Raw genomic sequence first — 57,671 nt, 5'->3', positions numbered from 1 at the left:
TGAGCTAATGTTAACAAATGGCCAAAACCTAACTTGACCCAATAGATAAACCACTCCAGAGTAGCCATAGCCAATCCAGCCCTAGAGCCCCATGACTCAATGTGAGGATAACCAATGAATCTATTAATTATCTTTAAAGTCGCCTTAGTACTGCTACTGCTATTCATTATGTTTAATCTGGCCCGCGCCCTGTTTATCTTGGTAAAAGGTGAGAGTGAGACGCCGGTGAGTCACTTCCTGGGGCGTAGGGTCATCTTCTCTGTGCTGGTGGTGCTATTCATCCTGGTGGCTTTGGGCTCTGGGGTTATCACCCCAAACCCACGACCTTATTAGTCTAAGACTAATGTTCAGGAGCGATAGCTCCTGCTTACCAGTTAAAATTATTTATACTGAATCTTCACCTAGTGACATCATAGAGAAGCGCAGCGGCTCTATTAGAGGACGTAGACGCAGATAAACAGACACAACCAAACTACATCGACAAAGTGCCAATACCAGCTGCCCGCCTGAAAGGCAAAATGCTTATCTGGGGTAAAGTGTCCCTTTAAGACTCGCAAAAATAACACGATCAGGAATATCGTTCCCAGAGTGACGTGCATACCGTGGAAGCCAGTTAAGAGGAAGAAGGTATTACCGTAAACTCCCGAGGACAAGGTTAATCCCATCTCCTGATAGGCGTGAATATACTCTTCGACTTGTAACGTCAGGAAGCTCATGCCCAGTAAGATGGTGATACCCAGCCAGACTGTAATTGCCGAGCGTTTACCTTGCTCCAGACTCACGTGAGCCATATGCAGAGTCACAGATGAAGTGAGTAGAATGATGGTGTTATACAGGGGCAAGCCAGTCCAAGGCATGGCCTCAGTTTTTGTGCCATCTGGGGTGGTTAATAATGGCCAAACGGCTTCAAATCCAGGCCAGAGCACCTCATTGGTCATGGCGTTATTGGAATCACCACCCAGCCAGGGCACGGCTATCATTCTGGCGTAAAGCAGGGCACCAAAAAATGCACCGAAGAACATCACCTCAGAGAAGATAAACCAGCTCATTCCTTGGCGAAAAGACCTGTCCATCTGCTTGGAATAGAGGCCGCTCATCGACTCGGCGATCACGGTTCTAAACCAGCCAAAGAGCATAAATATAATAACGCCTATGCCGGTGAGCAAGATTATTCCGCCACTGCCGCCGTCGGATTTGAGTTGTTGTACATAATTTCCGGCACCAAATGCTATGAGGAATAATCCTACTGCCCCTATGATGGGCCATGCACTCTGTGCGGGAACGTAATAGTGTTCATGCTTAGTTGTCATCTTGCAGCTCCTTACTCAACTGAGCCGACATAACCACGGTCGGTGATGTTGTAGAGGGTATAAGAGAGAGTCAATGTGGTTATGGAGTCGGGAAGATCCGGATCCACGAAGAAAATCAGTGGCAGTTCGGCGCTTTCTTTGGCCATTAGCCTCTGCTGGTTGAAGCAGAAACACTCGGTTTTATTGAAGTAAGCGGCTCCTTGTCCGGGTGATACCGAGGGGATAGCCTGGCCAATGGTATCCTTGAGAGACAGGTTCTTCGCCTTGAAGTGAGTGCGAACCAGCTCTCCGGGATGCACCCGCATACGTTTGACCTCGGGCTTGAACTCCCAGGGCATATCACTCTGGATCTGAGCCATAAATTCTATGGTAATGGTGCGACTCTCATCGATGGTGAATGGCTTGTAAGTGCTGGCGCTATTTTGGGTCTTGCCATTGATGCCCAATTGCTCGCAAAGCACATCATATAAGGGCACCAAGGCGAAGCCAAAGCCGAACATGCCCACGGCACCAGCAATCAGTATGCCGATGAGCTTTCGATTAGACTTGCCTTGGTTATTGCTCATAGCTACTTTATCTCGGGAGGTGTAGTGAATGAGTGATAGGGTGCAGGACTAGGCAGTGTCCATTCCAAACCTTCGGCGCCTTCCCAAGGTTTAGCCGCAGCCTTCTCGCCACCGCGTATACACTTGATGACCAGTGCGAGGAAGATAAACTGAGACAGTCCGAAGGCGAAGCCGCCGATGGAGACTATCTGGTTTACATCGGCAAATTGCACCGCATAATCGGGGATACGTCTTGGCATGCCTGCTAAACCTAGAAAATGCATCGGGAAGAAGAGTACGTTGACCGATATCACCGAGCACCAGAAATGTATCTTGCCTAACCGCTCGTCATACATGTTGCCGGTCCACTTAGGCAACCAGTAATAGGCGGCGGCCATGATGGAGAAGATGGCACCTGTCACCAGCACATAGTGGAAATGTGCTACCACAAAATAAGTATCATGGTATTGGAAATCTGCCGGGGTGATGGCCAGCATTATGCCGGAGAAGCCACCTATGGTGAACAGTATGATGAAGGCGATAGCGAATAACATGGGAGTCTCGAAGGTGAGAGAGCCTCGCCACATGGTCGCTATCCAGTTGAACACTTTCACTCCGGTGGGCACAGCAATCAACATGGTGCAATACATGAAAAAGAGTTCGGCGAATACCGGCATACCTGTGGTGAACATGTGGTGTGCCCAGACCAGGAATGAGAGTATGGCTATGCTCGATGTGGCGTAAACCATTGAGGCGTAGCCAAATAACCTCTTACGGCTGAAGGTGGGCACTATGGCCGAGATGATACCGAAGGAAGGTAAGATCATGATGTAAACTTCGGGGTGGCCGAAGAACCAGAAGATATGTTGGAACATCACAGGATCGCCTCCACCCGCGGCATCGAAGAAGCTGGTGCCGAAATACTTATCCGTGAGTACCATGGTCACAACGCCAGCCAGTACCGGCATCACGGCAATCAAGAGGAAGGCGGTGATCAACCAGGTCCAGACAAAAAGTGGCAACTTCATCCAAGTCATACCAGGAGCGCGCATATTGACTATGGTCACGATCACATTGATCGCCCCCATGATGGAACTAATCCCCATGATATGGATAGAGAAGACAAATAGTGCCGTGCTATCTGGGCTGTAAGTGGTCGACAATGGTGCGTAGAAGGTCCAACCAAAGTTAGGTCCGCCCCCTTCCATAAATAGCGAACTCAGCAGGATGGTGAAGGCAAAGGGTAAGATCCAAAAACTCCAGTTGTTCATCCTTGGCAGCGCCATGTCTGGCGCACCTATCATCATAGGTATCAACCAGTTTGCCAGACCTGTGAAGGCTGGCATGACGGCGCCAAACACCATGATCAGCCCATGAATTGTGGTCATCTGATTGAAGAAATTAGGCTCTATCAGCTGTAATCCTGGTTGAAATAGCTCGGCGCGTATCACCATCGCCATAGCGCCACCGGTGAGGAACATGATAAAACTGAACCAGAGGTAGAGAGTGCCTATGTCTTTGTGATTGGTGGTGAACAGCCAACGTTTAATGCCCGAAGGGTGCTGCTGATGTTCATCTTGGTGGTCGCTGGCTGCTTCGACCTGACCGATTTCCATATTCGGTTCCGCTTCGCGGGTTAAAGTATTCATATTTACTCCCTATTGGCCATGCTGACTGACATCAGCAGCCTGAATCATATCGCCTGTGTTGTTGTCCCACGCGTTACGTTCATAAGTAATTACTGTGGCAATTTCTTGTGCGGTTAATTGCTTTCCAAAAGCCTGCATCGCAGTGCCCGCCTTCCCATTGATAACGATCTCAAGGTGATCCATTAATGGTCCTGTGGTGATTGGGCTGCCTTTCATTGGAGGGAATACGCCGGGTAAACCCATGCCGTTAGGTTGATGACATGCGGCACATCGAGACATGTATACCTGTTCACCTTGGGCCATAAGCTCATCCATGGAGAGTGATTTACTCAAGGAGGCCTCTGCCTCTGCTGCGGCGGTGCTAGCTTGATTTTTTTGTTCGGCAACCCAGATGTCGAAATCGGCTTGGCTTAGGGCCTCGACCACGATTGGCATAAAACCGTGATCTTTACCACAGAGCTCGGCACATTGGCCGCGATAGGTACCCGGGATATCGATACGAGTCCATGCTTCATTGATGAAACCTGGGTTAGCGTCTTTCTTGACGGCAAATGCCGGAACCCACCAGGAGTGGATCACATCTTCAGATGTCATCAGGAAGCGAACTTTTTTATTGATGGGAAGTACTAAGGGCTTATCGACCTCGAGGAGATAGTTCTCTCCCTTCTCCTCAGTTCCCTCTATTTGTGCTCTCGGGGTTGAGAGTAAACTATAAAATTCTATATCTTGGTCGAAATAGCTGTAATGCCATTTCCATTGAGACCCTGTGATCTTGATGGTGATGTCGGCATCACTAGGATCTTCCATGGCGATTAAAGTCTTAGTCGCCGGAATTGCCATAATAATGAGTATGATGAAAGGTGCAATGGTCCAGGCTATCTCGACCTTAGTACTTTCGTGGAAATTGGCTGCTATGGCACCCTTAGACTTTCGGTGATTGATCATGGAATAGATCATCACTCCGAAAACCACAACACCGATGGCACAACAGATATACAGGATGGTCATGTGCAGGTTATATACCTGGCCACTGATATCCGTGACCCCCTTGGTCATATTAAGGGGCATTTCTGCTGCCAAAACGTAAGGCGTAAACAGTAACGCCAGAAAAATATACCACACTCGCTTCACTAGACTTCTCCTCTGTCAAAAATTAAGACAAAGAAGAGTCACACAGTAAGTCTCTGCTCTATGCAAACTCTTCAGTTCCCAAAAAAGCAACGATGACTTCAAAGTGCAGTGGCGGTTCACTTGTTATTTTAGTTTGGCAGTCACTTATCTACCAGAGTTAACCACACTCGCACCTACGGCTGAATATATCAGTACCGACTTCAGCGAGGTAAATATCTGGCCTTCCACATATGGCAGGGCTTTACTACGCCGACTACTAAATCGTTTGGATATAACAAATTATCGTTGTTATATGCCTAACTTACTTGGTGTTGAAATATTGATCAAGATCACTTTTAATGAATTTTTTAAATAATTCGAATAAAAATCAGCTAAAAAAGTCCCTTGCGGGAGTTAAATAATCATTTTTCTATTGGCTACATTGACTGGAAATTAGTGCAGAGAGTCAAATAAACAGGCTTGACTGAAGTGAGCATCTGTTTGGCTATGGGCTTTAGCGTGTAAGTGACTATTTGCATCTTCGATGACAATGCCAAGGGCGCGAGCGCTCTTTTCTACGAGTCTGAGTCGGCGGTTGTCACGGGAATCTAAGACCTGAGTCCAGCAGATGACGGCACTGGATGTACCACTTATGAGTGCTTTTTCCATGGCCCATAAGGTTTCGATTTCGTCTTTAGCATGAACCAAGAGGACACGGTCCATTCTAACACCAGCTTCGGCTAACATCTGCTTGTAACCTATGTTGGGAGGACTGATCAATACGATCCATTGTCCCTGATGGCTCAATGTGGCGAGCCGATTGCTCACATTTTTCAGTTCCACCCGGCCCTGAGTGTGGGTACTTACTGTGGTGATACTGCCACACTTTTGGTCGATGGACGCTTGGTCAAGGGGGTTGGTCCATAAACCTGGGTGTCTAGGGCTATTTCCGATTAGATTTTTCATTACCAAGCTCCTTCGCCAATGTGCGATTTCATTTATTGCCAGTTGCCGTTACGGATCACGCCGACTGCCAGTCCCTCAATGCTCAGGCTCTGACTGGTGAGATCGACCACTATCGGTGCATAATTTTCATTTTCAGCGTGGAGATAAACCATGCTGCCCTTTTTCTCAAAGCGTTTTACTGTGACATCGTCTTCCACTCTAGCCACGACAATTTGGCCATTTTTAGCTTGTGAAATCTTATGCACTGCGAGCAGATCGCCCTCGAGAATGCCGATATCTTTCATGCTGTCGCCATGCACCCTAAGTAGAAAATCGGCACAGGGACTAAACATGCTTGGGTCGACCTTATAATGTTGTTCTATATGTTCCTCGGCTAGGATGGGTTCACCGGCGGCAACTTGGCCGATCAATGGTAAGCCTAAATCTTCTGGCTCCGCTGCTTGGATGAGTCGGATGCCGCGGGATGTACCAGGAATGATCTCGATTCGACCTTTCTTGGCCAATGCCTTAAGATGTTCTTCGGCAGCGTTGGCGCTCTTGAAACCTAGTCGCTTAGCTATTTCGGCTCGAGTCGGAGGCATTCCGGTATCGGAAATATTACGCTTAATGAGTTCTAGGATCTCGGCTTGTCTTGGTGTCAAAGGTCTCATGATGAATCCTGTCTTTTTATACAGTTACTGTCAGTATATACAGTATTCCTGTCAGTGCAAGGATTAACCAAGTTTATTGAGTGTGTAGAGAAAACCCTAGGCCAAGTGTTTTAAACTAAGCTTTCATCACCTTTAACTATCCCCCCTCCTCCCTTCCAAGCATAAACACTAAGCGAGTCAGAATTTGTTTTAGCGATAACGCTATAAATCAGGCTTAGGGCGGATTTTGCCGACTAGATTAGGGAGTTCTCTGTTTTATCTGGTATTCTATGCCGTTATTAAGAAGACTCACACTGTATAAGAAAAATGTCAAAAAAAGACTCTCTTTGGTATCAATCCTTACGTTGGATTCAGAAAAAGCTGGTACAAACAATAGTTGTGCCCCGTGACCCCTTCGCCGATCTCAACTTAGATCCTGATAAGCCTGTGGTTTATGTGATGAAGACTGAATCTCTTAGCGACATAGCTTCCTTAAGTGAAATCACCAGTAAGTATGGACTGCCAAGCCCTTATGATGAGCTGGTTGTCGATGGTGAGCGCACACCGAGAGTGGTGTGTCTGGAAGGTGCCAAGCCGCTATTTGGTCAAAGAGAAAGCAACGAGTTTTTCTTAAATAGCTTTATGGATCTGCTCAAGGTACATAGGCAGAAGCCTGAACTGGATATACAGCTTGTGCCGGTTAGCCTTTACTGGGGGCGTACTCCAGGCAAAGAAGACGATACCATGAAGGCGGCAGTGCTTGAGCGTCAAAATCCGACCTGGCTGCGAAAATGCCTGATGATCCTCTTCCTGGGCAGACATAATTTCGTGCAGTTTTCTAATGCCGTCTCAATTCGTTATATGGCTGATGAGCATGGCACCGACAAACGAATTGCTCACAAGTTGGCTCGTGTTGCTCGAGTTCACTTCAGCCGTCAACGTAAGGTCATGACTGGACCCGTTTTGCCTAAACGTCAGGTGTTATTTCAAGACCTGTTAAATTCAGAGTCCCTTAAGAAGGCGATTCTGGAGGAAGCGTCGAGCAAGAAAATCTCCGAAGTCGAGGCCAGAGCCAAGGCGATGGAGTTTCTCGATGAAGTCGCGGCGGATTACTCCGAGAGCTTTGTGCGCATCGCCGAGCGTTTCTTGGCCTGGCTGTGGAATAAGCTCTACAAGGGTATCAATATTAAAGGCGCCGAGCAGGTAAGGCAGCTACATCATGATGGTCATGAGATCATCTATGTGCCTTGTCACCGTAGTCATATGGACTATTTACTACTGTCTTATATTCTTTATTATGAAGGCATGGTCCCACCGCACATCGCTGCGGGTATCAACCTCAATTTCTGGCCTGCCGGGCCTATGTTCCGCCGTGGCGGAGCCTTCTTCATTCGCCGTAGTTTCAGAGGCAACAAGCTCTATACGGCGGTTTTTCGTGAATATTTGGATCAGCTGTTCACCAAAGGTTACTCGGTAGAATACTTCACCGAAGGTGGGCGTTCACGCACCGGGCGTCTGCTCACACCTAAGACTGGCATGATCGCCATGACCCTTAATAGTGTGCTGCGAGGCATGGAAAGACCGGTAACCTTAGTACCTGTGTACTTAGGTTATGACCATGTGATGGAGGTCGCCACCTATCATAAAGAGCTTAGTGGCAAGAAGAAGAAGAAAGAGTCTGTTTGGCAGCTTTTGGGAGCGCTGCGTAAGCTAGGTAACTTCGGTCAAGGCTATGTGAATTTTGGTCAACCCATCACCTTAGATCTTTATCTGGACGAGCAGATTCCCGATTGGAAGCAGGAGCTAGCCAAAGATCCTGAGCAGAAGCCTAAATGGCTAACTCCGGTGGTGAATACCTTAGCGAATCGGGTTATGACAAGTATTAACGATGCGGCGGCGGTGAGCTCTGTGACTCTGACCAGCCTGGTCTTGCTCGCTTCTGAGCAACATGCCCTGGAGCGTTCACAGCTTGAGAAGCAGTTAGATCTCTATCTCAAATTGCTCAAAGATCTGCCCTATACCGAATTTACCTCGGTACCCGAAGGTGATGGCAAGTTACTGGTACAGCAAGGTTTAGAGCTAAAGAAGTTTCAGCTAGATAGCGATCCGCTAGGAGATATTATCTCCATAGAGGATAGCATTGCAGTAGCTATGACCTATTACCGTAACAATATCATCCACCTCTTGATTGTTCCATCGCTGATTGCCAGCTGTTTGACTCAGCATGAGCATATCACCAGAGACGAGATTATCGCTACGGTAAAAGATTTCTACCCCTTGCTTAAAGCGGAATTGTTTATGGGTATTGAGGACATAGAAGCTCATGTTACCCAAGTCTTGGATCTGTTTATCGCACAAGGTTTAATCACCGAGTCCGCATGCTTCTCGCCTGTAGATAGTCAGATCAACCAGCTGTTACTGCTTGCGGGTACCGTGAGTGAGACTATGCAACGTTATGCCATCATATTTAATCTGCTGGCAGTCAGCCCTAAGATGGAGCGCTCAGAACTTGAGCGTGAGAGCCATAGATTGGCACAGAGACTGGGTGCGCTCCATGGTATCACGGCGCCTGAATTTTATGATAAGAAGCTCTACGGCACCCTGAGTGTCAAGCTAAAAGAGCTAGGTTATATATTAGATAGCGACAAGAGAGGCGACGTCGAACGGATTAGACTGCGAGCCAATGGCCTGCTGCGTTCATCTGTCAGACAAACCATAGAAGATAGCGTCGCTGCGGAGCACAAAGCGTAATGGCTAATCATATGAATGCGGCTAAGAGTGGGACTGAGCGTCGTTCCCTGCTGGGTGGAGCCATGATTATCGCTGGAACGGCTGTTGGGGCTGGCATGTTTTCTCTGCCAGTTGTCGGTGCAGGAATGTGGTTTAGCTATTCGATCGCCATGCTGATCGGCGTCTGGTTGTGTATGTTGGTTTCTGGTTTGTTACTGCTGGAGACTAACTTACATTTCGAGCCCGGAGCCAGTTTCGATACCTTGACTCGTGAGACCTTAGGTAATTTTTGGCGAATAGTGAATGGTCTCTCTATCGCCTTCGTGCTCTACATCTTAGCCTACGCTTATATCAGTGGTGGCGGATCTATCGTTAATCATAGTCTCGAGGCGGCCGGGATCGAGCTGCCCCAGAGCGTGGCGGGTCTGGTCTTCGCCTTAGGTCTGGCATTCGTGGTGTTTATCAGCACCAAAGCGGTAGATAGGATCACTACTATTATGCTGGGTGGCATGATCATCACTTTCTTCCTTGCCGTAGGTAACTTGCTGATAGATATTGATACCGTGAAGCTGTTTAAGCCCGATGGTGAAGAGACATATCTGCCATATCTATTGGCCGCGCTACCTTTCGGCCTGGTGAGCTTCGGTTATCACGGTAATGTGCCTAGCCTGGTTAAATATTATGGCAAAGATCCCGCCACGATTATCAAGGCTATCGTCTTAGGCACCCTGATAGCGTTTGTCATCTATGTCTGCTGGTTAGTCGCGACCATGGGCAATATCCCAAGGAGTGACTTTGTCGATATTATAGCTCAGGGCGGTAATATGGGGGTCTTAGTCGGAGCCTTATCTGGGGTGATTGCCAGCGATTGGCTAACCAGTATGTTGACCCTGTTTGCCAACTTAGCCGTTGCCTCTTCCTTCCTCGGGGTGACTCTGGGTCTGTTTGATTATCTTGCGGATCTATTTGGTTTTGACGAGTCTCGTTCGGGGCGTTTGAAGACGGCTACGGTTACTTTTATACCGCCGACTGTATTGGGTTTACTCTTCCCCGATGGATTTCTGGTTGCTATCGGCTTCGCTGCGCTTGCGGCAACCATATGGGCGGCCATTGTACCCGCCATGATGGCCCATAGAGTGAGAAAGATGTATCCGCAATATGAAGGCTTCAGAGTGCCCGGGGGCACGCCGGTGGTCGTCATAGTGATCTTATTTGGCATCATCACAGGAACCTGTCATCTGCTGGCTATGGCAGAACTGTTACCCGTGTTCGGCTAAATTGAGTTGAGAATCATGCAATAACAGAGCCCGATATGGGCTCTGTTTGTTTTTACTGTATATCAAAATAACAAAAAGAAGCTCCCTGCATTGAAGATAACCTAAGCTGAGCGAGATGCTGTCCATAAAATCCAGTTCAATCGTCGCGATGTCAGGGTTTTATCCTTGCTAAATACTGTTGCGGTGTACAGTTTCTGAAGCGTTTGAATGCCTTGCTAAAGCTCTGTTTATTGGCATAGCCAAGTAACAGAGTTATTTCCTCGATAGACCTATCATCTAGCATATATTTGATCGCTTGATTACTGAGAATATAGCCAAAGATGCTAGTAAAATTAAAACCATGGAGCTGCAGTCTGCGTTGTAGTTGTTGTCTGGAAATATTAAACAGGGCTGCGACACTGTCTACCGTGGGTGGGCCATAGTATCTGGCGTAGTTGACCATCTCAAATAACACCTTTGGAATATCATGGGGTTGGGGCATATCCAGATATTGCTCGAAGAGTGAGCGGGGCATAGAAACCGTACTATTTTCCGCTGCCAGCAAGTTTGCTTGTTGTACCAAGGCGTCAGTACTTATCCATATCTCTGTCTGAGGGGCGTTCCAGATAACGGGACAATTAAACAGAGTTTCAGCTTTCAGCCTAGCAACAGCCGGGCCACTGACGTGGATCTGCAGTGGTCGGTAGTTATTACCTAGGAAGTGCTTCAATGTATTTCATAAGAGGCAAACTGGATACAAGATTTAGCATTTCAATGTAAGTTCTGGCTCGATGAGCAGAACAATTACTTACCTCGTTTGAATCATTTTCTGGTTAATCTAACTTTCTTGCATGGGATCACTTTATTTATGAGTTTAATTAGTATGCCGTTTGTGGACACTGGGTTCGATATTGGCCTACATGTAGTGGCGACAGTGGTGATGGTCGCAACTGCCACGGCTTTGGCTGTCGGCTTCTGGAAGATCCATGATCTGCCGATTAATAAGGCCCATAAAGAGCAACATCATCAGGTGGCGCTGATCACCGCACTCACCTGGATAGGTTTCTTTCTCCATGGGGTGTGGGTGGTGGCCGTGATCGTCGCTTTTGTTGACGGTGAGAAGGCGCTCCGTCATATCCGGGATGTGTGGCGAGAAGAAAAACCTAACGAGCCGACAATGTTAGAGGAGAATGATCATGCTTGAGGGGCTAGCCCTATGGGCCGTGTTAATCTATATGCTACGCCTAGTGGGCATGCCATGGAATAAATTTACTCAAGCCTTCGCTTACATCGGCGGAGCAGGCTGGTTGCTCTTCGTCTGGGTTGGCTTGCTCAATTATACCCCTATGGATATGTCCGGTGGCTCGTTTGTCCAATCGCCGCGCATCCAATTAAGGCCAGCATCGAGTCAGATCAAGGGGCTCGTTAGTCATATCCATGTGGCACCGAATCAGCGAGTGGAGGCGGGCCAGCTGATCTATGAGTTGAACGCAGAACCCTATAGAATTACCCTGAATCAGGCCCTGGCAGAGAAAGAGTCTGCCAGTCTCGCCCTCGCCGCCTCGAAACAGGATGTGGAACTTGCAAGCAAGAAGCATAAGACGGCCGTTGCTGATATTGCTATCAGTGAAAGTAAGTTGCTTGCAGGCAAACAAGATCTGCTGTGGAAGCAGAAAACCTTGGCCCGCTATGTCGAGCCGAATCGGGTGGTGCCGGACACAATCACAGGCAGTCAACTCGATGAACAGCACAACAAGGTGGATATCGCTCAGGCCAAGGTCGATACCTCTATTGGCCAAATTGATAAGGCGAATCTTGCTGAGAATACGGCCAGACTCGAGATAGATAAGGCCATGCTGGCCATTCAGAGTCGTGGTTCGGATCTGGATAGTGAGCTGGAGAAGGTCGCTCAGGCACAGTGGAATCTGGATAATACTAAGATTTATGCCCCTGCCAACGGTTATGTGACTAACTTCATCATGCGTGAGGGGCAGTTTATCGGTGTGATGCCCAGGATTCAGATGTACACGGATGAAAAATATGTGTTGATGCGAGTCAACCATCAGGCCATACGCAACATCAGAGTCGGTCAGAGTGCAGAATTTGCCTCCGCCGTATATCCCGGCAAGGTGTTTAGTGCCGAGGTTGAGGCGATCATAGAGGCGACGGGTGAGTCTCAGGAGCGCTGGAAAAGTACAAGCAGACCGACGGGCCACAGCCGTTAGGCCTGAGCCTGCCAATAAGCTGACAAAGCACGAACGTCAGCAAGTGTTGGATGTGTGCAATGAATCGAGGTTTGCGAGTTTACCTCCGTCGCAGATAGTGCCGACACTCCTGGATGAAGGCGTTTATATTGCTTCTGAATCAACATACTATCGCGTGCTCAAAGCCAACGAACAGGTCAATCATCGTGGCCGTAGTCGCCACATCACGGCAAGGAGTAAGCCTGAGGCTTATCAGGCTAAAGGCCCAAATGAAATTTGGTCTTGGGATATCACTTATTGCGCCTCGGTCATCAAAGGTCAGTTTTATTATCTGTATATGTTTGAAGATATTTACAGCCGTAAAATTGTTGGCTATGAAGTCCATGAGCGGGAGTGTGGTGAGCTTGCCGCCCAGCTCATGCAACGAAACATGCTACGCGAACAATGCTTTAACCAGCCACTGGTGTTGCACTCAGATAATGGTGCGCCAATGAAGTGTCTGACCATGAAAGCTAAGCTTGAAGAGTTGGGCGTAACAGCCTCACTGAGTAGACCGAGTGTGAGTAATGATAATCCTTATTCTGAGTCATTATTTAGGACGCTCAAGTACCGACCACAATGGCCTAGCAAAGGTTTTAATAGCCTGACAGAGACGGTTGATGATTTTGTCACTTGGTACAACGATGAGCATAAACATAGCAAGCTCAATTTTGTGTCACCAGGCAAAAGACATGCGATGCAAGATAAGGATATTTTGTCCAATCGAAAAATCGTACTTGAAGCTGCGCAGGAGAGGAATCCGATGCGCTGGCCTAACGGAATTAGAAACTGTGAACCCATCGGCGCGGTAATGTTGAACCCAGATAGTGTGCCTGATGAAGAGACGGAAAAGGCAGCGTAAAATTTAAGCAAAGAGTGTCAACTACCTTGAAAAACACCGTGTGCCTCCGACCGATATCGATAAGGTGGGTCGACTCGCCGTGATCAATGATCCTCAGGGTGGCTTCTTCTCTGTTATCACCTTGGATCTATAAAGCGGCTCATTCTTTGACGAGTGCGGTAGCGTGATTGCAACTCTAGTTTGGTAACGTTTATAACTTCAAAAAGCCTGCATAAAAAAACACCCAGCATTGCTGGGTGTTTAGTATTACAGAGCGCTTAGCTGCTACTTGTTTAGCTTACGTGAATACACCAAGAGGTAGAGGGCTGGTAGTACAAACAGTGATAATAGAGGCGCGGTGACCATACCGCCGACCATAGGTGCGGCGATCTTCTGCATCACATCGTTGCCGGCTCCTGTGCCCCACATGATGGGCAGTAGGCCAAAGAAGATAGTTGCAACGGTCATCGCCTTGGGGCGAATTCGCATCACGGCGCCTTCTATCAAGGCCTCTTTCAGATCGCTTACCGCCTCATATTTACCTTTCTCTTTTCTGTGCTTGATGGCGTTGTTGAGGTAAACCAACATCACCACGCCAAACTCTGCTGCCACCCCCGCTAGGGCTATCATGCCCACGGCAACGGCAACAGACATATTGAAGTCAAGAGCATACAAGAGCCAAGTACTGCCAACGAGTGCGAACGGCAAGCTGAACATGATCATGCTGGCTTGCACCGTCGAGCCGAATGTCATCATCAACATGATGAAGATGACACCCAATGCCATCGGGATCACTTTCTTCAGCTTTTCATCTACACGCTGCATATATTCATACTGACCTGCAAAAACGTAGCTGTATCTCGGTGGTACTGTTAACTCACTATCTAGTGCTGACTTCGCCTGTTCGATATACTCACCGATAGAGGTTCCTTCTATATCGATAAAAACCCAAGAGATTAAACGACCATTTTCACTCTTGAGCATAGGTGCACCATCGGTGATCTCTATATCGGCTAAATGACGCAGCGGCAGATAGTGCCCCGTCTTAGTAATCACAGGTAGCTCTCTGAGTTTCTCGATATTATCTCTGAGTTCTCTCGGGTACCTGAGATTGATAGGGTAACGTTCTGCTCCCTGAACCGATTCACCAATATTCATACCACCAATGGCATAGCGGACCACGTCGTGGATATCGCTCAGGGTCATGCCATAGCGAGAGGCCACATCAAGCTTAGGTGTGATATCGATGTAACGCCCTCCCCCCGTACGCTCGGCATAGGCTGACTTAGTATGGGGGAGTTTACTGAGTATGGCTTCGATTTCTGTGCCAATTTTCTGCAATTCATTCACGTCGGCGCCAGTGATCTTGATGCCTACAGGCGTCTTGATACCAGTGGAGAGCATGTCGATACGCGTCTTAATGGGTTGCACCCAAGCATTCGTCAACCCTGGGATTTTAACGGTTTTCTGTAGCTGATCTATGACGTCCTGCAGGGTGTATCCTTCACGCCACTCCTCTCTGGGTTTAAGCATTATGGTCGTTTCAAGCATGGTCAGTGGTGCCGGATCTGTCGCCGTTTCAGCACGGCCAACCTTACCGAATACACGCTTCACCTCGGGGACGGTCTTAATCAATCTGTCGGTCTGTTGCAGTATCTCGGCGGCTTTACTGGCACTGATACCTGGCAAGGTAGTAGGCATATAGAGTAGATCACCTTCATCCAGTTCGGGCATGAACTCACTACCTAATTGGCTCATTGGGTACCAGGCACTCATTAGGGTGATTAATGCAACCACCAGTGTCATCTTTGGAAACTTAAGCACCAGAGTCAAAGCTGGCTTGTACAGAGCGATTAGACATCGACTGAGCGGATTGCTGGTTTCTTTAGGGATCTTGCCTCTGATAAAGAAGCCCATAAGGACAGGTACAAGGGTGATAGACAGTAAGGCTGCCGCAGCCATTGTAAAGGTTTTTGTATAAGCCAGAGGGCCAAAGAGTCTGCCCTCCTGAGCTTCCAAGGCAAAGACTGGCATGAAACTCAGGGTAATGATAAGCAAGGAGGAGAATAATGCTGGACCGACTTCGACCGAGGCTTCTGTGACTAGCTTCCAGTGTTCCTTAGTGTTCGGTCTCCGATTATTGTCCTGTTCGAAATGTTCTAGATGCTTATGCAGGTTTTCGATCATCACGATAGCACCATCAACAACGGCCCCGATGGCAATGGCGATGCCACCTAAACTCATGATGTTTGCGGTGACGCCCATCTTATTCATCACTATGAATGCAATGAGTATCGCCAGAGGCAGAGTGATCACGGCGACTAAGGTAGAACGTGCGTGCATGAGGAACAGCAGGCAGACCAAGCCAACGACAAACATCTCTTCGAGCACCTTGTGGAATAGGTTTTCTACCGAGCTTTCGATCAATTTAGATCTATCATAAGTCGGGATGATCTCTACCCCTTCAGGCAGGCCGACTTTAAGTTGTTCGAGCTTCTTTTTTACTGCTTTAATGGTGGCTAAGGCATTTTCACCGTAACGCATGACTATGATGCCACCGACGACTTCACCTTCTCCATCTAGTTCGGCGATACCTCGGCGTGATGCAGGCCCTTTACGTACTGTGGCTACGTCCTTAAGTAATAGAGGTGTTCCCGAAGGGCTAGTGACCCCGAGAGGTATCTCCCTAAAATCATCCAATGTTTGGAGATAACCTTTGGCGCGTACCATGTATTCTGCTTCGGCCATCTCGATAACAGAACCGCCTACTTCGGAATTCGATTTAGAGATAGCATCTTTTATCGCAGCGATATCTAGCTTATAGATGGCTAACTTATCGGGCTCTATGACTATCTGGTAGGTGAGTTCCATGCCGCCTACTGTGGCGACTTCAGACACACCAGGTACGCTTTGAAGCTCAAGTTTCAGATACCAATCTTGAAGACTTTTTAGCTGAGAAAGATCTAGATTCCCCGATCTATCTACCAAGGCATATTCGTAGATCCAACCGACCCCAGAAGCATCTGGCCCCAGTGATGGCTGAGCTCCTTGAGGCAAGCGGCTACCAACCTGATTCAGATACTCCAACACTCGAGAACGAGCCCAGTAGATATCTGTACCATCTTCGAAAATGACATAGACATAAGAGTCGCCGAAGAAGGAGTAACCACGAACTGTCTTGGCTCCCGGAACGGCTAACATGGCTGTCGATAGGGGATATGTAACTTGTTCCTCTACCAATTTAGGTGCCTGTCCCGGGAAAGACGTCTTGATAATAACTTGTACATCCGAGAGATCCGGTAAGGCATCCAAGGGTGTATTTCTTAGTTCCTGAACACCCCAAACGGTGATCATTATGGTGACAATCAACACCATTAACCTCTGTCTGATTGAGGCTTCGATGATTTTCTTAAGCATGGGTAGAGCCTCCCGCTATCAAGTCGTAGCTAGGGATAGTTCTATTACTAATAGAGGCTTCGTCATTAATATTTTTAAGCATATTCAAATCCTCCTAGTGCTGATGACCGCTACTAAGGCGCATTAAGCTGCCCTTGAGACTGGCTTCTGAGTCGAGTAAAAATTGACCGGAAGTGATCACGAGTTCGCCCTCGCTCAAACCTTCGAGAATCTCGGCCTTACCTTGGCTTAGCATGCCCACAGTGACCTGACGTGCGGTAAAATTGTTATTTTCAAGCTTTACGATGACGCGATTCTCTTTACCCGTTTGGATCAGAGCTTCTTGAGGGATCACCAGAACATCTTCGTTGGGACCACCGAAGATGCTTATTTTGACTAAGGTGTTTGGTCTTAGCTCTAGGTTGTGATTCTGAACCACAATTCTGACTCGTAAGCTGCGGGTCACAGGATCCAGTTCCGGATAGATATAATCTATCTTGCCTTCGATCCCCTTGATCCCCATGGCTGGTACAGAGACCTCGGCTTTTTGGCCCACTTCGAGCCAGCTTTGTTCGTTTTCAAATACATCGGCTATCACCCAAACTGTAGAGAAGTCGACTATGGACATGATCTCGGTAGAGGGCTGAATATACATGCCATCACGGACCGTGAGTTCTTTAACTATACCGTCACTCTTGGCATAAAATGGCACTCGATATTGAGTCTGCTTCGACTTTGCCAATGTCTTTATTTGGCTTTTATTAAAGCCGAGTAATTCTAATCTTAAGCCTGCTTTTCTGACTAAATCTTCATAACTGGCATTCTTACCCGTACGTCTCAAGGTATCTTGGGCGAGCAGGAAGTCATCCTGTGCATTGATTAGATCGGGTGAATAGATTTCATACAAGAGTTGGCCTTTAGTGATCTTGTCGCCCACAGATTTGATCATTAGCTTCTCGATCCAGCCGGTAACTCTGGCATGAAGGTGAATTATCTTACTCTCGTCATAATCTATCTGACCTACGGTCTGAACAAATTTCCACAGGGTATCTTTTTCTACTTTAGCAACCTTTAGGGCCAAGGCTTGTTGCATGGCACCGGAGACGTTTATCTGGATCTCTTTGCTATTACCACCACCTACCTCGACTTTTTCCAGATTCATGCCACAGATAGGGCAGGTGCCCGGAACGTCACTGATAATGTGCGCGTGCATCGGACAGACAAACTTGATCGTTACAGCTTCATCGAGTGAAGCAGGTTTAGCACTGTTAAATACTGTGTCAGCAGGAGTGAGTGCTGTCTGAGCCTTATGCTCGTGCCTAGAGTGATCTTCTGGGGTTGATTCGCTCATATTATGGGCCGAGTGATCCATATCCTCTCTCTCTTCCTCCTCCTCCTCTTCCACGAGGAACATGTTACAGATAGAGCAACGGCTACCCGGCTCATGGCTGGTTTCTTCGGGATGCATGGGGCACGAATAGGTTACCGTTTCATGCCCTTGTGTCTGGCTATGCTCAGTGTGCTCTGTCGCCGTACTCTGGGTAATCAGTGACTGAGAATTGGCTAGCTGGGGGGTCAGAACCATAAATAGGCTGAGCAGGTAGGCTAGTTTTTTATGTTTATTGTTCATTTCAAATTGACTCATGATGCCTCATATCCACTCAAAATTAGTGTTTGTGGTGAACTGCTGGTTTAGTGTCAGCCTGCGCTTGCATAGGCTCTAGGTTCATGCCACATTTCGGGCACGTGTCGCCCTCTTTACCTGTTATCTCTGCGTTCATCGGGCAGGCGTGAGTATCAGCTGACGTATCCTGTTCATGAGCCGATGCCTTATGGTGTGGGCAATTATTACAACTCTGACCATTAGAGGCGCTTTTTACTGCAGTTAAGTTCATACCGCATTTAGGACAAGTATCACCTTTTTGCCCCGTTACTTCCGGATGCATAGGGCAAGCATGATCGGCCTTCATTTCATGTTGTTGAGCTTGTTCTTGCTGCTGAGAATGATCGTGTGCAGAGACGGCTGGCACAACTGAAATCAAGATAAAGGCTGATAAAATAAGGCTAATAAGGGTTTTCATTTATAAATTCCATCATATAGGCGGCCGTCTAGGTTTGATCTAATAGATCGGAAACAAGTAACGGCTAATATAAGACTAATCACAATGAATAACAGTCTTAATTAAGCATAATAAGTCGATAGTCTGACAGACAGAGCAAATCGTGCTGTTAAGAATTTAATTATTAATCGGATCGATACGAATAATTGTTTTAAAGATATAGCTTTGCACGTAGTCGAAGGACTACTGGATTTAAGATGAAAGCATCTTAAGTCCTATTTTTAAGCTATGGGAGGTCGGATATCTTTAGAGATTGAGATTGAACGGAAATGAGGCATTTGAGTGGCCAATGCTAACTCAGAGGGACTAAATCCTGGCCAAGATTTAGTATCGAAAAGAGTGCATGTCACCGAGATAACGAGACAATGATTACAATCACCCTGGCAGTATCCTTTGCCGTCACAGCAGCTCTGAGCTTCGTCGGGAAGCACATCGTCGAGTCGCTCTGAGTCACAGCAATGGGGGATGTTCTCTGTCCGTTCCGAGTGGTAAGCAGCTCCATCTTTCATACTCATCATTTGTGAATGGTGTGAACCAGATATCATGGCGTCATGTGCTTGTGCTTTTCCTATCATCATCGACCCATTAGATAACAGTCCTTGGCTCAGCATAGCGAGCAGGGTAAAGGCTATCAATGTGTGACGACGAAAAAACGTAAACATAAAGATTCCAATAATGAGTTGTGATTAGTCTAACATGAGTAAGTAATAGTATATTGACAGCATTCACATATATCGACTTTGGCTAGTTGCGTTATTCGATATATCTGCTTATCACTATTACTCATTCAATTTTGCTTCATTAACTGTATCTAAAAAGACTATTTAGCCAATTCAATAGGGCTTGCTATTGAATTGGCTTAGATTTTATCAAGAGTTATTCCCTAGCTAGCAGAAGCTTAGCCATCAGCTGATGGTGATTAAGCAAGGTGATATCTCTGCTCTCTCCTTGAGCATCTTTTAAGGTGATCACCGGGTTATCGATAAAATCATAGGCTTCTTCTGCGGTATCGATCACAGGCGTCATGGCCTGATACTGTGCCTGTTCATTCGAACTCATGATGAGGTAGAGAGGCGCAGATTTTACCCAGGCGCCTGAGTCATCTGCATTGACTTCGAAAATGTCGTGATACTTAAGCTCGATGAGATTCTTACCCTCGGCAAGCTGAATCTCGTGGGTGTCAAACTTGGTGTCTCCATTAATGCCGGTAACTGAGAGTGAATCGGGGAAAGAGACACTCGCGGCTGAAGATGAAAAGCTAACTAGACTAGCAAGGGTCAGGGCTGCGATGGTGATAAATGTTTTCATAATAGACTCCAATTGGAACATACCGAGACAGAAATAAGATCCACAAGGCTGCTGACTATCGTAGGCTCTAAAGTAAAGAGCATCTTCATAGACACAGGCATTAGGCTCTGTCTTGAGGTAAAAATAATTTGCTTTGGGCGCGCCGTTAGCTATATACCTAGGCGCCAAACTAATAACGGTTAAGTTAAGCTTGTCCAAATCGGAGGGGGATTAAACGTGGCTGGCTCTGCAGTTTGTGTTGACCATGAAAGAGTATGCACTTTATCGCTGGACTCTGGCGATGACGCTGACAATGGAGCTTGAATTAAGATACCGCTGGCGTTGGCACAGTGAGAGATACATTCACCTGCCCCCATCATCTCGCATAGGACATCACAGTTGATAAGGAGATTGCCATCACTGGCAGTCATATTCGCGATCACCATGTCACATTTTTTCTCACCATGTTTCATGGTTATCTGGTGTTTTTGAGCAGAGCTTGCATCTGAGGAGTATGTAACTTGTGAGTTGAATGTTGAGCTCTGTGGAGCTTGGCCCATGGACATTTTCATTGATGCATTCGAGTTGTCCATCTCTGCCATATGAGCATGAGTAAATGCGTGCAAAAATCTTGGCATAGCCATCACAGGTGTAAGCATAAATTGCCCCACCAAAGAGATGATTAATACAAGATGTGTAATTTGCTTCAACATTTCTCGCTCTTAACTCGTTAAATGAATACAGTGCCGTTCTAATAGACCCAGCCATTATATAAAAAGTTTCAAACTTTGAAAATATTTTTTTGATCGAGGTCAATAAAGGGGTTAATAAAAGGTTTTTATATGTGATTTTAAATAAAATTTAATAACTATCAGTTGATTACGACTATCTCCTTGCTAAGTGCATGGGGTTGGTTTAACTTTAGCTAGAGTGAATATAATCGAGCTGAGTACAAATTTAGCTATTTCGCAATATAGAGTTAGAGCTAGATCTCATTTGCACTATTTCTCTCATATCAGGCGGTAAGATCTGGTTTATAATTTTTGTCATAGAGATGAAGTAACAATAAGTACTAAATAAAAATCATATATTACGGAGATGAGTGATGAATTGGCGTGCCCTATTTAAACCAAGTGCGAAATACTCAATATTAGCCCTACTAGTGGTTGGTGTTGTAGTCGGTGTTGTTGGCTACTTTGCTACACAACAAACTTTACATGCGACAAGTTCAGATGAGTTCTGTATGTCTTGTCACAGCAATCACTCTCTGAAAGATGAAGTGTTGGCTTCTGCACACGGCGGAGGTCGTGCGGGTGTGACTGTTCAGTGTCAAGATTGTCACCTACCTCACAATCCTATTAAGTACATGATTAAGAAGATCATCGTATCTAAAGATCTATATGGCTTCCTGACTATCGATGGCTTCAATACTCAAGCCTGGCTAGATGAGAACCGTAAGGAACAAGCCGATCACGCGCTTAAATACTTCCGTGCTACCGATTCAGCTAACTGTCAGCATTGTCATACTCGTATCTACGAGAACCAGCCAGATACTATGAAGAAGATGGCGAAGAGAATGCATGAGCGCAACTTCAAGAAAGAAGCCGATAAGCGCAAGACTTGTGTAGATTGTCACAAGGGTGTTGCACACGTTTACCCTAAGGGATAAGCATTAAAGGGCTTAGTGCCGATACAGAATAATCTAGAAAGCCCCATAGTTAGCACTATGGGGCTTTCTTATGCTTGTTGATATATAAACTAAACAAGCGTTCTTTATTGCTCCTGTATGAGTTCGTACCAGCTTGTATCATTCAAGTTACCTATACGCTCTCGTGCCATTGGGTGCAGGCGTCTTGCTTCGATAGCTTAGTCGGCTGAATATGCCGAAGGCGAGCACGTTTAGGTAATCGCTTTGGTGCAGAGTTAGCCGAGATTTGAATCGAGTATGAAAGATGACGACCTGAAAGGCGTGCATTAATAGGGTCACGGCAAATAAGATATTCAGGATACCGGCTAGGTACCTTCGAAGGGCTGAACTAAATTGTAGGCCATTATTAACCAGGCAAAGAGGGTAATAGTCTTACCGGTGATTATAAAAAAGTTGATAAACTTCATTTGCTTGTCTGTCTGCATTTATTATTACCGCTTACCGCTTATTGCTTACCGCTTACCGCTTATCGCTTATCGCTTACCGCTTATCGCTTACCGCTTATCGCTTACCGCTTACCGCTTATCGCTTACCGCTTATCGCTTACCGCTTATCGCTTACCGCTTATCGCTTATCGCTTACCGCTTACCGCTTATCGCTTACCGCTTATCGCTTACCGCTTATCGCTTACCGCTTATCGCTTACCGCTTATCGCTTACCGCTTATCGCTTACCGCTTACCGCTTACCGCTTATCGCTTACCGCTTACCGCTTATCGCTAAGAGCTTTTAAGGCTGATATTGATACAGACGGTAGATGACTTGACCCGCCTTCTTCTCTTTTAACTGCACCCAGTTAGACGGTACGCTTAGCTGTTCCAGCTCGCTTTCGGTCTCCACATAGATCTGAGCATTTTCCTTGAGCCAGTTATGTTCTGCGATTAACTGAATACTTTTCTCGGCGAGATCCTTTCTAAACGGAGGGTCGATATAGACGATGTCGAAGCCTTCCTGAGGCTCAACAGCTAATAATTTAAGGGTATCGCCTTTGATGACATCGGCCATAGATGAGTCACACTTGAGGTTTTTTAGATTTAGTTTGAGTTGCTCTGCCGCACTGGCTTGGAGCTCGAAAACCTTGGCATAGCTTGCGTAGCGAGAGAGAGACTCGAAACAGAGCGCGCCACTGCCGCCGAAGCAATCGAGTATTCGGGCGCCAGTCAAATCACCTGCAAGCCAGTTGAACAATGTCTCTCTGATTCTATCGGTTGTGGGCCTTAAGCCTTCTAAATCGTGAATAGGTAGACGCCTCGAGCGCCACTGGCCCGCGATGATTCTAACTTGGCCACTGGAAGGTTTATTTTTTGCCATCTCTTTACCCATTTGTTTAGCTGGTTTTTGGTCTTAAGGGAGAAAGTGATAGACTGTTTCGCCCAATGAAAGGTGGTTATTTTACCCCAATGCTAGTAGAAATGGTGAAAACCTGAGGTTATTGCTGGGAAAGGCTTGTTTCTCTGCATATTTACCTCTTTCTTGTGGTTATAATATGGCCCAAAACCAGTTTGTCTGTATGGCGTTGCTAAAATAATTATTCGAATGATTATTTACTGGCGCGCAATAGGTAAGCAGCAGATAACATCAGATAAAAATTTAGATAAACAAATACATGATTGGATGGTTTCGCTGAGATTGTACATCGATAGAGTCGGCAGACCATCCAGTTTCAAAGTTAAGTCCGTTAGTTGAGCACTGGTATTACACATGGCAAAGAAAGGTTTTTTCTCCTGGTTTCGCAAAGATAAGTCAACAGATGAAGTCGAGCCCCCAGAGGTAGAGGTTGCGGATAACGCCGCAGAGCTAGCGATAAAAGAAGCCGAAGCTCTTGCTTTAAAAGAAGCCGCGGCACTAAAAGAGGCTCAGGCGAAGCAGGAAGCTGAGGCTATTGCTGCAAAAGAAGCCGAGGCTCTAGCAGAAAAAGAGGCCGCCGCGCTTGCAGAGAGAGAAGCGGCTGAACAAGAACGTCTTGCTGTAGAGGCTCTTGCCGAGAAAACGAGACAGGAAGCTGAGGCTCAAGCTGTAAAAGAAGCTGAAGCTCTAGCTTTAAGAGAGGCAGAAGCTCTTGCTCTTGAAGCACAAGAGGCTGCGGCGACACCAGAGGCTGAAAAGCAACCTGAACCACAGAAAAAGCCGGTTAAAGAGGGGTTCTTTGCCCGGTTGAAGCGTGGCTTAAAGCGTACCAGTGAGAACATTGGTAGTGGTTTTATCGGTCTGTTCAAGGGCAAGAAGATCGATGATGATCTTTTTGAGGAGCTCGAAGAGCAATTACTTATCGCCGATGTAGGTGTCGAGACTACCACTCGTCTGATCGATAGTCTGACCGAGCAAGCGAGCCGTAAGCAGCTTAAAGATGGAGAGGCCCTATATGAACTACTGCGTGAAGAGATGCAGAAGACCTTAGAGCCAGTATCTATTCCTTTGGTTCCAGAAAGTGCCGATGGTCCCTTCGTGATCTTGATGGTGGGTGTCAATGGTGTCGGTAAAACCACTACCATAGGTAAGCTCGCTAAACAATATCAGGCCGAGGGTAAATCGGTTATGTTAGCAGCTGGCGATACGTTCCGTGCCGCGGCCGTAGAGCAGTTACAGGTCTGGGGGCAGAGGAATGATATTCCGGTTATAGCGCAGCATACCGGAGCCGACAGTGCTTCTGTGCTGTTCGATGCGCTCCAGGCGGCACGCGCTCGTAATATCGATGTCTTGATAGCCGATACGGCAGGGCGTTTACAGAATAAAGTGCACCTGATGGACGAGCTAAAGAAAATCGTTCGGGTGATGAAGAAGTTGGATGAAAATGCTCCCCATGAGGTGATGTTGACCTTAGATGCTGGCACAGGGCAAAATGCGATTAGTCAGGCTGAACTGTTCAAGAAAGCGGTAGGTGTGACAGGTATTACGATCAGTAAGCTGGATGGCACGGCGAAAGGCGGAGTCATTTTTGCCATTGCCGATAAGTTCGGTATACCTATACGTCATATTGGTGTCGGTGAGCAGATAGATGATCTACGCACCTTCGATGCAAAAGACTTTATCGATGCACTTTTTACCCAAGAGCATAACGAAGAACAGAAGTAATTTATTTAGCGCTTAGCCAGGACTCTTTTCAGAGGGAAATGAGAACAGATGATTCAATTTGAGCAGGTCAGTAAAGTTTATCCAGGTGGGCAGAAGGCCTTAACTGATGTTAACTTTCATCTTAAACGAGGTGAGATGGCATTCTTAACCGGTCATTCGGGTGCCGGTAAGAGTAGCTTGCTTAAGTTAATCACTGTGATTGAGCGTGCTAATGCTGGCCGAGTGTCTATTAATGGACACAATATTGCCAAATTGTCTCGAAAAGATGTGCCGTTTCTTCGACGAGATATTGGCATGATTTTTCAGAACTATCACTTGTTGATGGAGAAGAGTGTTTTCGATAATGTCGCCCTGCCACTCGTGATCGAAGGATTTTCCCATGGCGAGATAAAAAAGCGCGTGTTAGCGGCGCTGGACATGGTTGGACTCTATGGCAAAGAGCGTCACCACCCCATCATGCTATCTGGTGGTGAGCAACAACGTGTGGGCATCGCCCGGGCGATTGTAAATAAGCCTCCTCTGCTGTTGGCCGATGAGCCGACGGGGAACTTAGATCCCAAGTTATCTATGGATATCTTGCGCTTATTCGAGACGTTTAATGACTCAGGTACTACGGTACTCATTGCTACACATGACTTAGGCCTTATCGCTAGAATGAAATATCGCATCTTGACGCTAAAGCAGGGGCGAGTGTTAGGAGGGGAGGAACTTACTTCTGCTCCGGCAAGCCCATTAACCGTTTAAATCAATATGATGTCTAATGGCACACAGGGAATGACATGAGCAAGAAGCCTCAGCTAACCAGAAGCAAGTTACCCATCTCAGGTCGTATTGTGATGTTCTTCATTCGCCATCTACAACATGCCATGGGAAGCATGGGTGAGCTCTGGCGTAATCCTGTCTCCTCAATCATGACTATGGCTGTGTTGGGGGTGAGTTTAAGCCTGCCGGCCGCACTGCAAGTCTTAGTTAAAAATGCCGAGACGATAACTCAATCTTGGAACAGCGCCGCCGAGATATCGCTATTTGTCGACGATGCTCGTAGCGAGAGAACAATTCAAAGCTTAATTACCCGGATTAAGGTTTACCCTGAAGTCAGCGAAGTGAGTTATATCAATCGAGAACAGGCACTCGAAGAGTTCCAGTCACTGTCAGGATTCGGTGAAGCCCTTTCTTATTTAGATACGAATCCACTACCGGCAGTGGTGACAGTGACACCGAGTCTCAGGTATTCGAGTCCTACCGGCGCACGTGAGTTACTCAAAAAGTTAGAACTGGAACCCGAAGTGAGCTTTGGCCGACTCGATATTGAGTGGTTGGAAAGACTACAGGCCGTGGTGAAGTTACTCGAGCGTACTGTGTTAGCCATTGCCGCCTTATTAGTGTTAGCCGTTGTACTCGTGATAGGTAATACCATACGTTTAGCCATCATGAGTCGTCGTTCCGAGATCGAAGTCATGAAGCTAGTAGGGGCGACAGAGGCCTTTATTCAGCGACCCTTCCTGTATACAGGGATCTGGTACGGCATCATAGGTGGCATCTTAGCTTGGATTATCATCAACCTTCTGGTCTGGTATCTCGACAGTGCATTGGCTGAATTATTGGGCTTATATGGTAGCCAGCTGCAGATGCAATCTCTTTCTCTGGTTGAACTTGGCCAGCTTGTGGGGCTCGCCTCTTTCTTAGGGTGGTTGGGATCATACCTCTCCGTTCGCCACCATCTGCGGGCGATCGAGCCTTCATAATTAGATGCTGGAGGGTCTGTAACCTTCAGCCTTATAGCTTTGTTGTCTTTGTCTTCAGCCTTACGGCTTTTCTTAGAGCGATGAGCTTTATGAACTAATCTTCACTTGCCTTGTCTATTCACTAGAGGCGACACTAGACACTATAAGAGTGAAATTTCATCTTAGGTGTGTTGACATAAGTTGTCAGATCACCTATAGTTCTCCACCCTGCCCTCTTTGCCTCGGTATTTAACAGGGGCAGGCCGTAACAAATACTTTCATCTTGTTGAAATAAGTCGGTGCTACACTCTGTCTTGTATATCGATGAATGTATTGTTAGCAGTATTTGTTAGACGAGTAAGTCGAGAAAGAATAGGAGCGTGAATGACTGATCAAACGCAATTAATGGCACTTGTGGTTCCCCATGGAAGCGGTAGCCTGGAAGCTTATGTCCATTCGGCACACAACATTTCTATGTTAGAAGCCGATCAGGAATACGAGCTTGCTAAGCGTTTACAGGAAACTGGTGATATACAGGCAGCGAAGCAGCTGATTATGTCTCATCTTCGTTTCGTTGTTCATGTTGCTAAGGGGTATGCCGGTTACGGCTTACCTCAGGCAGATCTTATTCAAGAGGGCAATATTGGTCTGATGAAGGCGGTTAAGCGTTTCGATCCTAATGTTGGGGTTCGCTTGGTCTCTTTTGCCGTTCATTGGATTAAAGCCGAAATTCATGAGTATGTGCTTAAAAACTGGCGCATAGTGAAAGTCGCTACCACTAAGGCTCAGCGTAAGCTGTTCTTCAACCTTCGTAAGGCGAAGAAGCGTCTTGGTTGGTTTAGTGATGCAGAAGTTGGCATGGTTGCCGAGAATCTGGGCGTATCTAAGGCCGATGTGACCGAAATGGAGTCACGCATGGCCGCTCAAGACCCTGCATTCGACCTTGTCAGCGATAGCGACGATGACATTCAGGACTATGCTCCTGCCCTGTATCTCGAAGATCACTCTTCAGATCTTGCGAGTCAAGTCGAAACTGATAACTTAGAGGCCAGCAATCAAACTCGCCTTCTGGCTGCCATCAAGACTCTCGATGAACGTAGCCAACACATTCTTCAGGCCCGTTGGTTGAATGAAGATAAGACGACGTTGCAAGAGCTAGCCGCAACTTATCAGGTTTCTGCCGAACGTATCAGGCAGCTTGAGAAGAATGCCATGAACAAGCTCAAGGGCTGCATAGAAGTGTAAAGCTTGCTAGCCTAAATGAGAGTCAATGAAAAACCTGCCGCGGCAGGTTTTTGTGTATATGGAACATTTATGCCTAGAACCTAGTTCCTAGATTCTAGGCATAAAACCGCCTCAATGATCTGTTTGCGCGATACCTTTAAACTGGTTTGCTCGACCTCGGGCCAAGGATAGTATTGGCGAGGGCGTTTAAAGCGGGCGGCTTGGCTACAGACTAAGGCGTCTAGTTCACTCTGCTGTGGGATATCTCCCTTGATTATCGCTGCTGGTAAGTTGCCAAACTCGTCATCAAACAGGGGGAAAACGATAGCCTCTTCAATCTCGGGGTGTTGTTTGAGTATCGTCTCTATCTCTTCGGGTTGGATATTCTCACCACCACAGATAAACATGTTGTCGCAGCGACCTAAGATGCATAGATTTCCGTCCTCGTTCCAATAGCCCCTATCTTCGGTAAAGAACCAACCATCAGGGTCCAATGTCAGTGTTATCTGCTCTGCACTTCTTGTAAGAGATTTGGTTAGAGATTGCGCTGCAGAATGAGGCTTGAGATAGCCAAGGAAGAGTGTTTCGCCCCTGACATAGATCTCGTTATCTTGGATCTTCAGTTCACGGCCCGGTAATAGATGACCACAACTGCCGTCTTCATTGGCAATACCTGTGGTGATCTGCGAGCCCATCTCTGTCATACCATAACTGGTGAAGCTGCGTATTTTTAGCGTTTCTAATTGGGCTAAGAGAGCTGGAGATATAGCCCCGCCGCCGAGCAGCAGCGCCTTCACCTGTTGCAGACTGCTGGCATCTTGATTCAACAGCCTGACCAGCTGAGTCGCCACCAATGAAAGGTGAGTGATCTTATCTGTGGTTAATTGCTCCGATAGTCTGGAGTCTCTATCTTGCAATACGACCGCTGCGCCGGCTAAGGCGCAGCGGTTGATGATCGCCAGACCGCCAATATGAAACACGGGCAAGGTGAGTAGCCAGCTATCGCCGTGCTCGAGAGGGATGAAGCTGCGGGAGCCCTCTGCATTGGCAATATGGTTATTGAGACTGTGCAACGCGGCCTTAGGCATACCACTGCTGCCCGACGTGAGAATGATGTTGGCAGCCAGCTCTGCATCGACTCTGGCCGGTTGAGATTGAGGTGGATAGGATCGGTCAGGTTGATATTTGGCTAAATGCGGCTGGCTCGTAAGGCTAAAGTCTAAGGAGATTACCCTATGGCTTAAGGCCTGAGTCAGCAAATCCTGGTGCAGCTCTCCCGCCCAGACATGGCTCAATGTGTATCTCTCGATTAGCTGAGTTATCTGTGCCGGGGGAAACCGTGGTGAGAGTGGACAGAAGAGTATGCCTTGGTCGATACAGGCCCAGTAGAGCATGACTAATTCGGGGGAATTACTGTCAATGCAGGCGAGACGGTCTCCTCCTGTTAAGCCTGAGGCTATAAGTTGCTCGCCCAATGCTATGACCTTCAGGCTCAGCTCTGAATAGCCGAGTGCTATGTTGAGACCCTTGCTGCGCCAGCTTATCGCTATCGAATGTGGATGAGTTTTCGCCGTCTGATGCAGGGGAGAGATAACAGGGACTCGTTGCAAGGGACCTCCTTTACCTAGACTGATTTGATCAAGGTGAGTTCATCACAGCTCAGGCATTTACTCTTGCCCGAGTCGATGATCAGATCGACGCTAAATGCAGCTAAGGTATCTAGCCCGGGGATCTCATCCGGCGACATTATCTGGTTTAATCTCGCTAAAGCCTCAATACCTAGGCTGGCCTCCAAGCTGGAGCTTAATATGGTGCGCACGCCACACTGGTCGGCTTCATGTTGTAAATTTTGTATCTTCTCTAAAGTGCCGATGAGCATAGGCTTGATGACTAGCGCCGTGAGGCCCGGCTGCATTTCAAACTTGAATTTAGCATCGTTGAGGGTCTCGTCCAATGCCCAGGGCATGCCTATGGCTCGATAGAACATTGGGTTGTCGTTATGGTCGATGCAAGGCTCTTCTATGTACTCGACAGCGTCTATCGGCAGACAGGCGGCAAACTCGATGGCCTGCTCTAAGCTGAAGCCTCGGTTGGCATCGAGTCTGAGTTTTAGATCGGGTCTTATGGCTAGCACCTGATGAACTAATTGGATCTCTTCTTCCAGTGAGGTCTGGGCGACTTTTATCTTAACTGAATGTGTTTCCCTAGGTAGGGCGCGCACTCGTTCGTGCAAGCTGCTAATTGGCTCATCTTGCCCGCGATAGATAAGCGGCACCACTCTAGTCTCCTGAAGTGACAGCTCAGTGTCATCGAGCTGGCCGATAAGCTTGCAATAGAGCAGGCTCAAGCCAAACGCGACTGATGGGTATTGAGTCTCTTCGGCGAGATCTAACAGCCGGATGATGTGTTCACCTATGAGAGACTCGAGTCGCTCTTCCAGCAGTAGGCTGACCTCTTGTGAGCTTTCAAGGCTGAAACCCATTAAGGGGCGGTTATCGATATCGAGACCCGACAAAGGGCTTATTTCAACCAATTCGGTGCGTAGGTCAGATGTCCCCTCGGCTGCTGAGTTCTGCTTCACTTGCAGCCTGAGAACCAGTCCGCTGCGTAGATTGATACGTTGCTTGCCGACAGGAAGCAGTTTATTCAGGGGGATCTGGTAAGAATATAGCTGAGCAGAGGAGATGATCATTGCGGGGTCTCTATGAGTTGTAAGATGAATTGCTGACAAAATTTATCCGCAGCCGCCAAGTGAACATCGTGCCCGGCCCGTTCGAATTGATGCACTGTTAATCTTGACTGACTCTGCCACTGCAGTGCCAGGGCCAAAAACTTACTATCATCCTTGCCGACGTAGTAATGGCTGGGAGCTGAAATCTGATTGGGTAACTGCATGAGATCTTCTTGAACGGCGAGTGATGTCGCCAGATAGATCGACTGCAGTGCCAGCGCACTATTATTGCTGCGCTTTTTGACCAAGGCTTGCCGTGCTACCACAGATAACTCGGAAAACACGCCTTGCTGGTACCAGGCATTGAGGAACTCATTCAAATTCAGGCTGGCGAGTCTGGAGTGCCACATGTTATCGTTTCTGAGTCTAGCCTCTCTATCGCTGGCGCTGATGAGTCCCGGGTGAGCGGACTCGAGATGTAAGCTAAGGAGCCGATCTCCGTATAGCCGGGCGATATGTAAGCAGATACGGCCGCCGAGTGAGTAGCCCAGTAGATGATATTTGTCTATGTGCAGCGCCGAAATCGATTGATGAACTGCCGTGGCCACCTGATACAAGCCGGGTGTGTCGAGTGACAATGCCGGGCTGCCTCCGTGTGCTGGCAAGTCGATGCAGACGCAGTAAAAATATTTGCTCAGCTCTGGCAGTAGAGGTGTCCAATCGACTCTACTCCCCAGGAAACCATGGATCATGACCAGAGCCGGCTTTACGTTATCACCATGGCACGTTAAGGCTAACATTCGCTCTGCTTGACCCAGGAAGCGATTTTAGTTATCTGTTCGCTGGCCTGCTCTTGTGCCACTGTCACTTCGATAACAGAGGGACCATCGAATTCAATGGCATCCTGATAGGCCGCATTGAAGCCCTCTATATCATCCACCTGATTGTAGGCGATGGCAAACATGGCGGCAGCATAACCAAACTCCAATCCGTGGGAGAGGCGGTAATAATCGTTTCTTAACTTCTCGTCATGGACGGGTAATAAGTTAAAGATGTTGCCGCCATTGTTGTTTAAGATCACCACGATAAAAGGTGTTTTCATGGTGCGTGCGATGGCAAGGGAGTTAAGATCGTGTAGCTGGGATATATCCCCAATGATTAAGGTGGTTGCTGTCTTGCTATGCTTGGCAATACCACAAGCAGTTGCTAATAATCCATCTATGCCTGATGCACCGCGGTTAGTGTAAGTGGAGCCGTACTCAGGGGTCATGGGGGCAAACATATCATAGAGACGCACGGGTAAGCTGTTGCCAATAAATAATTGCTGTGATGCTTGCTGCGATCTGGCGATAGTACGAATCACCATAGCCTCGCCGAATTCACCATTGTCTATCTGGTGTTGGAACAGGGTTTCCAGATTGTCATTGACTCGAGTCAGCTGCAAAGCCCAATTGTTCTGTGAAGATCTGGGCCAGGCTAGTGAAGCAAATGTGTGCAGATCACACAGCCAAACCTGTTTGGCGCTATGGCTGGGATCTAGCCTCATCTGTGTCGGTAGCACTTGCCAGTAACTCTGCCATTTTTGCTCGGCAAGATAACTGATTAATCGCTTCGATATAAGACGACCACCGAAAACTAAGACATGTTCGGCCTGTTGTAGAAGGGCTCTGGCCTTAGGCTGGTGCAGCAGTTGATCTATATTGCCAATAACACCTGGGTGCTGTCTGAGCTGAGATTGAGCATCTGTGAGTAACGGCCAGCCAAGCTTTTGTGATAACAAGATCAAGGCTTCCGGGGACTCTTGGGGGGACAGAGTACCGGCAATGATCACTCCCTTGCCATGAACGAAGCGTGCCAGTGCGTCCTGGCCTGGTATGCTCTGCAGTCTCGCCTTGCCATATTGAACATAGGGCTGACTGGTATGTTGCCAGGAGCCTAAGGTGCGCAGATATTCGCTGAAGTTGGCACTCATGGTCGAAGGATACAAGGGCTCTCGATACATGCAGTTGATGTGCACAGGTTGAGTCTGATTACTGATGGCTTCATCTAATGTTGCCAGCAGAGATTCGGGTCGAATAGCGAGACCCGGTGTAGGTAGATTTACCTGTTTAGCGTATTGAGAAAAAATCGCCGGCTGTACTATGGCTTGGTTGGCACCGCAGTCGAGCAGTTCTGGGGGCCTATCCCCGGACAGAACAATGAGAGGGACATGGGTCAACCAGGCTTCAATTATCGCTGGGTAAAGGTTAGCAACAGCCGTGCCCGATGTGGTGATGATCGCGACGGGGGCTCGACTCGCTTTCGCTAAACCTAGCGCCATAAATCCCAGGCCACGCTCGTCAAAATGCAGATGTTGTTGCAACTTTGTCTGTTTAGCGGCGGCCAAGGTCAAAGGCGTCGAGCGTGAGCCCGGCGCTATGCACACATGTTGTACGCCCAGTCGCGCAAGCTCCTCCAGAATAAGCGTGCCCCATAACAAGTTAAGTTCGGCTGTTTTTTCGATCTGCATAGATAGTTACCATAAAATTGATACCGCTAGTCTAGCGTGAAGTAAGCGAGATTTCTAAGCTAAACAACATAGTTTAAGGATTACTTCGCCTTGTATCAGTACACTATGTACTTAAGTTATTAGCCCCTGTTATCGATCCATTCACTCATGACCACATGGGTTTTTATGCTGATGATATCGGTCTGGGCATCGATATACTCTCGGATCTCATGGAGACGTTTCATCGAGGAAGCCTGAACATAGACCAAGAGATCCATATCTCCTACGTAAACAACCGCTGCAAGTTTGAAAATGGAGGTGGGAGGACTACAGGATAAGCTTCTTTTGAGCCTAACTGTCCATCGCTAAATTGCGCATCTTTATGAGTTCACTGTGTTTAAGGTAGAGCAGGTCAGCGGTCCTACGAATTATCTGATCTTCATATTGGCACAGTTGACCATCGGCATAGGCTAATTTCCACATGGCCAATATCAACTTCTGTTTTTGCTCGATGTCGCACTGCTCATTTATCTCCTTGGTAAACTCATAGAGGGAGATCGAGTCGCCTTGTATCTTCTTGGCTTCATCGATCAGCTCTTCAGTTTCTGCCTGTGTGAGAGATAGGGCCTTAGTCATGAGTTGTGGCAACAGTTGTGCCTCCTCTTCACTCAAGGTTTCATCGGCAAAGATGACTTCGAGCAGTAAGCTCACCGCGGCTAAATTTAATTGACGGGCTTTCTCTTCCGGTGTGACGGCTTGTGAGTGCGACGTCAGAAACTGTTTTAATTTGGCTAACATGAAAGACCCTGTCGATTTGAAGTAAGTTCAGCATAAAGGGTTAGAGTAGAAGATGAAATAAGAGTTCACTTGTAAAGCAGATACAATAATGAATCTTACTTCATCTATTTTTCCCTAAGCAGCAGGCTTAAAGAATGGCACCTAGGCCTTTCATTAGCATATCTGTCGTACCCTGTCCGGCATTGCTATCTAGGTAGCCTTTAACGATTTCGAGCATAGGGACTGCGAGTTCTTTTGAAATCCCAAGCTTTTCGAAGGCGTCAAAAACTTGAGCGCCGCCTCGAAGCGAGCTGCCCAGATCACCAGCTTTGCTAGTAAACCTGACATACCTGATCCGTTATCTAGGGCTGGAGCCGCAGATAATAGGCTGTCTATTCCAGGAATGGCATTGGCAATAGAGCCAAAATCATCACCACCGAGTGTGGATTTTGCCAAGGAAAGTAGGCTGCCTAAGCCGCCTTCTGCTGCAAAGAGGTTATCGAACCAACCTGCTGTCGCTGGTGTGCTTAGAGTCGTGCTAGCGAGTAGTAGGCCGGTCATGGCTGATAGTTTTATTTTTCTTCCAATGGCTAATTAATTCGATTGTTGGACCATTCTATATTTTTTAACAATTTTATTGCATCTATTTTACGCTTTCAGCTCTGTATTGTGATATTTCATCGGTGCAATAACTATCAAATTTCGGTATCCTAGCTGCCTTATTTTGCTTTTTTAATTATCTATTGGAAACACCCATGTCATTGTCTGCGATATTAACAGAAGCCTTTAACTTCTTTCGTAATAATATGAAACAGTTATTTTTATTGATTTTCCCTATTAGCATATTGATGTCAGGTATAAAGTTCTGGTTAATCAGTGTGTTATCGGTAATTAGTGATTCAGTTGTTGCTGGGGAAATGGACACCGTACAGATAGACACGTCTTTGGTTATTGCTGCATTGGTATATGTGGTGTTATTAACGATTCTTTATGCGTCTTTAACTTTATTTTTAGAAGTTCGCTCTAATGGCTATGAACCTAAAACTAGTCAAGTATTGCTTACTAGTTTGAATTTTGTACCTGGTTTGCTTTTAGCGGGAGTTTTATCTAGTTTAGCTATTTTTGGTCCATATATTATTTTATTGACCATCTCTCCACTTTTAGCCATTTTAGGTATTTTTACCGGTATATTTTTATACATACGATTGCTCTTTGTGAATTTTATGATAGTAGTCGAGCGTTTGACTCCTTTAGAAGCTATAAAAAGGAGCTTCTATTTTAGCTCCCCCATTATGCTAAAAACTGTTGCTATAGTCCTTTTAAATATTCCGATCATTCTTGTTTACAGTCTAGCTGCAAAAGTTATTCCTGATGGGATACTTATAATCGATATTGTTACAGCGTCTTTGTTTACATTTTTTGGTTTGATTATCGATGTGGCACTTTTCCGTTTGTACATGGTTTCACGCCCTAACAAGGTAGATGAAGAAGCTTAAGCCATAGGAATAGGGCTTAGGCTTAGCACTTAGCTATTAGTACTTAGGAATGGGAAATGCGGAGTATCTGTTGTGCTTACTGATGTGGATTTAGTTACTCAATTTTCTGCCGAATTAGGTCATGATTATGGCATCGCTAAGAGCTATGTTAAAGATGTGCCTACCCAGGCATTGCTGCTGCTTCGTAGCCTTACCCATAAATTAACGGATCTGCTCGCCGAGTCTAAAGGGGTCACGTTCACTGGGCCAAATCTATACGACAGAATAGAAACCCTTAACAATAAGCGTGTCATCGATGTACGTATTACCAGAGCCCTGCATCGTTTACGGGGGGACGGTAATCGTGGAGCCCACCCGGAAAAATATCACCTGACTGCCGAGCAATTGCAGCAGCTCAGTGAAAAATCGATAGAGAAACTATTAAAACTCATCGAGTCTTTGTTTAAGCAAGTCACGGGTGAGTCACTGCCTCAGTATAAATTTGAGCCATTCGATTTACTGGTGGGGCGGGATCTCTGTTATAGAGCCGTGATGCAAGGAGAAGCCGAAGCCCAATATCTTGTGGGGATGTCACTCAAGACTCGCGCTCTTATGCAGCAAGAACAAGAGCTGGCATTAGAGGCGAGCAATGATGAAGAGTCTACTCAATTAAACCTTTCCAGCGATACGTTAGCCAAGGCCCAATATTGGTTTTCTTTGGCTGCCGCTCGGAACATGAATGCTATGCATGAGCATGGCGTCGCCTTAATTCACGGTTATAACGGTGAGGCCGACGTCGTTGCTGGGGAGAGAGCTATTGCTTTGTCTGCCCAGGCTGGTGTTGCCAATGCCATGGCCTTGTTAGGTTACTTCTATCTGGTAGGCAGTGAAACCGTCACTATCGATCTCGATAAAGCCCAAGAGCATCTGCAAGGTGCAGCCGAGCTGGAGCAATCGGAGGCGATGGCGAATTTAGGTGTGTTGTTTTATCAGCAAGGTGATCTTCTCCAGGCAAATGATTTTATTTCACAAGCCGCTAAGGCGGGTTTCCCCCACGCTCAATATCATCTCGCCTTGATGTTGGCAAAAGGGGAAGGCACTGAAATCGATCTGTTGGCCAGTGAGCATTGGATGAAAGAGGCGGCAGAGCAAGGGCAGCTCGATGCCATGTTCTCTCGTGCCCAAGCCATACTCAATGATGATGACTCTACCAGTGCTGAGCTGGCGTTGGCCGAGTCTTATCTCAGAGAAGTGATTAAGTACGGTCATAGCGTACCCGCCATGATTGAACTCAGCATAGCCTTAGCCGATGGCATGCTCAATAAAATTGATGTAGTAGGCTCTGCAGCTCTGCTCAAGTTAGCCAAAGAACGGGCAAATAGCGAGGAGCTTGCGGTCATAGAGCCATTATGGAATTCTCTGCTGCAACAGGTTGAGAATGTACTTTTTGTTGCAACTAAGAATGAAGAGTTAGCCGCCCTAGAGAGAGCGAAAGAACTACTCTCTGATTAATGTTTATCTATACCGATAGGTATTAACCCCCTCTTGTTCTACGATCTCGAAAGGTGAAATGGAAATTCTATCCACTCCATGGTTGCATACAAAATGCAATGTGTTGCATTTATGTTATTCAGACTGAGAGGATACTTAATTGCTCACACGTGCAGATGAAAGATAAGACGGGGAAGATAAGCTGTTACCGGGTGAAGAGAGTTAGCCGAATGATTCGAGCAGTTTAGAGTAGAATTTATAGTGCCTCAGAGTAAGATCCCCGCGGTATTCGAGGCTGCAGTAGATAAAGCTAGGGCGCTCACCGGGGCGCATATTGAACTGCCCCATGATGAACATTTCAGTATCGAGTTTATCCTCTCTACAGCCCTATCTCTTTCCTTGCTGAAGGCAGTGCTAATTATGGCTTGAGCCTCATCATGTCTAAGCAAGAGGTAATCGATTTCGAATGAGATATCTTGATGCCACTGGCGGGTATCGAGGGGGATATTGAGAAATACCACAAAGTTTTGGCGTGTTATAAGAAACTCACCTATTTGGATAATTTGGTCTGTGAGCAGTTGACCGATGGTCATATTTTGGAAGCGTTTCGAGGCGCTGTTAAAGCGGCCTCTGACAGCTTCACAATTTAAAGTCTAGGACGCTGATTTTTCTGAAAATCACATGCCTGCTAGCTTGGATCGTGCTCGTAGGTGCGTCCTTGGTGCGGCTTAGCTTGATGACATTTATCCACAAAGGCGTTGTCGGTAAATATTTGCTGGCTTTGCTGTTCGCTAGCGGCAGAGAAATTGCCTTGTTGCTGGCTACTACTTGCATAGGCTCCCTGGGGCTGCTGCTGTTTAAACTTAGCGAACTGTTTATTAAGAAATAGACGACCAAACAGGCTCAGCAAGATAAAGCTGATAGCACCGAACAATAGCAGGAATGGCAGAGCTATAAGGGCTAGGGTGATGACTGCAATACCGATAGAAAATGCCATCCAGCCTTTGGCTCCGGAGAATCTTGCCTGGAAAGGTGATTGCTGAAATTGACTATAGATCATAAAAACTCCAAAAATTAACTGTGTCTAGTCTGCATATTTAATAAGCTAAGATCACGTTAAATTCAGTTAATCTGGCTGTGAATATGTAACAGATTGTCTGTAAAGGCGATAACACCTCAAGAATCACCATGATAAACCAGCTTTGATTAATCTAAGCTGAATAGCGGACCGATTATCACAAGTTTCGTTATTTCATCTTGGTATTATCTCAAGTCTCATTATTAGAAGTGTCGTTATCGAACGCCTCGGCGACACTCTTACATATGGTTTCTCTGATCCATTTATGGCCCGGCTCCTCATTATTACGAGAATGCCAAAGCAGTACATAGGCCAATGGAATAAATTCGAATGGCAGTGGCAGCTCGACCAATGGATACAGTTTTCTGGCGTGGCGGGCAAAGCTAGATGGCAAGGTGAATATCAGATCGCTATGAGCGCACACACTTGCCGCGCCATAAAAGTCCGGTACCGTAGTGCTAAGTTTGCCAGATGATAGTCCAGGGCCCACCAGTCATTGCGCTTCACAGCGCACCTGTACCTGTGACATTTCCAGATAGATTTATAGATCCCATTGGCCTGTTTTTACCGCAGAAATGATTGGATGATTCTCTCTAACCAAACAGATCTGCTTGTCGGTAAACAGGGTCTTGTGAGAGATTCCGTCGGGAAGTTTGTCGATAAAGAAATCTGACTGTGAATGTAGGCCTCTGCCACAAATTCCGAAATCGATCTGTCCCTTCTGTAGGGCCTGCATGGATTGCTCCATCCATACATAGGTATCGAGTTTCAGGTTTGGTGCATTATTGAGTCGTGGGCCGATGAAACAGGGGATCTCCCAGAGTATCGCGTAGGCGATTAAGACTCTTACTGAGCGCAGATTGACTCAAGTGCAGACGACTGGCTGCGCGGGTGACACTTCGTTCTTCCAGCAGTACCTGCAATATGACCAGCAGGTTGAGATCGATTCGCGCCAGGTTATCCAGATGCATTAGTTATTCCTTAAAGGAAATTCAGTTCTGAAATTATACCATTTCTGTTCATAACATCGCTGAGCTAAAATTTAGCCATAGAATAATGCTACATCTTGAGAAAAATCATGCGTCGAAATCTGTTACCCATACTCATGTCTATGGTGGTACTAAGTCCCTTAGCCATAGATATTTATCTGCCCTCTATGCCGACGATGGCTGTCGAGTTTTCTGTTTCATCGAGTGAAATTCAATCGACCTTAGTGTTGTTTCTATTCGCTATGGGTATGGGGCAAATTCTCATTGGCCCATTAGCCGATCGTTATGGACGTCGCCCAATTGCCATCTTCGGTATTTTACTCTACATAGCCAGCAGTTTATTTGCGGCCATGGCCATGGAATTTCATTGGTTGCAGTTGGCCAGAGTGCTACAGGGGCTAGCGGCCTGTTCAACATCGATCGTGGTCTTCAGTGCGGTGCGAGATTGCTTCACTCCTAAAGAAGGTGCGCGATATTATAGTTATCTCAATGGCGTTATTTGCGTGATCCCTGCATTGGCTCCGACTCTGGGTGGTTTGCTGGCGTTGCAGTTTGGCTGGCGATCGACCTTCATCTTCATGACGCTCTACGCCATAGTGATGATGTTCGTCGTAGGATACCGTCTACCGGAAACACGACCAGCCAATACTGTTACCACAGGCCCTCTTTACCGTTGGTCACGTTACAAGCCCGTACTCAGTGAGCCCCACTTTATGTTTTATGCATTATGTTGTATGGCTGGAATGGCGGCGATTTTGAGCTATGTTTCCTATGCTCCAGTTTGGTTAATCGAGCACTTAGGCATGTCAGAGCTGACCTTCAGCGGTCTGTTTGGTCTCAATGCCGCGGTCAATATAGTCGCCTGCTTCCTGGCACCTATGCTGATTAATAAGTTAGGCAATCGTCCCACCGTCATCCTGGCACTGAGCATCATGTTGCTCTCGGCTGTGTCTCAGGTGCTGGTTCAGACCTGGGGGCCACAAGCGGGCCTGGCAGCGGCATTTAGCTTTATGCTGCCTATGATGCTGCTCTGTATCGGTTTTGCCTTACTGCTTGGTCCTGCAACTAGCATGGCTCTGTCGGCATTCGGCGAGCGAGCCGGAACAGCAACGGCCATGCTCGGATTCATTCAGATGAGTGGCGCTTCTCTATTGGCTGGACTCGTACAACAAACGGATCTGACGGCGCCCTATGCAGTTGCGCTGGTGATGGGGGCCTTGGCTATTATGTTATTAGTGATGCTGGCCATGCCACGCTTAGATCATTGGCATCAAGAGCAATATGCGCATTAAGAGAGGTGCCTAGGCATTAGAATCTAGGACCTAGCTTATATCAAGCAACACCCTTTGCTCGCCAACTGCTAACCACAGAGCGGGCTTTTTTGTACTCGGATCGCTAATTAATTAGTGTTAAAAGCGGCCATTGATAGTGGCACCGACTAAGAAACCATCTGGGGTATTGTCTCCGTCTAAGCCAAATTGTTTAGTGGTGCTGAATTTGATTTGTGGGTGTAATCTAACCAAGTAAAAGAGTTCTCACCCAGCATAGAACTTGCCTGGTAGGTGAATGAAACCTCGGAGGATTCATTGAAATAGTAGCCTAAGCTTAACCATCAAGAGATGACACCATAGCTCCGCTATCGTCGATGTCTATTTTGCTATATTTTTCTTTGAGTGTGACTGTATATTACGTGATACAGTTTGTATCCGGAGTAGGCTAGACTATGGGTCAAATTTTTGATTACGATTAAGAGAGCCTAGTGGCCCGCCCTATCTGCCTTAAATGTCATTACCCCTTGAAGGCTTGCCTCTGCGAGAGTATCGAGTCTATGCATGTCTCGACTGAGTTGATTGTGTTGCAAGATCCAAGAGAAGTGGGTCATGCCAAGAATAGCGTGCGCTTGTTATCCCTGGTTATCCCAGAGACGCAAGTCTTAGTGGGTGAGGTGCCAGATGATTTTTCGCAACTGCGCCAATATCTCGATGCCAGTACTAAGCCTGTCTATCTCGTTTACCCTTCCGATAAGAGTAACAATGCCGAGGAGGAGAGATTTGATGATGAGGTTATCATGCTGCTGCTCGATGGCACTTGGAGGAAGGTGTATAAGTTATTGCAGCTTAATCCCTGGTTGCTCCAATATCCTTGCTTGCATCTGGATCTGCAGTCAGGATCCAATTATACCATTCGTAAGGCGAGCCGTAGCGATAGCCTCTCGACGTTGGAGGCTGCGGCCATGGTGCTCCAAGCCATAGAGCCAACACTGAGTGTGACTCCTTTAACTCGTGCATTAAGTGCCATGGTGAATCAACGTCTTAACTCTATGCCTGCGAGTGTACGAAAGCGCTACGAGTAATTTTTGTTTGATGTCTATCTCATCGCCTCGAACTCGCTTCTATCTAGGGTTGAATTTATTGCGTTTTGGCATGAAAGCCACCAAGCTTATATTCAGCAATTTGATGATACCGATATGCCTGATTTATATGCTCTCAAGGAGGAGTGAATGATATTTAATAATAGTGGTTGTTTTAGACCGAAAGCCTGTGTGTTTGCAGCGGCTTGTTTATTTTCCTCAACTTTATCCATTGCATCAGACACTCACAGTTTGTCTCAAAAAGCCGATGCGGCGCGTGAACAATCCCGAGAACTGGAGCTCGAACAGTTACAAAAAGCCAGGGATGCGGCGGGTGAAACACAAGCGCGAGAGAAAAAAATATACAAAAAAATGCAGCCCAATGACTGGGAAGCCGAGCAGAGAGTTAAGGCGGAAAAGCAATTTATTGAGCGCGAGTCTCGCGAGGCAAAATACCTTAGAGAGGCGAGGAAAGCTGCGTCAAAAGAGCGTAAAATACCTAAGCCTATTTAAGGAATAACATATAATTTCAAGTTGAATTTGAACATTATATGTTCGACGTGGCGTGTGTTTCCTATCGAGTCTGGATAAATAACTGGCTTTATGGGATACATCAGAGAGTCGAACTGTTCGATTAAACATAAAAAAGGGAGCGAAAAATGATTCGCAAAATTTTAGAGGTGGTACTGATGTTAGGGACCTTGGTCTCAACAACAGTGTAAGCGACCCAAGCCGAAGATATCCAGAGTTTTACTCTAGATAACGGCATGAAAATTATGGTGTTGGAAGATTCATCGATTCCAAATGCCAACATGTATCTATTTTGGAGAGTCGGGTCCCGTAATGAAGTGCCAGGTATCACAGGCATCTCTCATTTCTTCGAGCATATGATGTTTAATGGCGCTAAGAAGTATGGCCCTAAGATGTTTGACCGTACTATGGAAGCTGCCGGTGGCGCTAACAATGCTTACACCACAGAAAACCTGACTGTCTACACCGATTGGTTTCCTGCCAATGCATTAGAGACCATCTTCGATCTGGAAGCCGATCGCATCGGCCATCTGGATATCGATGCCAAAATGGTGGAGAGCGAGCGTGGTGTTGTAGCCTCTGAACGTACCACAGGTTTGGAAAATTCAAACTGGCGTACTCTGCAAGAAGAGCTAAAAGGCATTGCATTTAGGGCCCATCCATACAGCTGGTCTGTGATTGGCCATGAGTCAGACATTAGCGCTTGGACCTTGGACGACTTGGTGCAGTACCACAAGACTTATTATGCGCCGAACAATGCCGTGGTCGTCATTGCTGGAGATGTGAAGTTTAGCCAAGTAAAAGCGTTAGCCAATAAATATTTCGCTCCTATCCCGGCGCAGGCGTCTCCAAGAGAGGTGAAAACCGTTGAGCCACTGCAAAAAGGTGAGCGTCGAACTTATATTCAGAAAGCCTCGGTAAGCACACCTAATGTCATGCTTGCCTACCATGTGCCTTCGACGTCACATGCAGACTACTATGCGTTGGATCTACTCTCCTCGGTGCTCAGCGAGGGTAATAGCTCTCGCTTGTATCAATCCTTGGTGGAGAAGCAAGTTGCCATCGAAGTTGAAACTTACCTACCGATGACAATCGATCCAAACCTCTTCTATGTGATGGGGGTTGCTAACCCAGGGAGCACTGCCGTCGAACTTGAGAAAGGCATGATTAGCGAGATAAATCGCATTGCCCGTGAAGGTGTGACCGAGAAGGAGTTGGAGAAGGTCAAAAATATCAAGTTGATGGGTTTCTATCGCTCCATGGAGACTATCAATGGTAAGGCCAATACGCTTGGTACCTACGAGCTATATTTTGGTAGTTTCGAGAAACTGTTTAACGCTCCTGAAGCTTACAACAAGGTTACACCTGCAGATCTTCAGCGTGTGGCACAAACTTATTTAGGTCGTGCAAACCGTAGTGTCGCCGTGCTGGCTGCAACAGAGGAGACAGATGAATGAATACATTAACTCATCTCACTAAGCGTTCAAATAAGCTGATGGCAGCGATCACTCTGGGTAGCGTGTTAGCACTTTCGGCTTGTACTGCAATTCAGAGCAGTTCCAGTGTCGATACTGGCAGTTTCAGCATGCCAGCCTATGAACACCTGGTACTAGATAATGGCCTGACTATATATCTGATGCCTCAGAGAGAAGTGCCTTTGGTGACTGTCAGTGCTGTGGTGCGGGCAGGTTCGGTAAATGATACCATTTCTGGTGTGGCTGCAATGACGGCTCAAAGTCTATTACTGGGCGCCGCCGGAAAATCTAAGGCCGAGATAGAGCAGATGGTAGATTTCCTTGGTGCCTCTATCTATGCCGATGCGGGCAAAGAGGCTAGCTATATCGGTGCCGACTTTATGGCTAAAGATAGCGATACTATGTTGCCTCTCATCAAGAGTCTGCTTTTATCACCAAACTTTGATGCCGATGAGTTCGATAAATTGCGTCAACGTGAGATTGCCGGATTGTCTCAGGCTAAAGAGAGCCCCCGCTCTGTGATCAGCCGCTATTTCGATAAATTCGTCTTCGGTGCACACCCATACGGTAATGCTACCTCTGGCACCAGCGAGTCTTTAGCCGAGCTCAATATTTCACAGCTTAGAGCATTTCATAAGAGCTATTACCAGCCGAGGAACACGGCCATCAGTGTGGTTGGTGACTTCGATACTGAGCAGATGAAAGCCGAACTTAGTCAGCTGTTCGGTCAGTGGCAGAATGGCGAGAAAGTCGTGGCACTTAAGCTGCAGGCACAGCAGCCTGAGCTTTCGTCTGCGAACGTGTTATTAGTCGATAAGAGTGATGCCATAGAAACCACCTTTCTGATTGGCGGTAAGGGTATCTCACGGGATAACCCCGACTATGTGGGCTTGAAAGTGGTCAATACTATCTTAGGTGGTCGTTTTACCTCTTGGCTCAACGATGAGTTAAGGGTTAACGCAGGACTGACTTATGGTGCTCGTTCTGGATTTATTGCTTACTCTCAGGGCGGTGTATTTAGAATTAGTAGCTTTACCAAGACTTCTACCACCAAAGAGACTATCGATCTGGCATTGAAAACTTATGCGAGGCTGTGGGAAACGGGCATAGATCAACTGACACTGGATTCTGCCAAGGCCTATGTCAAAGGCCAATTTCCACCTAAGTTTGAAACCAGTGGCCAGCTTGCAGGTTTGCTATCCGATATGTACCTCTATGGTTTCGATGACGGCTTCATCAATGACTTTCAAACTAAAGTGGACGGTTTAACTTTGGCCGAGACTCAGAGATTGGTCAGCAGCTACTTCACGCAGCAGAATCTGCAGTTTGTCATCATAGGTAATGCCGATAAAATAGCGCCTATTGCGGCGGAGTATGGCGAAGTTACCCGCTTAGACATCAAAGCAGTAGGTTTCGGAGGATAGCAAGTTAGTCTAATAAGCTTTATAAGGATCAGCATCAAGTTACCCCTAAAGATGATATCGAGTTGTTTTAGAAAGAGTGTCGTCTCATGTACGATAGCCTTGTGCGTATTTATGCCTATTTCATCTTGGGCTGAGAAGGCCGACTTCGGTGATTTTTGCACGGCGCTTGCGGGTCATTGGCAGGGCAGTGCAGCGAAACTAAAGCAAGAGCCTATGCAGACCTCAGTCCAGGCTATCTGTTCTACGGACAAGCAACAGTTATTGGTCTCTGTGAGTCGTAATGCAAATCATAACTTCAGTGAAACCTGGTGGTTCAGGCGCAGAGGTGAGGCTACTTTTCTCATCTACTTCGATGGGGTCAATGAAGATAAGTCTCAAAGCTTTAGCCTATACCGCCAATATGGCAGCTATACCTTGTTGGGTGAGGGGGAGTTGAATAAACGCCCCGCATTGATCCAACTCAGGTTTGAGCCTAAAGATAATGGCTGGCTCTGGCTGCAGAATGTCCAATATCTGGATGACGATACCGAGCGTTATCTCTTCTATCGTGGCATAGAGATGATGCCTGTTCCCCTGCATAAAGCTCCTAGGATCTAGGAGCTAAGATCTGCTTATAAGGCCCCTTCGAAGCCAATCTGACGCCAGGCTTCATAGCTGATGATGGCGACGGCATTGGAGAGATTCAGGCTTCTGCTCGTTCCCGCCATGGGGATCTTGAGTCTCTGGCTCGTTGGCAGAGATTCGATGATCTCCATTGGCAGTCCGCGTGTTTCCGGCCCAAACAAGAGTACATCCCCTTTCTCGAAACTGAGTTCGCTATGAGGGCGGCTCCCTTTAGTCGTGCAGGCCATGATGCGCCTTCCTGCCATTGCCACGAGGAAGCTTGCATAGTCTTTATAGCGGGTGACGCAGGTGAGATCGGCATAATCTAATCCCGCACGGCGTAGTTTCTTATCTTCGAGATCGAACCCTAATGGCTCAATTAAATGCAACTGGCAACCATTGTTGGCGCACAGACGTATGATGTTACCTGTATTGGGAGCGATTTCGGGCTCATAGAGTGCGATATGAAACATGCTGATCTGCCTAAATAATAATGAAGTGCGATTATGACATAAAACCGGCCAGAAAAAATACCCGCAGTGGGTGAGCCCTGTCTTGTTTCTCTGTCGCTAGAGTATACGCCGGGCCTGATTTCTGTTTATATTCTGGGGTGATAAATCACAATTAAAGCAATGCATCATGGGCGTGAGGAAGTGTATGGATCTGGTCAAATTATCCCGTATCAGCATGAAACATCTGATCACCTTACATGTGATGTTAGATACATTAAGTGTCACAGCTGCCGCGGAGCGACTCTGCCTAAGCCCCTCATCAGTCAGTAAAACCTTAAGCCAGCTGCGCAGTAATTTGGGGGACGATCTTTTCTATCGCCATGGTAACAAGCTGGTGGCGACACCTCTGGCGCGGAGGTTGGGACCGAGTGTGCAGCAGATGATCTATGATATGGAGCAGCTGTTGAGCCCAGACCAATTCGATCCTTCCAGCTGTGAGACGCGCTTTTCACTGGCCATGCGTGAGAGTACCTTCGAACTGCTGGCGGCTAAATTGAGTGCCAATGTGCTCGCCTTGGCACCCAATATCAGACTGGATATCAGTACCAAGGACAGTGTCGGCTTCGATGGTCTTATCGCAGGCTCACTGGATTTTATCATCTTGCCCCACGATCTCAGTCAGCCGCCGGCCCCAAGGAATGAGCTAGTGTGGAAAACCTTGTTTCAGGATGAGATGGTATGTCTGATGAATCCAGATCATTCCTTAGCAGAGAGTGGGCGAGGGGAGTTGAGTCTGGATGACTATCTCAGTTACGGCCATATCGGCATCACCGACGGTGATCTGAATATTCCCTTCTTCGAGATGCAGCTGGCACAGCTGCAATGCCGCAGAAAAATCAGTATCTCACTGCCAGATTTTGGTAGCGCAGCCTTGATGTGTCACCATTCAGCACTGCTCTTCACCTGTTCCCGTCGCTGGGCCGAGATGGCGCTACAGGCCAAAGGGCTGGTTAACCGAGCCCTGCCCTTCGATTATGGCGAGGTGGCCTATAGCCTGGTGTGGCATAGTGCGGCCATGAAAGATCCCGCCCAACGTTGGCTCTATGAGCAGATATTGGCGTGCAGCGAGACGGCATAACAAATTTAGGCTGAGGAATGGCTAGGGTTAGTTAAAGAAAAAACTCATAGATAGGCAGAAGGTAACACTAAAGTTATTCCGAGTTTAGTGAGTCCCTCGGCCAACACCGTCATATCCGTTTCACTGCAGGTTTGCCATTCAAGTGCCTCCCCCTTTACACCATGATGCCTAAAAGCATTGAGTCTGATCTTAGTCGAACTTGGCAGCCGCTGCAGATACCCAGCCAGAGCCGTTATTTCTGAGTCGAAGTCAGATTTCCCCGGAATGTGTAGTAGCCTGACTTCATATAACTTACCCCGGCTGGCTAGTAGCTCAATAGAGCGAAATACCCTGTGGTTATCCCGGCCCGTCAGCCATTTATGGGTTTCTGTCTGCCAGGCTTTAAGATCGACCATGGCGCCATCCAAATAAGGTAATAGCTTGTGCCAGCCCGACTCACTCAGACTGCCGTTGGTGTCCAACATACAGCTAAGGTGCTGCAGTTCTGGGCTGGATTTTAAGGCGGAGAACAGGCCTACAATGAACATGAGTTGCAGACTGGCTTCGCCGCCGGAGACTGTGACTCCTGTGATAAAGGGGCTATTTTTTCGAATAACAGCCAAGAGCTGAGTCACTGTGTATTGGCGGGTCTTAGGGCTTGCCTGTTTCGGACATGCCTGCAGACATGCATCGCATTCGATGCACAGGTCTTTGTCCCAATGAATGAGGCCAGATCCATCGGTCTCATGCAATGACAGGGCCTGAGCCGGACAGGAGGGGATGCATAGGCCACAACTATCACACTGACCTATGGTGTGAGGGTTGTGGCAGGACTTGCAGTCAAAATTACACCCCTGGAGGAAGATGACCAGTCTATTGCCGGGGCCGTCGACGCAGGAGAAGTTCAATATCTTAGTGACGGTTGCGCTTCTCTCATTTTTCATCTGCTGGACAGGATCCCCTGAGGCTTGCTCTAAGACTCGTAGCAAGGTGCTTGCTCATGACTGGTGACTCTGGGCTTACGATCTAAGATGCCGGTATTGGCCACTGCTTCTGCACCTAGGCCCGTGGTATTGGTACGCGAACCTCCTTGCTTGAAGGCGGCGATATCAGACAGTTTGATCATGTAGCCTGTTACCCTGACCAAATCATTAGAGGCCACATTAGCGGTGAACTCACGCAGTCCTAGACTCAAGGCACCCTTGCATAGCTGGTACATAGCTTGTGGATTCGATTTCACCGTCTCATCGATAGTCAGTATCTCGCTGATCCCAGATGAGTAATACTGGTGATGTTCGGCCAAGGCCTGAATATGGGTCACAGGGTCCGGCTCGGTGCCATAGGGAATGCGCACCCCTGGGGTGACGTCCTTATCCAGGCTGATACCGCCCTGGGCGTGCAGCAGTGCTCGGTCACGGTATCCGTAGGTGACAGGTGTCGATTTTACTATTTTGTCCAGTGCCGCAGAGATGCGATAGCCAAGTTCATTGGCAGTCTCACAGTGACCGTATGATTTAGATGATGCCTTGGTCTCACCCAGCAGGCAGTTCACCGCCTCTGCCATGCCATAGATACCGAACATGGGGGCAAATCTGGTCTCCTGGATCAGGCCCTCTTCGATCAGGAAGCTGGTGAAGAAGTGTGACTCTTCATGGAGGTAGCGACTTCTGGCCTCGATCAACTCATACATGAGTTGGCAATAATAGGGCAAGGTATTGGTGAAGAAATCCTGAGTGTCTATGGCGAGCAGTGCCACTTGCTTGAGGTTGAGACGAACCAGAGTGTTGGCTCCACCTGCCAGCGGCAGTGAGTTGTAGCAGCTGACTATGCCGAAACCTGAGTCGTCAAAAGTCTGGGCATGTATCGGGTAATTGGCGATATGGGGCTTGCTGCACTCGCAGATGTTGTCGGTTGCCTGTTGCAGCAGCTTATCGGGTGTGGTGTCTGGATCGTACATAAAGGTGAGGTTGGGAGCGACCTGCTTCAGTTCGGCGTCAACACGTAAGATAGTGCGGCAGATGATGTTATCTGACGGACCTATGTTCACATGGATAAAGGCATCGGGCAAGGTGCGATCCAGCATGATCCAGAATAGCCTCAACTTGTTATAGATAGTCTCATCATCCAGCTTGGCCACATAGGGCATCAGTAACTCATCCAATCGACCCAAGTAGACTGGGATATTGGTCACCGAAGGCACATGATGATAGATGATGGTTAAGGCATTGATGGCCTCATCTAGATTACGTGCCGGCTCCAGCTCCAGGTATTTTGAGCCTTGAGTCAGATACTTGGCATAGTCGGGCAGTACATAGCGAGGCTTAAAGGGGGCATGGCCCTCGAACATGTCGCAGATGATTCCCGAGTCCATCGCCTGGCTGACGGCGCTCGAGACGTTAGGATATGGCAGGCTGGCCTCTGCCTCCAGGGCCAGATAATTCGATTTCTGTTTTGGTGTTAGGCTGGCGTCGGTCACTATGCGACTGAATGTGTCTTGGCAAGTCATCTGCATTATCTATATATATGAATGATGCAGACTAAATTACTCCCTAAGCCCATTGGCCAACAGTGAAAAACCCTGCAGCGTCTGTTTCCAAAATGGAAAATAGATGGCTGAAGTCACAGTTTGGCCCCTGAGACAGTCTGCCTCAGGGGAGTCGACTCCCCTTAGAAGAATCCTAGTGGCTTGATGTCGTAGCTGATAAGTAAGTTTTTGGTATTCTGATAGTGAGACAACATCATCTTATGGGTCTCACGTCCGATCCCAGAGCGCTTATAACCACCAAATGCGGCATGTGCAGGATAGGCGTGATAGCAGTTAATCCACACGCGTCCCGCCTGAATTCCACGCCCCACGCCCCATGCGCTGTGCCTTGTTCATATCACGAGTCCATACTCCGGCGCCTAAGCCGTACTCGGTATCGTTGGCGATGGCCAGTGCCTCGGCTTCATCCTTAAAGGTGGTTACTGAGATCACCGGGCCGAAGATCTCCTCCTGGAAGATGCGCATATCGTTGGTACCCTTGAGGATCGTCGGCTTGATGTAAAAACCGCCACTCTGGTCGCCTTCGAGTCTGCAGATGTCACCACCGAGTAACAGCTCGGCCCCTTCCTCTTTACCTATGGCTAAGTAACTTAAGATCTTATCGAACTGTTCCTGAGATACTTGTGCGCCGACTTGCGTCTCGGTATCCAGAGGATCGCCTTGCTTGATGGTCTTAGCGCGTTCGATAACCTTGGCCATAAACTTGTGGTAGATAGACTCATCTATGAGTACCCTGGATGGACAGGTACAGACTTCGCCTTGATTGAAGAAGGCCAGTAACATGCCTTCGATTGCCTTATCGAGGTATTCATCTTCGTGATCCATCACATCGGCGAAGAAGACATTGGGTGACTTACCGCCCAGCTCCACCGTCGAGGGGATCAGTGAGTCGGCGGCACACTTGAGAATATGTTGACCGATATTTGTTGAACCTGTGAAGGCCAGCTTGGCAATACGCTTGCTGGTGGCCAATGCCTGTCCAGCCTCGGTGCCGAAACCATTGACGATATTGAGTATGCCAGCAGGTAGCAGATCTTCGATAAGCTCGACCAGTACCAGGATAGATACCGGAGTCTGTTCCGCAGGCTTAAGAACGACACAGTTACCCGCTGCTAGTGCCGGGGCAACTTTCCAGGCCGCCATCAACATGGGGAAGTTCCAGGGGATGATCTGACCGACGACCCCTAATGGCTCTGGGAAGTGATAGCTGACCGTATTGGCATCGATATCGGCAGCACTACCCTCTTGGGCGCGGATGCAGCCGGCGAAATAACGAAAGTGATCGACAACTAAGGGAAGATCTGCGGCGAGAGTCTCACGCACCGTCTTACCATTTTCCCAGGTTTCGGCGATAGCCAGGTATTCGATGTTCTGCTCGATACGGTCGGCTATTTTTAGCAGCAGATTGGATCTGTCTGTGACTGAGGTCTTTCCCCAGGATTCTCTGGCTTGGTGTGCAGCGTCCAGTGCCAGTTCGATATCTCTCTCGTCCGAGCGACCTGACAGAACACCTTGCCATTGACGGGTGAGCTGTTCTGGAAGTATTCGCCGCCGACCGGGGCTACCCATTTGCCGCCGATATAGTTGTCATACTTGTCTTTGAAATTGATCTTGGCGCCGTCGCTTCCTGGTTGTGCGTATTTCATTGTTATTTGTCCTTTAATTTGTCTTGTTAGTTAACTCTTACCGAGTCATTTGTCGATACATCTGCTGTATCTTATTGTTTTTAAGTGCAAAGGATTTTCTCTACCTAAGTGCTCTTTTCCTGAGGGATATCGCAATCATTGGGCCAAGCTGGCCGGAGTTGTGATATCTGTGAGGTAACAGTATGATGAAAAGCTAATTTCTGATGTCTTAATGTGCGAAAACCAGCAAGATGTTGCACTGGTATAGCGGCCGCACTGTGGCATAAGTGCACACCATGGTGTGCCAAAATGGAACACTGCTATGACACTAAAACTCGGCGCTCAGCAAGAGAATATGCAAGATTGGCTAGCAGATCCCTGGTTACGCAGCCAAGGTGCAGGGCTTACGGAAGCCTGTCTTCCTGAAGAGATGAGGCTAGATAGAGGCGCACTGGAACAGCGGAATTTTCATCATAAACAGCTTATCGAGCTGGTAGAAAACCATGCGCTGCCGTTGTTTAGTCAACTCATGTCACACACTTCGAGTCGGTTAATTTTGTCAGATTGCGAGGGCTATGTACTGTGTCATTGGTGAGCAGCACTTTATTAAGCAGCATAGATTTATGAGTTGCACCGCCAGTCCGATATTTTCTCCTGCCGGTGAGATGATAGCGGCTATAGATATCACCACGGAGCAGCAGCAACATACTCAGCAAACCCTACTATTAGTGTCCAGCATGGCTCAACAAGTTGAAACGGCTTTACTCTGTCATCTGCCACATAGTCACTATCGAATCGACTTGGCCGAGCAAGCAACGCTGCTCGACTCGGGCTGGCAAGGTATCGTCATCGCCGATAGCGAAGGTAAGATCTTAGGCACTAATGCCATGGCTAAGAAATTGTTGAATGCGCCCGGTTTAGGTGAGGACATCAAGCGCTATATGGGTAGCCAGTGGCCCCAAAGTGAAACCATATCTCAACATGGAGAGCTGCATCTTAAAATTCAGGCTATAAAACCCAATAAGACTCAGGTACTAGGTCATAAAGTCGCGGTGCGATTTAAAGATCCTAAATTAGAGCGTGCCTGGCAGCAAGCCAATAAGGTCGTAGGCAAGTGCATTCCCCTGCTGGTATTAGGTGAAACTGGTGTGGGGAAAGAGCAGTTCGTGACTAAGTTGCATAGCCAAAGTAAACGTTGTGGCCATGCATTCGTTGCGGTCAATTGCGCCTCCTTACCCGCCGATTTAGTCGAGTCAGAGCTATTCGGTTATTAAGCCGGGGCTTTTACCTGTGCCAGTAGGGCCGGATACTTAGGCAAAATCCGTCAAGCCGATGGTGGCTTCCTATTTTTGGATGAGATAGGTGAGATGCCATTGGCGACCCAAAGTCGATTATTGCGAGTATTACAGGAGAGGGAGGTCACCCCAGTCGGCAGCAACCGCAGCTACAAGGTGGATATTCAAGTCGTGGCGGCTACCCACACAGATCTCGAACAGTTGGTGAAAGATGGTCGCTTCAGGCAAGACTCTTCTACAGGCTCAATGGCTTGCAGGTGACCTTGCCATCACTGCGGGAGCGCAGTGATATCGAGCGCATCATTGATAAACTCCACAGAAAATATCGTGTGTCAACGCAGCTTATGGAGGCATCTCTATTGGCAAAACTGCTGGACTATCACTGGCCGGGAAACTTGCGTGAGCTGGATAACTTGATGCAGGTCGTGTGTCTGATGTCAGAGGGCGAGCAGGAGCTTAATTTGGGGCACCTGCCGGATAACCTGCAGCGAACTCTAGCTCAGGATCAAGCAAGTACCGGGCTGGTCACAGAGCCCTTAAATAATGAATTACAAACTCTGGTTAATGCCAATATTATTGCCAGCTATGCTAAGTTTCAGGGCAATGTCAGTCAATGTGCCAAGCATCTTGGCATCAGTCGCAATACCCTTTACCGCAAGCTAAAACTGCTTGGGCTAAAGAAGTGATTACCAAAGCATTCGTTATTTCGGCTGTTCATGATTGTGATGCATGTCTAACATGCAAAATATGCATTTCAAGCATGATGTGTTTTGCATTATGCTGGCAGGACTATTTTAGAGGAGTTCATCATGTTCAAAGCTCTGGTTTTAACTCAGGAAGGCGAAAATACTCTAGCAAATATCACTCAGATCCAAGAGTCAGATCTGCCTGAAGGTGAAGTGCTAGTCGATGTCGCGTATTCATCGCTGAACTATAAAGATGGTCTTGCTATAACGGGGATTGGCCGTATTATTCGACATTTCCCCATGGTGCCTGGCATCGATTTTTCTGGTGTCGTCAATGAATCTGCAGACCCACGTTATAAAAAGGGTGATGAAGTTATCTTGACTGGCTGGGGCGTGGGTGAGAATCACTGGGGTGGCATGGCTGAAAAGGCTCGTGTTAAAGCCGACTGGTTAGTCCCTATGCCACTAACTTGTAATGCCCAAAAAGCCATGATGATAGGCACAGCAGGCTTAACCGCCATGTTATGTGTGCAGGCGCTACAAGATGCCAAGATCACACCCGAATCTGGTGATATTTTAGTGACTGGCGCTAGTGGTGGCGTGGGCTCAGTTGCCGTATCTCTACTTGCGAGACTGGGCTATAAAGTGGTGGCAAGTTCTGGCCGTGTCGAGCAAAACAGTGAGCTGTTGCTTTCACTCGGAGCCAGCGAAGTCATAGAGCGCAGTGAACTAGAGCAAGATTCTAGACCATTAGAGAAGCAGCGCTGGGCGGGTATCGTCGATACCGTAGGCAATAAAGTGCTGGCGACTGCGCTGGCCCAGATGAACTACGGCGGCGCCGCGGCTATTTGTGGCTTGGCGGGTGGTTTTGCGCTGCCGACGACTGTGATGCCGTTTATTTTACGTGGTGTAAGCTTACTCGGTATCGATTCGGTTTCATGTCCCTTGGATAAACGGCAAGCAGCTTGGGAGCGAGTCATAGAGCTATTACCGGAAAGTTACTATCAGCAAGCGGCTCAGACGATTGAACTCGATGAGGTTGCTGCCTATGCCGATAAGATAGTTAACGGGCAAGTCACCGGTCGAATACTGGTTAAAGTTTAACTTTATTGCTCCGTCGCTTTGCTATCTAAGCCCAGCTTTTGCTGGGTTTTTTATTGTCTGGTTATTGCTTAAGCAACTGACGAATTGAAGCCGTTATCTCTCCCCTTAACCACATATGGGCTTTATCCCGCTCAGATTTTGAGTGCCAAAATAGGTTGTAGTCTAAGGCGGGATCTCAAAAGGAAGTGGTTTAAGCCTGAGTCTATGCTTCGATGCCGCAAGCTCAGCCATACCCTCAGGTAAGGTGATGACCAAAGGATGAAACTTTAGTAAGGCGAGTGCGCTGTCCAGATGAGAGGTTCTCAAGAGTTCATTACGATCGGGATGCGCCACAATAGCCGAATCAACCAGGGCCTTCACACCATCGCTGACTTAATTGTGATTGTAATTCCCTATGCTGAACCGGTATGACCTCAAGTTTGATATGGGGAGCTTGACTGTAGATTTCCGGTAATATGAAAGGCACTAGGGCCTGCATTGCATAGTCTGTGGCGGCGATGGTAAATTTTTGCTGACATTCACTTGGGTTAAATTCTTTGGGAGTCAGTAGCTCAATCAATTGCCCTGTAGGTTGTTGTAACTGTTTCCACCTTTATGATCATCTTGTCGATAAAAAACTAAAAAGGGTGATGACAGATGAGCAATGGAATAAAGCCCTGATTAGCCAAGTTGGTGATGTTGCTGGTTTCGATAGGGCTGAGCTCGTGGTCAACTATTTACGCGGCGCCATGATAAATAGCGACGATGCCAACAAACATAGTGGTGATGTGCAGATGTATTATCAATTCAGTTATGCACTCACTCACCTGATGGGGCATTCAGAGAAACGCATCCCCACTAAACTCGAATTTTCAGCCTGGCTGTCAGCCAATAACCGAGTGCATTATCAACAAAAAATGTATAAGACGGTAGCTTAATGCTGACTTTGAGGCCGTTGGGAAGAATGTTCTCAGCGATGATTTTTCCCTGATGAGTATCCATTATGGTCCTTAGTCTCACTATTTATGTACTCAATATGACTCATAAATGGCTAGCTCGGTAGTTTGATAGTGACTCTGAGACCATGGGGAGTAAGGTTGTCTGCAACTATTTCCCCCTGGTGAGTATCAATGGCCGCTTTAGTTATTGCCAGCCCTAGCCCCCAGCCGCCGGACTCTCTCTCTCGAGCCGTTTGAGGTCGATAGAATGGGTCGAAGATAGCGTGTAGATCTTGTTCATTCTCGATACCTGGTCCGTCGTCGCAGATAATAATTGTGATTTCGGTGTCGGATGCTTGAGCCGTGATATCGATCTGCTGCTCGGCATAACGGATCGCATTTCTGAGCACGTTTTCAATGGCCCGAGCCAGAAGTCTGGGATTGGTAGGTAGTGAGATTGCATCATCAATATCGATCACTAGCGCTTTTCCCTGCTGAGAAGCTTCAAAGTCCGCATCGTCGAGCACCTGGCTCAAGGTTTCATTGAGAGACAGTTGATGCTTAGTATCGTGAATGTTGAGCTTAACTCGAGAAAGCTCAAGCAACTCAGCGATCATCTGTTCTAGCTGTTCTGCTTCATAGCCGATACGTTCCGTTTCGGCTGATTTCTGTCCCTTCTTCCGGGCTAGGGCTAAGGCTAATTGTAACCGAGTCAGTGGCGTTCTTAGTTCATGAGAGATATCACTAATGAGTCTCTGTTGGCTTTTAACCATATTCTCAACTGAATTTGCCATACCGTTAAATGCCAGAGCTAGCTGACCAATCTCATCTTTACGATTAGTGGTTGCCTTATCGACACGGCTGGTTAAGTCTCCGGCCGCAAGTGCATCGGCGCTTAATCTCAATGTTCGCAGCGGTTTTCCCAGATGCCAGGCGAGCAGACCACATAAGAGGCCGGAGAGCATGATGGCTAGGCTTAATGTCAGTAGTTTATTCTCGGCGAAGAGAAAAAACCAAGGGCGTGGATGATGATTGGCTAGTCTGCCATAAATTGAGTACTGCTCTCCTGCCACATTAAATTTATAGGGGCCAAAAATCAATTCTCTCTTAAATTGGTGTGTCATAGGCCGTTCGGCCTCATCTGTCATCAGCATGAAGCGACGTAAACCTCGAGACACCTTGTGTGAGTTAATGACTCTGCCCTGATGATCGACAATATAAAAACGCACAGGCTTGTCGTTTCTATCTCTGATGTGAGTAAGCCGTTTGAATCGACTGCTGTTAATCGCTTGGGGATCGTCTTCCAAACGTATACTGACCCGTTCGGAAATTCTGACTAGCATCTTTGCCAGATGAGGGGGAAGCGGTGCTCTGTCATGGTTTTTCTGCAATAGAGGTAGCAGACCTACAATAGCTATGATCAATGAGCTACAGAGCCAGAAGCCGAGTAACAATTTAATAAATATGCGGTTTGGGAGTTTACTCACTGCCATTAGGGTAGCCAAATGTAGCCTTTGCCGCGAATCGTCTTGACTCTGGGTCTACCATCCATACGTTCCGGTAGCTTCTTGCGTAGATTAGATAGATGCATATCTAAGCTTCGGTCAAATGGCATAAGCTTCTTATTGAGCACTTTTTCACTCAGGCTCTCTTTGCTTATCAAGTCACCTGCATTTTGTATCATCTCAAATAACAAACCAAACTCAGTGCCGGTAAGTATCAGTAGCTGTTCCTGGCAATAGACCTCCTGACGACTCGGGTCTAGTGTGATATCGCCATATTCATAAACACTGGGTTGTTTATCGTTGGGTAAAATATGACTACGACGAATAATTGCCTTAATACGTGCAACTAGCTCTCGATCGTTGAAAGGTTTAGGTAAATAGTCGTCGGCTCCGATCTCGAGTCCGACAACTCTATCTATTTCGTCACCGCGAGCGGTGAGCATTAGCACAGGTGTCTGTTTGTTAGCTCGGAGAGATTTCAACACCTCGAAACCATTTAGTTTTGGCAGCATGACATCGAGAAGAATCAGGTCGTAATCTTTATCCAGAGCCAGCTCTAAGCCTGATTGTCCATCATGGGCGAGTGTTAGCTCGAAGCCTTCCAATTCCAGAAGTTGTGCTAATAACTCCGACAAGCCCAAGTCATCGTCGATTAGTAATAGATGGTTCATGTGTATCTTTACCTTAAATCAATATGCTAACAAGACGAGTATACCTTTTTAGATGTCAATTGCAGTTTATCAATGTAAGTCTAAGTAAAGATTGCTGTAGAGGCCGATTGAGTCGGGATTGAAATATAACAACTCAGCAAATTTACAGTGATTTACCTTGGACAAACCCTGACTTACATTTAACTCGTTAAACTGGATTGTGTTGAATGACATGAGATAACTCACCCACAGATAGAGGTCAGTGAAATGAAAGCAAATACATTTAAAGCAGGTTTACTCGCTATTGTCGCAAGCACGGCTCTTATGACGTCGGCTGTATACGCGAAAGATGGACAACATGACTGTCAGCATCATATGAAGAGCGAGCGCATGGCTCACCATGGTGGTATGCATCAAATGTTCAAAGGTTTAGGTTTGACCGATGAGCAGAAGTCAGAAATTAAGTTGCTTATAAAAGAGCAAAAGACTGCAATGAAAGAGATCGTCCTACAAGGAAGAGCGTACAGCCAAGAACGCCGAGTTCTTAAGTTTGATCACAGCCGATAGCTTCGATGAGACAAGCACAGAGCTGATGCAGTGAGACAGATAGGTAAT

49 protein-coding genes and 10 pseudogenes are annotated in these 57,671 nt (G+C 47.3%); 25 read left to right on the top strand and 34 right to left on the bottom strand.

The window, feature by feature from the left end:
* Nucleotides 1-114: 114 nt before the first annotated feature.
* A complete protein-coding gene (locus KT99_RS01775; protein ID WP_005496393.1) occupies nt 115-333 on the top strand; it encodes a DUF2909 domain-containing protein in 219 nt (72 codons plus the stop codon).
* A gap of 101 nt (nt 334-434) precedes the next feature.
* Here the strand turns inward: KT99_RS01775 and KT99_RS01770 are convergent, their stop codons facing one another.
* From KT99_RS01770 to lexA, 6 genes and pseudogenes are all read right to left on the bottom strand, one after another.
* Nucleotides 435-1,310 carry a cytochrome c oxidase subunit 3 gene (locus KT99_RS01770; RefSeq protein ID WP_005496391.1) on the bottom strand — a complete coding sequence of 292 codons (876 nt, stop codon included), beginning with the start codon at nt 1,308-1,310 and terminating at the stop codon, nt 435-437.
* 11 nt (nt 1,311-1,321) lie between these two features.
* Nucleotides 1,322-1,876 (bottom strand): cytochrome c oxidase assembly protein, encoded by a 555-nt coding sequence (locus KT99_RS01765; protein ID WP_005496389.1) that lies wholly within the window; start codon nt 1,874-1,876, stop codon nt 1,322-1,324.
* A gap of 2 nt (nt 1,877-1,878) precedes the next feature.
* Nucleotides 1,879-3,471, bottom strand: coding sequence for a cytochrome c oxidase subunit I (gene ctaD, locus KT99_RS01760; protein WP_040571495.1), 1,593 nt, complete (start codon nt 3,469-3,471; stop codon nt 1,879-1,881).
* 51 nt (nt 3,472-3,522) lie between these two features.
* Nucleotides 3,523-4,635 (bottom strand): annotated as a pseudogene (gene coxB / locus KT99_RS01755) (cytochrome c oxidase subunit II); the annotation flags it as partial.
* Nucleotides 4,636-5,067: 432 nt separating this feature from the next.
* Nucleotides 5,068-5,580, bottom strand: coding sequence for a cell division inhibitor SulA (locus tag KT99_RS01745; protein WP_005496384.1), 513 nt, complete (start codon nt 5,578-5,580; stop codon nt 5,068-5,070).
* Between the two features lie 32 nt (nt 5,581-5,612).
* On the bottom strand, nt 5,613-6,230 hold the full coding sequence (gene lexA / locus KT99_RS01740; RefSeq protein ID WP_005496382.1) for a transcriptional repressor LexA: 618 nt from the start codon (nt 6,228-6,230) through the stop codon (nt 5,613-5,615).
* 306 nt (nt 6,231-6,536) lie between these two features.
* On the opposite strand from lexA, the gene plsB reads away from it, so the two are divergent.
* Both plsB and mtr read left to right on the top strand, forming a co-directional pair.
* A complete protein-coding gene (plsB, locus tag KT99_RS01735; protein WP_005496379.1) occupies nt 6,537-8,960 on the top strand; it encodes a glycerol-3-phosphate 1-O-acyltransferase PlsB in 2,424 nt (807 codons plus the stop codon).
* Nucleotides 8,960-10,216, top strand: a complete 1,257-nt coding sequence (gene mtr / locus KT99_RS01730; protein ID WP_005496373.1) for a tryptophan permease — start codon at nt 8,960-8,962, stop codon at nt 10,214-10,216. The genes plsB and mtr overlap by 1 nt, the downstream gene beginning before the upstream one ends.
* Before the next feature lie 151 nt (nt 10,217-10,367).
* On the opposite strand, the gene KT99_RS01725 is transcribed toward mtr, so the two are convergent.
* Entirely contained in the window at nt 10,368-10,925 is a 558-nt protein-coding gene (locus tag KT99_RS01725) for an AraC family transcriptional regulator (RefSeq protein WP_005496372.1), read from the bottom strand.
* A gap of 138 nt (nt 10,926-11,063) precedes the next feature.
* On the opposite strand from KT99_RS01725, the gene KT99_RS01720 reads away from it, so the two are divergent.
* From KT99_RS01720 to KT99_RS01710, 3 genes and pseudogenes are all read left to right on the top strand, one after another.
* Nucleotides 11,064-11,399 carry an MFS transporter gene (locus KT99_RS01720; protein WP_040571475.1) on the top strand — a complete coding sequence of 112 codons (336 nt, stop codon included), beginning with the start codon at nt 11,064-11,066 and terminating at the stop codon, nt 11,397-11,399.
* Nucleotides 11,392-12,420 carry an HlyD family secretion protein gene (locus KT99_RS01715; RefSeq protein WP_005496368.1) on the top strand — a complete coding sequence of 343 codons (1,029 nt, stop codon included), beginning with the start codon at nt 11,392-11,394 and terminating at the stop codon, nt 12,418-12,420. The genes KT99_RS01720 and KT99_RS01715 overlap by 8 nt, the downstream gene beginning before the upstream one ends.
* A pseudogene (locus KT99_RS01710) lies at nt 12,383-13,300 on the top strand (IS3 family transposase); the annotation flags it as partial. The gene KT99_RS01715 and the pseudogene KT99_RS01710, both read left to right, overlap by 38 nt.
* Before the next feature lie 264 nt (nt 13,301-13,564).
* On the opposite strand, the gene KT99_RS01705 reads toward KT99_RS01710, so the two are convergent.
* From KT99_RS01705 to KT99_RS01680, 7 genes and pseudogenes are all read right to left on the bottom strand, one after another.
* Nucleotides 13,565-16,696, bottom strand: coding sequence for an efflux RND transporter permease subunit (locus KT99_RS01705; RefSeq protein WP_005496362.1), 3,132 nt, complete (start codon nt 16,694-16,696; stop codon nt 13,565-13,567).
* A gap of 94 nt (nt 16,697-16,790) precedes the next feature.
* A complete protein-coding gene (locus KT99_RS01700; RefSeq protein ID WP_005496361.1) occupies nt 16,791-18,320 on the bottom strand; it encodes an efflux RND transporter periplasmic adaptor subunit in 1,530 nt (509 codons plus the stop codon).
* Between the two features lie 22 nt (nt 18,321-18,342).
* Nucleotides 18,343-18,570: a heavy metal-binding domain-containing protein gene (locus KT99_RS23695; RefSeq protein WP_442852229.1), complete on the bottom strand. Its 228-nt coding sequence runs from the start codon at nt 18,568-18,570 to the stop codon at nt 18,343-18,345.
* A pseudogene (locus KT99_RS23690) lies at nt 18,561-18,630 on the bottom strand (heavy metal-binding domain-containing protein); the annotation flags it as partial. The gene KT99_RS23695 and the pseudogene KT99_RS23690, both read right to left, overlap by 10 nt.
* 386 nt (nt 18,631-19,016) lie before the next feature.
* On the bottom strand, nt 19,017-19,457 hold the full coding sequence (locus tag KT99_RS01690; RefSeq protein WP_005496351.1) for a hypothetical protein: 441 nt from the start codon (nt 19,455-19,457) through the stop codon (nt 19,017-19,019).
* Nucleotides 19,458-19,671: 214 nt separating this feature from the next.
* Nucleotides 19,672-20,103, bottom strand: coding sequence for a DUF2057 family protein (locus KT99_RS01685; protein ID WP_040571491.1), 432 nt, complete (start codon nt 20,101-20,103; stop codon nt 19,672-19,674).
* A 179-nt stretch (nt 20,104-20,282) separates the two neighbouring features.
* Nucleotides 20,283-20,795 carry a hypothetical protein gene (locus KT99_RS01680; RefSeq protein WP_005496348.1) on the bottom strand — a complete coding sequence of 171 codons (513 nt, stop codon included), beginning with the start codon at nt 20,793-20,795 and terminating at the stop codon, nt 20,283-20,285.
* A 392-nt stretch (nt 20,796-21,187) separates the two neighbouring features.
* On the opposite strand from KT99_RS01680, the gene KT99_RS01675 reads away from it, so the two are divergent.
* Nucleotides 21,188-21,751 (top strand): NapC/NirT family cytochrome c, encoded by a 564-nt coding sequence (locus tag KT99_RS01675; RefSeq protein WP_005496347.1) that lies wholly within the window; start codon nt 21,188-21,190, stop codon nt 21,749-21,751.
* Nucleotides 21,752-21,898: 147 nt separating this feature from the next.
* Here the strand turns inward: KT99_RS01675 and KT99_RS23455 are convergent, their stop codons facing one another.
* Together KT99_RS23455 and KT99_RS23450 are read right to left on the bottom strand one after the other, a co-directional pair.
* A complete protein-coding gene (locus KT99_RS23455) occupies nt 21,899-22,057 on the bottom strand; it encodes a hypothetical protein (protein ID WP_420038527.1) in 159 nt (52 codons plus the stop codon).
* 38 nt (nt 22,058-22,095) lie between these two features.
* Nucleotides 22,096-22,197, bottom strand: coding sequence for a DUF1145 domain-containing protein (locus KT99_RS23450; RefSeq protein ID WP_420038526.1), 102 nt, complete (start codon nt 22,195-22,197; stop codon nt 22,096-22,098).
* Here KT99_RS23450 and KT99_RS01665 point away from each other — a divergent pair, their 5' ends adjacent.
* Complete coding sequence (locus KT99_RS01665; RefSeq protein WP_157752171.1) at nt 22,198-22,521, top strand: hypothetical protein; 324 nt, start codon at nt 22,198-22,200, stop codon at nt 22,519-22,521.
* On the opposite strand, the gene rsmD is transcribed toward KT99_RS01665, so the two are convergent.
* The gene (gene rsmD, locus KT99_RS01660; protein ID WP_198401984.1) at nt 22,518-23,099 is read right to left on the bottom strand and encodes a 16S rRNA (guanine(966)-N(2))-methyltransferase RsmD; all 582 of its coding nucleotides are present in this window, start codon (nt 23,097-23,099) and stop codon (nt 22,518-22,520) included. The two genes, KT99_RS01665 and rsmD, sit on opposite strands and share 4 nt — an antisense overlap.
* A gap of 390 nt (nt 23,100-23,489) precedes the next feature.
* On the opposite strand from rsmD, the gene ftsY reads away from it, so the two are divergent.
* The 4 genes from ftsY to rpoH all read left to right on the top strand — a co-directional run bounded on the left by ftsY (nt 23,490) and on the right by rpoH (nt 27,829).
* Nucleotides 23,490-24,860 carry a signal recognition particle-docking protein FtsY gene (ftsY, locus tag KT99_RS01655; protein WP_005496340.1) on the top strand — a complete coding sequence of 457 codons (1,371 nt, stop codon included), beginning with the start codon at nt 23,490-23,492 and terminating at the stop codon, nt 24,858-24,860.
* 48 nt (nt 24,861-24,908) lie between these two features.
* Nucleotides 24,909-25,604: a cell division ATP-binding protein FtsE gene (gene ftsE, locus KT99_RS01650; RefSeq protein WP_005496338.1), complete on the top strand. Its 696-nt coding sequence runs from the start codon at nt 24,909-24,911 to the stop codon at nt 25,602-25,604.
* Between the two features lie 35 nt (nt 25,605-25,639).
* Nucleotides 25,640-26,605, top strand: coding sequence for a permease-like cell division protein FtsX (gene ftsX, locus KT99_RS01645; RefSeq protein ID WP_005496337.1), 966 nt, complete (start codon nt 25,640-25,642; stop codon nt 26,603-26,605).
* Nucleotides 26,606-26,968: 363 nt separating this feature from the next.
* Nucleotides 26,969-27,829 (top strand): RNA polymerase sigma factor RpoH, encoded by an 861-nt coding sequence (rpoH, locus tag KT99_RS01640; RefSeq protein ID WP_005496336.1) that lies wholly within the window; start codon nt 26,969-26,971, stop codon nt 27,827-27,829.
* 80 nt (nt 27,830-27,909) lie between these two features.
* Here the strand turns inward: rpoH and menE are convergent, their stop codons facing one another.
* From menE to KT99_RS01605, 7 genes and pseudogenes are all read right to left on the bottom strand, one after another.
* The gene (gene menE, locus KT99_RS01635) at nt 27,910-29,418 is read right to left on the bottom strand and encodes an o-succinylbenzoate--CoA ligase (RefSeq protein ID WP_005496335.1); all 1,509 of its coding nucleotides are present in this window, start codon (nt 29,416-29,418) and stop codon (nt 27,910-27,912) included.
* A 14-nt stretch (nt 29,419-29,432) separates the two neighbouring features.
* The gene (gene menC, locus KT99_RS01630) at nt 29,433-30,500 is read right to left on the bottom strand and encodes an o-succinylbenzoate synthase (RefSeq protein ID WP_005496333.1); all 1,068 of its coding nucleotides are present in this window, start codon (nt 30,498-30,500) and stop codon (nt 29,433-29,435) included.
* Nucleotides 30,497-31,279, bottom strand: coding sequence for a 2-succinyl-6-hydroxy-2,4-cyclohexadiene-1-carboxylate synthase (gene menH / locus KT99_RS01625; RefSeq protein WP_005496332.1), 783 nt, complete (start codon nt 31,277-31,279; stop codon nt 30,497-30,499). The genes menC and menH overlap by 4 nt, the downstream gene beginning before the upstream one ends.
* On the bottom strand, nt 31,273-32,988 hold the full coding sequence (menD, locus tag KT99_RS01620; RefSeq protein WP_005496330.1) for a 2-succinyl-5-enolpyruvyl-6-hydroxy-3-cyclohexene-1-carboxylic-acid synthase: 1,716 nt from the start codon (nt 32,986-32,988) through the stop codon (nt 31,273-31,275). The genes menH and menD overlap by 7 nt, the downstream gene beginning before the upstream one ends.
* A gap of 119 nt (nt 32,989-33,107) precedes the next feature.
* Nucleotides 33,108-33,251: pseudogene (locus tag KT99_RS01615) on the bottom strand (Lrp/AsnC ligand binding domain-containing protein); the annotation flags it as partial.
* 67 nt (nt 33,252-33,318) lie between these two features.
* The gene (locus KT99_RS01610; protein ID WP_005496328.1) at nt 33,319-33,765 is read right to left on the bottom strand and encodes a TerB family tellurite resistance protein; all 447 of its coding nucleotides are present in this window, start codon (nt 33,763-33,765) and stop codon (nt 33,319-33,321) included.
* Between the two features lie 127 nt (nt 33,766-33,892).
* A pseudogene (locus tag KT99_RS01605) lies at nt 33,893-34,320 on the bottom strand (DUF2780 domain-containing protein).
* 179 nt (nt 34,321-34,499) lie between these two features.
* On the opposite strand from KT99_RS01605, the gene KT99_RS01600 reads away from it, so the two are divergent.
* Both KT99_RS01600 and KT99_RS01595 read left to right on the top strand, forming a co-directional pair.
* Nucleotides 34,500-35,240 (top strand): hypothetical protein, encoded by a 741-nt coding sequence (locus KT99_RS01600; RefSeq protein WP_040571474.1) that lies wholly within the window; start codon nt 34,500-34,502, stop codon nt 35,238-35,240.
* Nucleotides 35,241-35,312: 72 nt separating this feature from the next.
* Nucleotides 35,313-36,731 (top strand): DUF4145 domain-containing protein, encoded by a 1,419-nt coding sequence (locus KT99_RS01595; protein WP_005496321.1) that lies wholly within the window; start codon nt 35,313-35,315, stop codon nt 36,729-36,731.
* 245 nt (nt 36,732-36,976) lie between these two features.
* On the opposite strand, the gene KT99_RS21870 is transcribed toward KT99_RS01595, so the two are convergent.
* From KT99_RS21870 to KT99_RS01585, 3 genes and pseudogenes are all read right to left on the bottom strand, one after another.
* Entirely contained in the window at nt 36,977-37,303 is a 327-nt protein-coding gene (locus KT99_RS21870; protein WP_157752170.1) for a hypothetical protein, read from the bottom strand.
* Between the two features lie 95 nt (nt 37,304-37,398).
* Nucleotides 37,399-37,770 (bottom strand): hypothetical protein, encoded by a 372-nt coding sequence (locus tag KT99_RS01590; RefSeq protein ID WP_005496306.1) that lies wholly within the window; start codon nt 37,768-37,770, stop codon nt 37,399-37,401.
* A 208-nt stretch (nt 37,771-37,978) separates the two neighbouring features.
* A pseudogene (locus KT99_RS01585) lies at nt 37,979-38,759 on the bottom strand (LysR family transcriptional regulator).
* 107 nt (nt 38,760-38,866) lie between these two features.
* Here KT99_RS01585 and KT99_RS01580 point away from each other — a divergent pair.
* The 6 genes and pseudogenes from KT99_RS01580 to KT99_RS01555 all read left to right on the top strand — a co-directional run bounded on the left by KT99_RS01580 (nt 38,867) and on the right by KT99_RS01555 (nt 45,154).
* Entirely contained in the window at nt 38,867-40,069 is a 1,203-nt protein-coding gene (locus KT99_RS01580) for a multidrug effflux MFS transporter (RefSeq protein WP_005496299.1), read from the top strand.
* Nucleotides 40,070-40,536: 467 nt separating this feature from the next.
* Nucleotides 40,537-41,130, top strand: a complete 594-nt coding sequence (locus tag KT99_RS01575) for a tRNA-uridine aminocarboxypropyltransferase (RefSeq protein ID WP_040571473.1) — start codon at nt 40,537-40,539, stop codon at nt 41,128-41,130.
* Nucleotides 41,131-41,277: 147 nt separating this feature from the next.
* Nucleotides 41,278-41,640, top strand: coding sequence for a hypothetical protein (locus KT99_RS01570; RefSeq protein WP_005496287.1), 363 nt, complete (start codon nt 41,278-41,280; stop codon nt 41,638-41,640).
* Between the two features lie 176 nt (nt 41,641-41,816).
* Nucleotides 41,817-43,115 (top strand): annotated as a pseudogene (locus tag KT99_RS01565) (M16 family metallopeptidase).
* Nucleotides 43,112-44,557, top strand: coding sequence for a M16 family metallopeptidase (locus tag KT99_RS01560; protein ID WP_005496284.1), 1,446 nt, complete (start codon nt 43,112-43,114; stop codon nt 44,555-44,557). Before KT99_RS01565 ends, KT99_RS01560 begins: the two are co-directional and overlap by 4 nt.
* A gap of 111 nt (nt 44,558-44,668) precedes the next feature.
* On the top strand, nt 44,669-45,154 hold the full coding sequence (locus KT99_RS01555; protein WP_005496282.1) for a hypothetical protein: 486 nt from the start codon (nt 44,669-44,671) through the stop codon (nt 45,152-45,154).
* A 14-nt stretch (nt 45,155-45,168) separates the two neighbouring features.
* Here KT99_RS01555 and KT99_RS01550 read toward each other — a convergent pair whose 3' ends face one another.
* Complete coding sequence (locus KT99_RS01550; RefSeq protein ID WP_005496280.1) at nt 45,169-45,633, bottom strand: tRNA (cytidine(34)-2'-O)-methyltransferase; 465 nt, start codon at nt 45,631-45,633, stop codon at nt 45,169-45,171.
* Between the two features lie 184 nt (nt 45,634-45,817).
* Here KT99_RS01550 and KT99_RS01545 point away from each other — a divergent pair, with 184 nt between their 5' ends.
* Nucleotides 45,818-46,750, top strand: a complete 933-nt coding sequence (locus KT99_RS01545; RefSeq protein ID WP_005496278.1) for a LysR family transcriptional regulator — start codon at nt 45,818-45,820, stop codon at nt 46,748-46,750.
* A 44-nt stretch (nt 46,751-46,794) separates the two neighbouring features.
* On the opposite strand, the gene KT99_RS01540 is transcribed toward KT99_RS01545, so the two are convergent.
* From KT99_RS01540 to exaC, 3 genes and pseudogenes are all read right to left on the bottom strand, one after another.
* Nucleotides 46,795-47,673, bottom strand: a complete 879-nt coding sequence (locus KT99_RS01540; RefSeq protein WP_040571487.1) for a YjjW family glycine radical enzyme activase — start codon at nt 47,671-47,673, stop codon at nt 46,795-46,797.
* A gap of 29 nt (nt 47,674-47,702) precedes the next feature.
* The gene (locus KT99_RS01535; RefSeq protein ID WP_040571471.1) at nt 47,703-49,235 is read right to left on the bottom strand and encodes a YjjI family glycine radical enzyme; all 1,533 of its coding nucleotides are present in this window, start codon (nt 49,233-49,235) and stop codon (nt 47,703-47,705) included.
* Nucleotides 49,236-49,396: 161 nt separating this feature from the next.
* Nucleotides 49,397-50,920, bottom strand: a pseudogene (gene exaC, locus KT99_RS01530) (acetaldehyde dehydrogenase ExaC).
* A gap of 301 nt (nt 50,921-51,221) precedes the next feature.
* Here exaC and KT99_RS01525 point away from each other — a divergent pair.
* Nucleotides 51,222-52,880, top strand: a pseudogene (locus KT99_RS01525) (sigma-54-dependent Fis family transcriptional regulator).
* A 123-nt stretch (nt 52,881-53,003) separates the two neighbouring features.
* A complete protein-coding gene (gene acuI / locus KT99_RS01520) occupies nt 53,004-53,984 on the top strand; it encodes an acrylyl-CoA reductase (NADPH) (RefSeq protein WP_005496267.1) in 981 nt (326 codons plus the stop codon).
* A gap of 162 nt (nt 53,985-54,146) precedes the next feature.
* On the opposite strand, the gene KT99_RS22485 is transcribed toward acuI, so the two are convergent.
* The gene (locus KT99_RS22485; RefSeq protein WP_005496266.1) at nt 54,147-54,344 is read right to left on the bottom strand and encodes a hypothetical protein; all 198 of its coding nucleotides are present in this window, start codon (nt 54,342-54,344) and stop codon (nt 54,147-54,149) included.
* Nucleotides 54,345-54,625: 281 nt separating this feature from the next.
* Here KT99_RS22485 and KT99_RS01510 point away from each other — a divergent pair.
* Nucleotides 54,626-54,901, top strand: a pseudogene (locus tag KT99_RS01510) (TetR/AcrR family transcriptional regulator); the annotation flags it as partial.
* Nucleotides 54,902-55,014: 113 nt separating this feature from the next.
* On the opposite strand, the gene KT99_RS01505 reads toward KT99_RS01510, so the two are convergent.
* Both KT99_RS01505 and KT99_RS01500 read right to left on the bottom strand, forming a co-directional pair.
* Complete coding sequence (locus KT99_RS01505) at nt 55,015-56,394, bottom strand: ATP-binding protein (RefSeq protein WP_005496263.1); 1,380 nt, start codon at nt 56,392-56,394, stop codon at nt 55,015-55,017.
* Nucleotides 56,394-57,077 carry a response regulator gene (locus KT99_RS01500; RefSeq protein WP_005496262.1) on the bottom strand — a complete coding sequence of 228 codons (684 nt, stop codon included), beginning with the start codon at nt 57,075-57,077 and terminating at the stop codon, nt 56,394-56,396. Before KT99_RS01500 ends, KT99_RS01505 begins: the two co-directional genes overlap by 1 nt.
* Before the next feature lie 246 nt (nt 57,078-57,323).
* Between KT99_RS01500 and KT99_RS01495 the strand changes: the two genes are divergently transcribed.
* Entirely contained in the window at nt 57,324-57,623 is a 300-nt protein-coding gene (locus tag KT99_RS01495) for a hypothetical protein (protein WP_005496260.1), read from the top strand.
* The last annotated feature ends 48 nt before the right edge of the window (nt 57,624-57,671 follow it).

The sequence above is a fragment of the Shewanella benthica KT99 genome (genome assembly GCF_000172075.1).
Taxonomy (GTDB): Bacteria; Pseudomonadota; Gammaproteobacteria; order Enterobacterales; family Shewanellaceae; genus Shewanella; species Shewanella benthica_A.
This window is presented reverse-complemented; position numbering and strand designations above follow the sequence as displayed.

Coding starts and splice junctions, on each gene's coding strand:
- KT99_RS01775 (WP_005496393.1), top strand. CDS start 115: ATGAATCTATTAATTATCTTTAAAGTCGCCTTAGTACTGCTACTGCTA.
- KT99_RS01770 (WP_005496391.1), bottom strand. CDS start 1,310: ATGACAACTAAGCATGAACACTATTACGTTCCCGCACAGAGTGCATGG.
- KT99_RS01765 (WP_005496389.1), bottom strand. CDS start 1,876: ATGAGCAATAACCAAGGCAAGTCTAATCGAAAGCTCATCGGCATACTG.
- ctaD (WP_040571495.1), bottom strand. CDS start 3,471: ATGGAAATCGGTCAGGTCGAAGCAGCCAGCGACCACCAAGATGAACAT.
- KT99_RS01745 (WP_005496384.1), bottom strand. CDS start 5,580: ATGAAAAATCTAATCGGAAATAGCCCTAGACACCCAGGTTTATGGACC.
- lexA (WP_005496382.1), bottom strand. CDS start 6,230: ATGAGACCTTTGACACCAAGACAAGCCGAGATCCTAGAACTCATTAAG.
- plsB (WP_005496379.1), top strand. CDS start 6,537: ATGTCAAAAAAAGACTCTCTTTGGTATCAATCCTTACGTTGGATTCAG.
- mtr (WP_005496373.1), top strand. CDS start 8,960: ATGGCTAATCATATGAATGCGGCTAAGAGTGGGACTGAGCGTCGTTCC.
- KT99_RS01720 (WP_040571475.1), top strand. CDS start 11,064: ATGAGTTTAATTAGTATGCCGTTTGTGGACACTGGGTTCGATATTGGC.
- KT99_RS01715 (WP_005496368.1), top strand. CDS start 11,392: ATGCTTGAGGGGCTAGCCCTATGGGCCGTGTTAATCTATATGCTACGC.
- KT99_RS01705 (WP_005496362.1), bottom strand. CDS start 16,696: ATGCTTAAGAAAATCATCGAAGCCTCAATCAGACAGAGGTTAATGGTG.
- KT99_RS01700 (WP_005496361.1), bottom strand. CDS start 18,320: ATGAGTCAATTTGAAATGAACAATAAACATAAAAAACTAGCCTACCTG.
- KT99_RS23695 (WP_442852229.1), bottom strand. CDS start 18,570: ATGAACTTAACTGCAGTAAAAAGCGCCTCTAATGGTCAGAGTTGTAAT.
- KT99_RS01690 (WP_005496351.1), bottom strand. CDS start 19,457: ATGTTTACGTTTTTTCGTCGTCACACATTGATAGCCTTTACCCTGCTC.
- KT99_RS01685 (WP_040571491.1), bottom strand. CDS start 20,103: ATGAAAACATTTATCACCATCGCAGCCCTGACCCTTGCTAGTCTAGTT.
- KT99_RS01680 (WP_005496348.1), bottom strand. CDS start 20,795: ATGTTGAAGCAAATTACACATCTTGTATTAATCATCTCTTTGGTGGGG.
- KT99_RS01675 (WP_005496347.1), top strand. CDS start 21,188: ATGAATTGGCGTGCCCTATTTAAACCAAGTGCGAAATACTCAATATTA.
- KT99_RS23455 (WP_420038527.1), bottom strand. CDS start 22,057: ATGCACGCCTTTCAGGTCGTCATCTTTCATACTCGATTCAAATCTCGG.
- KT99_RS23450 (WP_420038526.1), bottom strand. CDS start 22,197: ATGAAGTTTATCAACTTTTTTATAATCACCGGTAAGACTATTACCCTC.
- rsmD (WP_198401984.1), bottom strand. CDS start 23,099: ATGGCAAAAAATAAACCTTCCAGTGGCCAAGTTAGAATCATCGCGGGC.
- ftsY (WP_005496340.1), top strand. CDS start 23,490: ATGGCAAAGAAAGGTTTTTTCTCCTGGTTTCGCAAAGATAAGTCAACA.
- ftsE (WP_005496338.1), top strand. CDS start 24,909: ATGATTCAATTTGAGCAGGTCAGTAAAGTTTATCCAGGTGGGCAGAAG.
- ftsX (WP_005496337.1), top strand. CDS start 25,640: ATGAGCAAGAAGCCTCAGCTAACCAGAAGCAAGTTACCCATCTCAGGT.
- rpoH (WP_005496336.1), top strand. CDS start 26,969: ATGACTGATCAAACGCAATTAATGGCACTTGTGGTTCCCCATGGAAGC.
- menC (WP_005496333.1), bottom strand. CDS start 30,500: ATGATCATCTCCTCTGCTCAGCTATATTCTTACCAGATCCCCCTGAAT.
- menH (WP_005496332.1), bottom strand. CDS start 31,279: ATGTTAGCCTTAACGTGCCATGGTGATAACGTAAAGCCGGCTCTGGTC.
- menD (WP_005496330.1), bottom strand. CDS start 32,988: ATGCAGATCGAAAAAACAGCCGAACTTAACTTGTTATGGGGCACGCTT.
- KT99_RS01610 (WP_005496328.1), bottom strand. CDS start 33,765: ATGTTAGCCAAATTAAAACAGTTTCTGACGTCGCACTCACAAGCCGTC.
- KT99_RS01600 (WP_040571474.1), top strand. CDS start 34,500: ATGTCATTGTCTGCGATATTAACAGAAGCCTTTAACTTCTTTCGTAAT.
- KT99_RS21870 (WP_157752170.1), bottom strand. CDS start 37,303: ATGACCATCGGTCAACTGCTCACAGACCAAATTATCCAAATAGGTGAG.
- KT99_RS01590 (WP_005496306.1), bottom strand. CDS start 37,770: ATGATCTATAGTCAATTTCAGCAATCACCTTTCCAGGCAAGATTCTCC.
- KT99_RS01580 (WP_005496299.1), top strand. CDS start 38,867: ATGCGTCGAAATCTGTTACCCATACTCATGTCTATGGTGGTACTAAGT.
- KT99_RS01570 (WP_005496287.1), top strand. CDS start 41,278: ATGATATTTAATAATAGTGGTTGTTTTAGACCGAAAGCCTGTGTGTTT.
- KT99_RS01560 (WP_005496284.1), top strand. CDS start 43,112: ATGAATACATTAACTCATCTCACTAAGCGTTCAAATAAGCTGATGGCA.
- KT99_RS01555 (WP_005496282.1), top strand. CDS start 44,669: ATGCCTATTTCATCTTGGGCTGAGAAGGCCGACTTCGGTGATTTTTGC.
- KT99_RS01550 (WP_005496280.1), bottom strand. CDS start 45,633: ATGTTTCATATCGCACTCTATGAGCCCGAAATCGCTCCCAATACAGGT.
- KT99_RS01545 (WP_005496278.1), top strand. CDS start 45,818: ATGGATCTGGTCAAATTATCCCGTATCAGCATGAAACATCTGATCACC.
- KT99_RS01540 (WP_040571487.1), bottom strand. CDS start 47,673: ATGAAAAATGAGAGAAGCGCAACCGTCACTAAGATATTGAACTTCTCC.
- KT99_RS01535 (WP_040571471.1), bottom strand. CDS start 49,235: ATGACTTGCCAAGACACATTCAGTCGCATAGTGACCGACGCCAGCCTA.
- acuI (WP_005496267.1), top strand. CDS start 53,004: ATGTTCAAAGCTCTGGTTTTAACTCAGGAAGGCGAAAATACTCTAGCA.
- KT99_RS01505 (WP_005496263.1), bottom strand. CDS start 56,394: ATGGCAGTGAGTAAACTCCCAAACCGCATATTTATTAAATTGTTACTC.
- KT99_RS01500 (WP_005496262.1), bottom strand. CDS start 57,077: ATGAACCATCTATTACTAATCGACGATGACTTGGGCTTGTCGGAGTTA.
- KT99_RS01495 (WP_005496260.1), top strand. CDS start 57,324: ATGAAAGCAAATACATTTAAAGCAGGTTTACTCGCTATTGTCGCAAGC.